This is a genomic window from bacterium SCSIO 12643, assembly GCA_024398135.1.
Lineage (GTDB): Bacteria > Bacteroidota > Bacteroidia > Flavobacteriales_G > Salibacteraceae > CAJXZP01.
Window position 1 is genome coordinate 3517957 of sequence record CP073750.1, and the last position, 57671, is coordinate 3575627.

Below are 57671 nucleotides of genomic sequence, written 5' to 3' on the forward strand. Positions count from 1 at the left end.
ATCCGATCCTAATTCAATTACGCATGAAGATTGTGCGCATTTCATGAAAAATCGAGGGAAGACCTGGGTGGCAGAGTTTGCGAATCAAATTGTTGGTTTCGCAATGATAGATACCATCGATGATAGGGTTTGGGCTTTATTTATACTTCCGCAATATGAAAAACTAGGCATAGGAAAACAACTTCATCATATGATGTTAGATTGGTTCTTTGGTTTAGACAAAGAATCGGTTTGGTTAGGGACGACACCAAATACAAGAGCAGAAGGTTTTTATCGTAAATTGGGATGGCAATATTCCGGAAAATATGGTAACGATGAAATCAAATTTAGAATGTCTCGGAATGATTGGGATCTCAATAAATAGTTAGGATTGGAAAACGATATTGAAAATAAGCTAAAACAGAGGAGGTATTTGGTATTAATCACTTTAATGATTACCGGAGAGATTGTTTTTTTACTGCCTTTTGTAGTCATAAGAATTTTTAGACCTACCTTCTTAAAGGTTTTTGAAATCAGTAATTTAGAGTTAGGTTCCGCATTTTCTGTTTATGGAATTATAGCAATGATTTCTTATTTCTGGGGAGGTCCTATTGCAGATCGATTTACGGCAAAAAAACTGATCATCATATCGCTACTTTTAACGGCAATGGGAGGACTGTATATGGCTTTAATACCTTCAATAAGTGGTATGGTGGTATTATATGCATTTTGGGGAATGAGTACGATACTCTTATACTGGGCTGCATCCATAAAGGCGATTCGAACATTTGGTGGGGAGCAAACTCAAGGCTGGGCATTTGGGATGGTTGATGGAGGAAGAGGGTTGATAGCTGCAATTTTAGGATCAGTTTCGGTCTTATTGTTTGATACTTTTTTGACAGTTGAAGCGGAACAGGCCACACTAACGGATTTATCTAAAGCATTGAGTCAGATCATTTATCTATTTATTGGTTTGGTAGTTTTTAGCGTGTTTTTGGTATGGATGGTTTTTCCACAAGAAAAAGAATCAAAAAACATCGGACCTAAATTATCTCTTAAAGGTGTATTAGCAGCGTTAAAACATCGAACAATCTGGTTGCAAGGGTTTATTATTTTATGTGCATATGTGGGCTATAAAACCACTGATGACTTCTCTTTATATGCTAGTGATGTATTGGGGTATGACGATGTGAAAGCTGCACGTTTAGCTACGTTGTCATTTTGGGTCAGACCAATTGCAGCATTTGGAATTGGGTGGTTAGGAGATAAATGGAAAGCCTCACGTGCGGTTAATATTTCTTTTGCGGTAATTGTATTGGGAAGTGTGATTTTAGCAAGTGGTAGATTAAAGGATAGTATTGGGTTGTGGATTATTGTTACGATAGCACTAACGAGTATCGGAATATATGGCTTAAGAGGAGTCTATTTTGCACTATTCAAAGAAGCCGATGTACCAATAAAGTATATTGGTAGTGCTGCCGGAGTTGTTTCGTTAATTGGATATACACCGGATGTATTTTTTGGACCTTTGATGGGATACATTTTGGATCGTTCTCCTGGGATAGCTGGACATCAGCATTTATTTATGGTCCTCACAGGTTTTGCTTTATTAGGATGGATTGCTTCCATACTGTTTCAAAAAAATGTGGCAAAACAGTCTACTTAATTGTGGAACAGGAATTGATATAGTCGAGTCAAAAATTGGTACTATGCGTTTGTATTCAGGATTACTATTATTTGTAGGGTTTATTACCATGGCTGCGATTCCGGCAGATAGTGAGGTAAAAAAAGTAGCTCTAAATAACAATTCATTTGCGTTTGATTTATATAAAGAAATCGTAAAAGGAGAACAGGGAAATATATTTTTCTCACCGTTTAGTATTTCAACAGCTATGGCTATGACGTATGCAGGTGCAGATGGAAGTACAGCTGAAGAAATAGCTCAGGCCATGCATTTTGGTCCGAATACTCCAGAATTCCATACGAGTTATGGGAATTATTTATCGACATTAGATAAAAATGCAGAAGGTAACATCCAGTTAAGAATCGCGAATAAACTTTGGGGAGAACAGCATTATGCTTTTGTACCTCAGTTTTTAGATTTAAATAAAGAGGCCTATCGCTCATCCCTTCAAAAAGTTGATTTTGTAAAAGGCTGGGAGGCTAGTCGTGTTCAAATTAATGATTGGGTAGCACGTAAAACGGAAGACCGAATCAAAGACTTAATTCCTCCAGGAGCGCTTACCACAGATACACGTCTGGTACTCACTAATGCAATTTATTTTAAAGGAGATTGGTTATATGAATTTAAGAAAAAGGATACCAAACCTCGTAAGTTTTATCAAACCCAAAAATCATATTCCACAGTGGATTTTATGAATTATAAAGGCGGATTCAATTATTATGAAAATGACATGTTTAAGATGCTGCGTTTACCCTATAAAGGAAGACAACAAAGTATGATTATAGTTCTCCCGCATAAACATGAGTATTTTGAAAAAATGGAAGGACTACAAAACTCTAAACTATTACAGCGCGCTTTATACTCCAATATGCCTGAGGTAATTGTATCGATTCCAAAATTTAAGATGACCAAACCTTTAGGACTTAAAGGTCATTTAAAGACCTTGGGAATGGTGCATGCATTTAAAGATGGAGCTAATTTCAGCAAAATGACTCCAAGTAATGACCTGTATGTATCGGATGTTTTGCATAAAGCTTTTGTTGAAATAGATGAAAAAGGTACCGAAGCGGCTGCAGCCACAGCAGTAATAATCGCTACGGAAAGTATGGTGCCATCTCAACCGAAAAAGCCAAAAGAATTTATTGCGGATCGTCCTTTTCTGTTTTACATTATTGATGATAAAACACAATCCATATTATTTATGGGAAGAGTTATGAATCCATTATAATTATTGATCAAATTATTCATGTGTTATTTAATGAATTCGATGAAACCATGGGGATTCTTAATATTATTTATATTGATTATATCAGGGTGTGCAACCTTTTCAAAGAAAGAGTTTAGATCGCGCTTTTTAAAAGTTGAACTTTCAAACAGAAATCAATTTAATGGGAAATACAGTTTTTATGCTAAAAGGTCATTAGGTTTAATGATTCATGATAGTATAATGAATAAAATCAATTTGTATCAAGAAATTGTAAATGAGCCACAAGGTATTCATGATGTGGTTTTGCAAAATTTGGATGATGAGAAAGATTATTTTGTCAAAATAGAATGGTATCATCAGGATTCAGTTTTAATAGCGCTGTATGAAGAAGATCAAATGATCAGGGATACGGCATTATCTGGGATATGGAAAAAGGGTGTGTTTTATATGGATAATCGATTTTTAGAATGCAATGGAATTCCATATTTGTTGGGAGGATGTAATCATAATAAACGAAGATTAGTATTTACATCGGAAAGTAATCTTATTGTGAATACAGCTGTGTCAAATGAAGGCGCATTTTTATTTTTAATAGGCTCGGGATATCGAATGAATCGATATATAGAGTTTGAGAAACTCAATTAAGTTCGTCTGTTAATTGTTAAAAATTTTAGCAGGTTTTTAATGCTTTTCTACCCCTGACATATTCTGACATTTGTTGCATATATGTTTGCGTTAAGTTTAACAATTAAAACATAATCAAATGATTAACGCAGTAAGCTGGTTTGAAATTCCAGTAAAAGATTACAACCGAGCAAAGCAATTCTACAGTACAGTTTTAGGTGCTGATGTAACCGATCACCCCATGCCAGATTCTAAAGTACAATATGGTATTTTACCCTATGATCAAGAAAAAAATGGCGTAGGTGGAGCTTTAATTCAGGCAGAAGGGCAAAACCCAACTATGGATGGTATGACCTTATATATTTCAGGAGGTGATGATTTAGCCAAACCATTAAGTCGAGTAGAATCTGCAGGAGGAAAAATCATTCAACCCAAAACGGATATAGGCGAAAATGGATTTATGGCGCAGTTTATCGATACAGAAGGAAATAGATTGGCTTTACATTCAATGAACTAATCCTCGTTAAACAAAAACAAAGGTAGTGGATCCTGAACCGGTGCATTATCTTTGTTTACTCCATGTCTCAACTATCCAGACTCATATCTATTTTAACACTGTTGAAATCCAAAAGGATGCTCACAGCTACAGAACTTTCAGAGAAGTTTGACGTCAGTGTGCGTACTATTTATCGTGATATGAGAAAGCTGGAAGAGTCCGGAGTTCCTATTATTACTTTGGAAGGAAAGGGGTATACCATTATGGATGGATATACTGTGGCTCCGGTTCAATTTACAGAAAAGCAGGCAAATGCTTTGATCACAGCACAGCATTTGGTTAAACAAACCAATGATTCTTCATTTATTGAGGATTTTGAAGAAGCATTAATTAAGATTAAATCTGTGTTTCGTGGCGACATTCAGGAAAAAAGTGAATTCTTAAGTCGCAAAATCCATGTGTTTGATACGAAGGAAGGGAACATTGCCAGTAATGCATTATCCGAATTACAACTGGCCATTACCCAGTTTAATCTCGTGGAGATCAATTATCAAAAATTGGATGATCCTGAACCGATATTAAGAAAAGTAGAGCCGTTTGCGATGTATTCATCAGATCATAAGTGGATCATGTTGGCCTGGTGTCACTTACGTAAAGATAATAGAGCATTCAGAGTAGATAGGATTAAAGATTTTAGAATTTTACCGGAAAAATTTGAAGATCGAAAATTTGATTTTCCAACTTATTTCATGTCTAGCCCATATAACCCACATAAATAACCCTCAATAATTAGACAACATTTTAAAATTGATTTCATAGATGGCTGAGTTATTTAAGCACATTTACAATGATGTATTCTTTAATAGATTTACAGATTCCATTACCAAACTCGTATCCGATTTCGAGAAAGAAAAGTTTATAAATGCAATTTATAGTGATGAATGGGAGCAAAAGGAATTAAAGCAGCGGATGCGCCATATTTCTTTGACTTTGAATGAATACTTACCGGGAACTTATTCGGATAAGTTGGAGGTTATATTGAAATCAATTCCGCAATTGATCCATGATGGATTTAAAGCTGATAATTTGGAATTCATGTTTTATCCCGATTATGTTGAGGTATTTGGGCTAGAAGAACCCGAAATTTCTATTCCGGCATTTGAGGAAATTACGCAATATGTAAGTTGCGAGTTTGCTGTGCGTCCGTTTTTAATTCAATATCCCGATATGATGATTTTGCAGATGAAAAAGTGGGCAGCACACTCACATGCATCTGTACGTAGGTTGGCATCAGAAGGTTGTAGACCAAGATTACCCTGGGCTATGGTATTACCTTTCTTGAAACAAGATCCGGAACCTGTTCTACCAATTCTGGAAGCTCTTAAATCAGATCCATCAGAATATGTGCGTAGAAGCGTAGCCAATAATTTGAACGATATTTCAAAAGATCATCCTTTAACAGTTATCTCTATTGCTAAATCGTGGCAGGGGAAATCAAAAGAAACTGATAAGTTGATTAAACATGCTTGTAGGACTCTTCTAAAACAAGGGGATTCCGAGGTAATGCAGTTATTTGGTTTTGGATCAACAACTCATATATCCATTATGGACTTCACTGTACATACGCCCCATGTTCAGATTGGAGATCATTTGGAGTTTAGTTTTAAACTCAAAAATAATGACACGAGTGATGCTTTGATTCGTCTGGAATATGGCGTTTATTATCAAAAAGCCAATGGCAGTTTGTCTCGTAAAGTCTATAAGATTTCAGAGAAAGAATATGCGCAACAATCAGAGACTTCAATAACCAGAAAGCAGTCTTTTAAATTGATTACGACAAGAAAATTTCACAAGGGCCTCCATCAGGTTTCTTTGATTATGAATGGAAAAGAATCTGAAAAATTGGATTTTGAGTTGAAGTAGCTTTAATTTGAAAATGAATTAACCGACATCTTCTGACCATGAACGATGAGAAATTGTTATGTAAGTATTGCGATTCTGATAATGTAATTAAAAAGAAGCAGGCTTCTTATGCAGTCATGTTTTCATTTTTATTTTTTGGTTTCCCTTTACCTTTTTTAAAACGAACATTTTATTGCTACGACTGTTATAAAGAATGGAAAGAATAACTCAGTGATGCGAATAAGCTCTTTTACACAAGATGAAAAGTTATTGGAGATTAAGGCGGATAGAGCCCCAATAGCTATATTGATTATAATGTCAATTATTGCAGTTTTGACAGCGATCATACCGATATTAAGTATTGTCTATACAGGAATATCCGGAGAAGGCCTTCATTTGGGAAACTTCATATTACTATTTGTTTTTGGTTTTATTGATTTTTTCCTGGTTAGAATAATCTTATGGAATTGCTATGGGAGAGAGAGGTTTGAGTTAAAATCAGAATCTTTAGAGTATTATGCAGATTATGGTTGGTTTAAGGGAGAAAAAAGAGAATTATTACTAGATGGTTTGAAATTTGAAATTATATTTGAGAATGAATCTGTTGGAAGACTATCAATATCTAATGGAAATGAAGTGATAGATTCTGTTTTAACATTATCAATTCCAGATTTAAATAAAATCATTAGTGAATGGAAAATTTGATTACTTCCCAACATTAACCGAGCATAAATGAGAATCGCTTTTTTTGCCAGTAGTCAATTGGCTTTACCTACATTACATCAATTATTAACTTATCAGGTGGTTTGCGGAATATGTGTTCCCGCAAAGGAATATGAAGGGAAACAACATTTTAGAGATTTGGCCAAAATGGCCAATATGGAGCTGTTGGAAATTAAGCCCAATGAAACCAACTCAAAACTAAAAAGGTGGATACAAAAGCTAAAACCCGATTATGGATTTGTATTGACATTCTCATATAAACTTCCAGAAGTTATTTTGAATAGTGCAGCTGGAGGATTTTATAATATCCATTTTGGAGCGCTTCCTCAATATCGTGGTCCGGAACCTTTATTCTGGCAGATGAAAAATCAAGAAGAAGCGGTAGATATTACGATTCATCAGATGGATGCAGATTGGGATACAGGGGCAATCGTCATGGTAGATAAAGTTCCAATAAACAATACCGACATATATGGAGGAATGCAGGTTAAACTGTCACAAATGGCGGTAATGACTGTAATGAATTTTATAAATGCTTTAGGGCAGGGTATGATTGTTCCAAGAGCTCAGGAAGGAAAGGGAAACTATTACAAAAAGCCATTGTATCATGATGTTCTGATAGATTGGGAGCAGCAGGACGCGCAGTCTGTTGAAGCATTGGTTCGAGCGACTAATCCATGGAATAAAGGAGCCATTAGTCATATCCGGGGAATTACGGTGAAAATTATTGCCGTGAGAGAAGTTGAGATGACTCCTTCGGAGAATAGTGCTCCGGGAACATTAATTTATCCGGACTCAGAATCTGGTGCTTGTGTCGTTACTACTGATCAGAAAGTATTGAGCTTGGATATCTTTTATTTGGAAGAGGGATTTATGACGGGAATACAATTCAAGCAAATGGGAATCCCAGCAGGAGAAAGGTTTACAAAGGGATAATCTTTAAATACTGGTATAGAACAATAAAATTAAAAGACAGTAGTATTAATTACTGTCTTTTTTATGCGATTGAATTTGATCATATTGTTTGTGATAATCACATGTAGTCAGCTAACTTATGCGCAAAGTCAGGTGGAAGAATTGGTGATTCAATATAGTAATCAAGGTTCGTATTCATCAGACCCGGTTTGGAAGCGTTATCCCACTGATACGTTACTGGTCTGTATTAACTATCAAAGTAATTCATTGTATTCCGCGTATTTGAAGCTATTAGAACAAATTGAAAAACAACCAAACAAACCCGATCAACATACCCGCGTGATTCGTAGTTTGGACAGTGATTTAGAGATACGAATCCATTGGGATAAAGCGTATACCATATACGCATATGATTCTGTTGAAATGAGGTCTTTCTACTCGACCAGAGACTCTCTTGGAAATTTAATGTGCACAAATTATTCTGATGACGTAATCGAAACCATTAGTTATTATGATAATGAGGGACGTATAGTGGATGTTACGTTTTATGATTGTAGGGGGAGATTGACTTTTGGAAAAATAGAGGGGCGTGCCGCATGTTTGATGTATAAAAGGTGGGAAGATTCTTTGTATACATATGAAAGCCAGTATTACTATGATACTGCATATGTATTGGATAAAGATTATGCTATTTATACCGTTAAGAAGTTAAAAAATACGGATGAATCATTGGAAACGGTTCGAAACGGTCAGAATAAAATAGTATGGAGTCGTGGTGGCTTCAAATGATCTATTATCTTTACCAAACTTAATTGAATATAAACCGAACTACTAATTATTACTAAAATGGAATCCAACAAATTAGCTCTGGATATCAAACAAATATCTCTTGATTTATTAGAAAAACATGGCCAACCGCAGGAAGTAAAACAACTTTTGGATACGGTTCATGCTCATTTTAGAGAGGCCACGGAAATGGCGCTGTATACAAATCATATGCAACATTTGGCTGCAGTGAAGACTGCGAGTGGTATGGCGTTATCACTTAATCATGCAGCGGAATGTTTAATTGATTATCATCGGACAGCACAATTCCTTAGAGGAATAGTGACAGCGATTCAACAAAAGCAAAAAGATAATCCTGGAGAAACTATTCATATATTTTATGCAGGTTGTGGACCATATGCACCATTCGTCACGTTAGTCGCCTCTTTGTTTAAGGTAGATGAAGTTAAATTTACTTTATTGGAAATTAATAGAAAATCAATGGATCTTGCCCGGAAGTTGATTGGTTCAATGAATTTGGAAGCATATGTTGATGATTACTTTATATCTGATGCGGTTACCTATCAGGTTCAAAACCCAGAGAAGTATCACATTCTTTTTAGTGAAACATTAGATGCATTGTTATATCGTGAGTCGTATGTGCCTATTTTGATGAATATGCTCCCACAGTTTTCTGAGAAGATCACTTTGATACCGGAAAATGTGATTCTGAAATTAAGCTTTGCTCATCCAGTAAATGGCGAAATAGAAGAAGAAAAGGGGACTGTTTTTAATGCAAGGAATGAGGTAAGTGCCTATACGAATGAGAAAAGTACAAGTGATGAATTTCCGGAAGTTATTTTCGATTTGGAATCGCATGATCTAAAAAAGAACCTGGTTTTAGATACAGAAGTGCATGTGTATAAGGATATTAAATTAGATCGCGGAGCCTCTTCATTAACTCTGTCATATAAGATGGATATTGATCCAAACAAAGCCTATAATAGAATGGTATTTGCATATACACTTAAACCACAGGTTCAATTAAACTGTGATTTTGAATAGTTATGGGATAACACTTTTAGTATTAAAATTTTATGCGTGAAATAGGTATTATTGTGCTTATAATTTGTTCTACCTATAAGTAGGTATTTTCAACTATTATGACAATTATTATTTGGAATCATTCTAAATAGAAATTTCATTTGCCAGCTAATTTAGAATTAATCTAAATAAAAGTGGGCAAAATAGGAATTATTACCAGAGTATTTTTTTGTACTTGTTTATGCGTTTGTTTGGCTTCTCATGTGTGGTCGCAAGCTTCTCTAAGCGGAGTGATTACGGATGAAAATAATCAAAATCTCCCGGGAGCATTAATTCAACTTAGCGAAAAAAAATATACGACATCGGATCTTTCCGGAAAATACAAAATCGAGAATATTGAGCCGGGTAATTATACGATCTCTGTAAGTTACATGGGATTTCAAACGCTGCAGAAAACCATTACATTTTCTTCCGGAGAAAAGAAGGTTACAAATTTTAGATTAAAGGAAAACTCTCAACAACTCAATACGGTTGTGGTGACTGGGAAGTCATCCGCGGAAGAAAAAAGAGAAGTTGGATATGCGGTTGATGTATTAGAAACCCGAGAGTTGAAGAATATAGTTTCTGACGTGAATCAGGTGATTAAAATGACTCCTGGGATTCACATTAGAGAATCCGGAGGATTAGGTTCTGGTTTTAAATTATCAGTCAACGGTCTTTCAGGAAATCAAATCCGATTTTTTATCGATTATATCCCAATGGAGAATTTTGGTTCTGCGCTAAGCATGAACAATATTCCCGTAAATCTGATAGATAGAGTTGAGGTTTATAAAGGTGTCGTTCCAATTTCTTTAGGAGCAGATGCTTTAGGTGGTGCAATACATATTTTGTCCGGGTATAAGAAAAAGATATTTTTGGATGCATCCTATTCTTATGGCTCCTTTAATACGCATAGAGCATCAGTAAATACTCAGTATACCGACCAAAAGAAAAAGTATTATGTAAAAGCGAGTACCTTTTTTAATCATTCGGACAATGATTATACCATGAAATCGGTTCCGGTATATGATTTAGAGTTAGGGAATAAGATAGATGACATAGAAACCAGAAGATTCCATGATCAATACACTTCAGGAATGGTTTCAGGTGAAATAGGAATATTTGATAAAAAGGTTGCCGATGATTGGTCAGTGAAATTCACCTATGCAGAAAACAAAAACAACTATCAGCATCCGGATAATAATATCTTAAGACCATTTGGGCAATTTCATACCCGAAACAAAACGTTTTTAGCATCGACTCAATACAATAAGCAATTTAAAAAATTACATGTTCGAGGCTATGTTTTAGGAGGGCTTATTCAAGATGATATTATAGACACCAGCACATATAAATACAATTGGGCTGGAGATCGTATTCAAAGATTGCCTAATGATCCTAAAGGCGAAATTATGGAAAGAAGATCTCATTTTATTCAACAGAATAAAGTGATTCGAGGTCAATTGAATTTACAATATGCCATAGATAGTGTACAAACGATTGATGTGAGTATTTCCCAGAACTTTTTAGAACGGTCCGGAGAAGATTTAGTGGATGAGTTAAATCAATCATTTTCTTCACCGAATACGATCTATAAACATATTTATGGCGGAGCTTATACCATTAAAAATAAGCAGAGAACTTTAGAAGGAAGTACATTTATCAAACAGTATGCATACTCTGGGAAAATTGTTGTTCAGGATAATGAAAATAAAGATGTAATTACCAATGTAGATCTAAGTCATACGGGTTACGGAGCAGTGTTTTCCTGGAAACCTAATTTATACTGGACAGTGAAATCTTCTTATGAAAGAGCGTATAGATTTCCTGAGGGCTATGAGATTTTGGGAGATGGAATTTATGTCACCCCAAATCCTGCATTGAAGCCTGAGTCTAGTCACAACATTAATTTAGGAATGAGATTTAAGAAGTATGTCGAAAAATCTCTATGGGTTCAGGAATTGAAATTATTTTTTAGAAAATCTGAAGATTTTATTCGATTTAACCCGATAGGTCCATTTGGTTCTTATGAGAACCTTAGAAATGTAAATACCCTTGGTGCAGAATATGCACTTCAATATACCTACGATGAGTGGATTCAATTCCAGTTGAATGGAACCTATCAACATATTACGGATCAATCCGAATTTGATGAAGGATTACCAAATGCGAACTATCAAAGTAGAATTCCCAATATCCCTTATTTGTTTGGGAATACAAGAATTGGAGTAAGTCCATTTAAATCATGGACACATCGAAAAATCACTTTTTATTATGGAATTAATTATGTCCATGAGTTTTATCTCACCTGGAAGAACTCGGGAAACAGTGCGGATAAAAATATTATTCCAAGACAACTCACACATAATGTGGATATAGAATATGCAATGAAAGATGGAATGTATAATTTGTCTTTAAACGTAAGCAATTTGACGGATGCTTTAGTCTATGACAATTTTAATATTCAAAAGCCTGGACGTGCAGTATATCTAAAGTTCCGAATGTTTTTAGCAAAGAAATAAATCAAAATAAATACAAATAATAATGAGTGATTTAAGACAATGGGCAATTATTGGTGCCGTGATTATTTTAGGATTTTCTTCATGTAAGAAAGATGACGAGCAACCACCTTCGGCTCAGCCTTCATCAGGAATAACAATGTCATTAAAGACAACCGGGGGAGATGAAACAGAGTTTATTGTAAATTCTGATGAAGTGATGACAAAGGACATTACAGCCGTTGGAAATGGTATTGAACAAACCGGATGGAGATTTTATTATCCGGTAGGTAAAACGTTATTCGCATCTGGTTATAGTAATGATAATCAATGTGCAGGATACGCAGATAATGGAAAAGGTGTAGTGGCGAAAAAAGGGGAGTTCATTTTTGAGAATTCATTAGAAATGTTCGGTCATTCTGATGATGATCAAACATTCCTGGCTATGGAAATTCCACGTGCCGGATTTGCCAACAGAAGATTACACTTTATTGATGTAAACTCTGTTTTTGTAAAGAAGATTGTGGGTACAAAAATTTGGGAAAGTACCTCGGATTCATTGGTGGCATGGCCAACAGCTATTGAAGTAAGAGGAGATAAAATGTTTATACCTTTTCATAAAATGGATGCAAAAGGATGGTTTACGACTCCAAGTCCGGATTCAGCATTTATCGCAATTTATGACTATCCAAACGTTGGGGCTGCACCTGTGAAAATTATTAGTGATGCAAGAACATCAAATATTGGTGTAAATGGTGCTACTACAGGTTTAATTGAAACTGAAAATGGTGATCTGTATTCATTCTCTTGTGGCGCTGAAATGGCAGGATTCGCTCCAAAATCAACAAAGCCTTCAGGAATCTTAAGAATTAAAAGTGGATCGACCGATTTTGATGCATCTTACTTTTTTGATGTAGAAGCAGCAACTAACGGTGGGAAATTATTCTGGTTTGATTACGTAGGAGGTAATAAAGCAATTGCCAGAATTTTGATGGATGATAATGGAGGTCCATGGGAAGCTTACGCGAGAAATGTATTTAATCAGAAATTAGTGATTATTGATTTAGTAAGTCAAACCATCACTGATGTGGCTAATGTACCATTACATGCAAAACGTTATTCTTCACCGGTATTGGTAGAAGATGGGAAAACATTTGTAAGTATTGAAACTGCTGCTGATGCATATGTTTATGAAATAGACATTGAAAATGCTACGGGCGAAAAAGGAGCCAAAATTGTTGGTAAAACAATCAAAGGATTTTATAAACTTTAACCACCCTCTGTTGTGTAGTAATGAGGTTCTGTAATCAGGACCTCATTTTTTATTTGGCATATGAATAATTGGATCAGTAGAAATAGAAAACAAATTTTACAAGTACATAAGATACTGGGATTGGTAACAGGAATAGTTGTATTTATTGTATCGATTACCGGGTGTTTATGGGTATTTCAAGAAGAAATAAAAGACCTGACAACAGAAAAAATGGTTATTGAGCCCAATGATAATCCGATTTTAACTGCGACTCAGGCTAAAATGATTGCGCAGGAAACGATTCCTGATAAATCTATTCACGGTGTGTTATATTCTGTTGAAAATGATCCAATAGAAGTTATTTTTTACGAAGCAGAACCCGAATTTTATCAAAGTGTATTTATCCATCCATATAGTTATGAAGTACTACGAGTGGAGGATCATAAATCTGGTTTTTTAGCATTTGTATTGGAAGGGCATATGCGTTTGTGGTTGCCCAAAGCTATTGGTGCCAGATTGGTGCAGTACTCCGTATTATTATTTCTAATTATATTGATAAGTGGTTTGTTCTTGTGGTGGCCAAAGAATAAAAAAGTACTCAAAAAACGTTTGAAATTTGATTGGAAAGAGACCACCAAATGGAGACGGAAGAATTTTGATTTACATTCAGTTGTTGGGTTTTATGTAGGTTCATTGGCATTTGTTTTAGCATTTACTGGATGTGTAATGGCTTTTGACTGGTTTTATTATATCACATATAAAACGACCGGAGGAAGTAAAGACCCTAGATTTGTAATTCCCAACAATAATGTAATAGATGAGAGTAAAACGTATCAGGTAACTTTGGACGACCTGGTTCCAAGATTGAAAAAAGAATATCCGGAAGCAATAAGTTTTGAATTACATTATCCACATAGTGATACTACTTGTGTTTATGTGGAAACAACATATAATCAGGGAATTCATTACAATGTAGATTATCTCTTTTTTGATCAAAATACGCTTGAAGAAATAGAAACGCCTAGTATTTATGGAAAATATCAGAATGCAGGTTTTGCAGATTCCATTATTAGAATGAACTACGATATCCATGTGGGAGAAATAGGAGGAATCTGGGGAAAGATCATTGCATTTCTGGCCAGTTTAATAACAGCTACTTTACCTGTGAGTGGGACCTTATTGTGGTATGGGAAGAAGAAGAAATAAGCGTGAATATATTTTAATAGTTTTTTAATAGTGTTGATTTGAAGGGCTTACATTTGTGACATACAAAAGCCAATGAATCATAAACTTTTATCTTCTCCTTTACAGGGATTTACAGATTATAGATTTCGGAATGCGTTCCATGAAATATTTGGTGGAATCGATACATTTTATGCGCCCTATATTCGATTGTATGGTAAATTGGAAATCAAGAATAGCTACCAAATAGACCTGCAACCTGAAAATAATAGAGTACCTGAATTGATTCCTCAGGTGATGACAAATGATGTTGAGGAGTTTCTTTTGGTGATCCGATATGTTCAAAGTTTAGGTTATAAAGAATTGAATTGGAATTTGGGATGCCCTTATCCCATGGCGACAAAAAAGGGGATGGGTTCAGGATTAATCGCAAACCCGGAACGTATTGATCAGATATTGAGTCGGGCGCATGTGGAAACTGATATTGTAATTTCCATGAAAATGCGAATGGGATATTTAGACCCTAAAGAAATTTTGGATGTATTTCCTATTTTAGAAAAATATCCAATTAAAAATGTAGCCATTCACGCAAGAATAGGGAAACAGCTATACAAAGGAGGCGTTGATTTAGATTCATTTCAAAATTGTGTGGATCAATCACCACATCAATTATATTACAATGGGGATATAACTTCGGTAGATAGATTTAACGAAATGAAGGAAAGGTTTCCTTCTATTCATCATTGGATGATTGGCAGAGGTTTAATTGCTGATCCGTTTTTACCTCAAATGATTAAAAATCAAACAACGCAGTATCCTAACAATAGAGTAGAGTGTTTACGAGAGTTTCATGATACATTGTTTGATCAATATGGGATGTCATTATCTGGCGCAAGTCATTTACTGTCTAAGATGAGAAATTTTTGGGAGTATTATGCGTTGACCTTTGCGAATCCTCAAAAGGCATTCAAGCGAATCAAAAAGGCTAAAAACATAGGCGCATATCGCATAGCGGTAAATGAGAATTTGTTAATTGAAAAGAATGAGGAGATAGTTACTTAATAATTAAATCAAGATCATGGGAAAAAGGATTCCGGAATTAACCAATGAACTCATACGGTTTATTGAGCAACAAAAGATGTTTTTTGTTGGGACGGCAAGAAGTGAAGGAACAGTAAATATTTCTCCGAAAGCGATGGATTCTCTTCGAGTAATTGATAAAAACACTATTGTATGGTTGAATCTGACAGGAAGCGGAAATGAAACGGCAACTCATTTATTAGAGAATGATAGAATGACCATAATGTTTATGGCTTTTGATGGGAAACCATTAATCCTAAGACTTTATGGGAACGCTAAAGCATATCATCCCAGAGATGAAAAATATCAAGAATGTATTTTAATGTTTCCTGATGATCCGGGAGCCAGGCAAATTATCGTAATGCAAGTCAATTTGGTTCAAAGTTCATGTGGTTATGCAGTTCCGTTTATGGAGTTTAAAGAAGATCGAAATATTTTGAAATCGTGGTCGGAAAAACAAGGGCGAGATCGTATCAAAGAATATTGGAAAGAGAAGAATTCCATTAGCCTGGATGGTTTTCATACCGGAATTATTGAATAACATTATTAAATCGTCATATGAAAATTTTAATCGTTGGAATTGGTGGAGTAGGTGGTTTTTTTGGAGGGAAATTGGCCCATAAATATCAGGATAATACAGATGTAGAAATTTTCTTTTTAGCCAGAGGAGCACATTTAAACCAAATTCAGAAGAACGGATTACGTATCAAACATCTGGGTGAAGAGCTTATATGTCACCCGGATAAAGCTTCAGATAATCCAAAGGATTTTGGTAAGGTGGATCTCATTATATACTGCACAAAAGCCTATGGGGTGGAAGCGGTGGCAGAACAACTCGTACCAAATATGCATGCGGGTACCAGAGTTTTGACTTTGCTGAATGGAGTAGATAGCTATGAAAAATTAGTTGACAAATACCCAGACCATAATGTGATTAATGGGTGTGTTTATATTTTATCAAGAATAGAGTCACCAGGAGTTATTGAGAATTTTGGACAGAAACATCAATTGTTTTTTGGGTATGACCATTCTAATATTTCAACATTGAAACCTTTGGAAGAAATATTTCAAAATGCCGGAATTACAGCTAAACTGACGGATTCAATATCAGAAATAACCTGGGCTAAGTTTATTTTCATTTCCGCTGTGGCTACTTCTACTTCATATTATGACATCGCCTTAGGAGAAATTCTGGCTGATCAAGATAAAAGAGCAGTTTTAGTTCAATTGATCAGGGAGGTAAAAGAAGTGGGGCTTAAAAAAGAAATCATCATTGCAGAGGATATTGAAAAAGATATTTTAAATAAACTTGAGAAGCTTCCATTTGAAACAACATCGTCTATGCAAAGAGATTTTAGGCAGCAAAAACAAACAGAAGTGCAGTCCTTGACGGAATATGTGATTTTGGAAGGAGAAAAATTAAATATTGCTACACCAACGTATAAAGAATTATATAAAAGTTTAATAACTCGAACGAAAGAATAAAATGAAAAGATTAAATCGATTAACCTTTATTGGAGCAATCATCATTGGATTGAGTGCTTGTCAGGAAGAAAGTAAAACACCTGCTGTAACACAGGATTCTGATCAGGAAAAAATGGAGAAGATTATGAACGTGGCTCCACAAAAGATTTGGAAAGCTAATATTGAAACCACTCAGGGATTCACAAAAATGTATGAAATGGTTTCCGAATTTTCTGATTTTGAAAATGTAGAAGCGTATACGCAGTTAAAGGAAAATTTAATGGTAGAGTATAAGTTGATCTTTAAAAATTGTACCATGAAAGGAGAAGCACATGAGCGGTTGCATGATTATATCATGCCTTTCAGTGGTTGGTTTAAAGGATTATCGTCTGGAGAATTAGAAACGTGTAAATCTTCTTATGACGCTATAAAACTACAATTGGAAGATTATTCGAATCATTTTGAATAAATCTAAAAATACAAAAAAGGCCGATCATTGATCGGCCTTTTTATTTATATAAACTAGAATTTATCTTTTTGCGTTTCCAGTAGGATTTGTTGCAGAAGCGTTGTTATTCATATTATAAACCGTATGACCCATGGCCCCTGCTGGCACAGGTCCAACTAAAGGTTTTAATAAGAACGGAGCTGCACTGTTGTCTGGTTTAGGTTCTACAGAAATAACTACAGTTTTTCCAGCTAAATCCGTTGGGAAAGTTAAACCGCTTGGCGCATTGATTAGGAAATCTTCCCCTGGAAATGGAGGCCCAGGTGCTACAGTTTCACTATATGGTGCAGAATCATCAGCACCACTAACAGATGTGAATTTTCCTGTGGTTACAGGTTGACCATCAATAACTGCCCATCCTTCATATTCCCATCCAGCTGGTAAAGTAGGTAAGGATAATGTGGCTCCTGGTCCTGCGTTAGGATCTAACCACCAAACTCCACTGTTTTCATTTGTATTCATTCCTCCATCTGTTGGAGTTGCCAATATATAGCCTCCGGTAGCCGAAGTAAAATCATTCCCAATAGCTTTGCTATGTGATACCGTTAAATCAGCAGTATTGCCGCTAAAGTTTCCTCCTAATAAGTGTACATCGCTTGGATTTGGGTCACTGTCTGGTACTGGTTCGATGGTTAATACATATTCAGTTGCACTGTTCAAATTACTGAGTCCAACTGAAAATGATGTCTTAGACATATTACCTGAAGCATCGACATTAAATGTACCTGCAGAAACCGGGCTACCATTCACGATTAACCAGTTTTCATAGGTGTATTTGCTACCTAAATCTTCCAATCCGGAAATATTTAAGACCAGGTCTCCAGAGGTTGGGGTTGTTGATTCATCATCATCTTTTTTACAGCTACTTAATGTAACGAGTCCTGCTACGGCAAGTAATCCAATTGTTTTAAGTGTGTTCATGTTACTACTTTTAGTTTTAAAATGCCTACTTCTTTTTAAAGTCTGTTTTGGCTGATCTCGACTTGCGTACGAAGTAACATGTAGGATATTCCTCTAGATGTCGTAAAGATTACAAATTCGGAAAGGGATACCAGTATAATTAGTGCTTTGTCATTTTTACGACAAATACGTTTGAGTAGAAACGGGCATCATTTTCTTCTCTTTTTTGCTCCGAATGATTTTGGATTATTTCGACTTTCTTTTTTACGCTGAGGGTTTTTTGAAAAACCATTCGCATTGGATTTGGCCTTAAATGATTTTTTCTTTTTACGATGCGTAGATTTAGAACCGTTTGATTTTTTCTCTTGAGGATCGGTCAGAATTTCGTTTGAAATAACTTTATGTTTCTTTTTAGCGGGGAACTTCAATAGTTTCTCCACCAGATCGTGTCGGTCAATTTTAGTCAAATGGTCTCTGATCCACTGATGGTTTTCTTTTTTATACCAAAAGAAAAATCGATGTTGGTTTTTCTTCTCTTTTGGGGTTTTAGCCGTAAATACAGGTTGCAATGTGTATGGATGATACCCCGAGTAATATGCTACCGTAGCTACGGTCATTGGAGTAGGAGTGAAATCCTGAACCTGCTCTAATTGAAAACCTAAATCTTTGGTATCAGCAGCCAGATTAGCCATATCTTCTTCATGACATCCAGGGTGGCTCGAAATGAAATAAGGAACCAGTTGTTGATTGAGGTTATACTTTTTATCGATCTGATCAAATTTCTTTTTAAACTCCTGAAAGTGCTCAAACTTTGGTTTACGCATTAGTTTGAGTGTATGATCAGAACTATGCTCGGGAGCTACTTTCAATCTGCCAGAAACATGTCTGCGTAAAACCTGTTCCATATATGGTTCGAGAGACTTATCGGCCTTTTTGTTATACGATCGTGTGAGTAGGTCGTAACGAATCCCACTTCCAATAAAGGCTTTCTTCACTTTAGGTAAAGCATCTACCTTTTTATAAATCTGGGTCATGGCATCGTGATTCGTATCCAAATTGTCACAAACTACCGGGTGGATACAAGATGGCGCCACACAACGGTCGCAGATTTCTTTCACCTTCCCCTTCAGTTTATACATATTGGCTGAAGGTCCTCCTAAATCCGATATATAGCCTTTGAAGTCTTCCATTTCGGTAACCTGTTCCACTTCCTTTAAAATGGATTTTTCTGAGCGACTGGCAATGAACTTTCCCTGATGTGCCGAAATAGTACAAAAGCTACATCCACCAAAACATCCTCGGTGCATATTGATCGAAAATTTGATCATATCATATGCAGGGATTGGACCTCTGAATTTATACTTCGGATGTGGAAGTCTGGTATAAGGTAAATCAAATGCATGATCCATCTCTTTTTCTGACATAGTATCATACGGAGGATTGATAATCAAATGATCCTGACCAACTTGTTGAACAATACGGTGCGCATTGACTTTATTAGACTCTTGCTCTATAATCTTGAAATTGGCAGCAAACTTTTTCTTGTCTTTTAAGCAAACTTCATGAGATGCTAAAGTTTTATCCTGCCATTTTTTGTTTTTAGGAATCCCTTCAGCAATAGGTTTCATATAAGCTGTTTGCTTCACCATGGTCAATTGGCTAAATGGAACACCTTTGTCCAAAAGCTGTAGAATTTCTCTTAATGGAGCTTCTCCCATTCCATAAACCAATAAATCCGCCCCACTTGACTTTAGGATAGAAGGAACCAATTTATCAGACCAATAATCATAATGCGTTACACGCCTTAAAGAAGCCTCAATTCCACCAATAATTACTGGAACATCCGGATATAACTTTTTCAGGATTTTGGAGTATTCCGAAGCCGCATAATCTGGCCTAAAACCGGATTGTCCTCCAGGAGTATAGGCATCAGTAGAACGTTTACGTAGACCTGCAGTATAATGATTCACCATGGAATCCATACAACCGGCAGTTACACCAAAGAAGTATTTAGGTTTCCCTAGTTTTTTAAATTCATGTAAATCATCACGCCAGTTAGGTTGAGGAATAATTCCAATCTTAAAACCGTAACTTTCAATGATTCGTCCAATGACAGCTGGCCCAAAAGAAGGATGGTCCACATAGGCATCACCTGATATTAAAATCACATCAAGTTCTTCCCAGCCTCGGTTCTTTACCTCTTTCTTTGTGATCGGTAACCAATCAGATAATGGACGATGAATCATGCTGCAAAAGTAGAAGTTTGAAATTTAGTGAGCGTGCGACCTTGCAGATAATAATTTATGGTGCTATTTAAATCATCTATAAAGAAGATTAACTTCTTGGGTGATATTGGATTATGGTATCCAATAAATCGTTTTGATTTAAATGGGTATAGATTTCTGTGGTAGTAATTGATTCATGACCTAGCATGTCTTGTATAGCACGTAAATCCGCACCACGTTGAATCAATTCTGTTGCAAAAGAATGTCGTAAGGTATGTGGACTGATATTTTTATGAATTCCAGCTTTTTCAGCCAATGTTTTGATGATGGTGAAGATCATTACACGGGTTAATTGCTTCCCACGTCTATTCAGAAATAAGAAGTCCTCATGTCCTTTTTGAATCTTGAGATGAATTCGGATTTCGTTCATATAAATCAGAATATGCTTTTTAGCCATTCCCCCAAGGGGTACTAAACGTTGTTTATCTCCCTTTCCGGTAACCCGAATAAAATCATCATTAAAATAGATATTGGAAATCTTGAGATTTACCAGTTCGCTCACGCGTAGGCCACATCCATATAAAACTTCAATGATGGCAATATTACGTTCGCCTTCGGGCTTACTTCTATCAATAGCTGCTAATAATGATTCGACTTCATCATTAGAAAGTGTATCCGGGAGTTTACGACCTGCACGAGCGGTTTCTATTTTATCCGCAGGACTTTGATCAATTTGATCGTCTAATAAAAGGTATTTATAAAATGATTTAATCCCGGAAAGAATTCTGTTTTGAGAGGTAATCGCCAGACCTAAGTCAGTGATATACTTTAAAAAAGAACGGATGTGTTGTGTTTCTACTTTTTTAGGGGAAACACCTGGATGTTCCATTTCCATATATTGCTGTAGCTTAAACATATCTTCAATATACCCTTCAATGGTATTGGGAGATAAAGAACGCTCTATTTTTAGATAAGATCGAAATTCTTGTATGTAGCTATTCCAGGAATTCATGAAGTAAAGAACCCAATTCGGTATTCTTCTGAAAAACAATTTTTAACATATCTGAAAGAACCCTAAAAACATGAAAAACGTAAGTTTTTTTAGACCGTAAATCCATTACGGTGGTGGAATTTAGGTTTGCTTCAAAATTACAAGATATGAATGCACAGATCTTAGAAACAATCAAAAACAATTTCACAGTTTCATTGTTTAAAACTGATGAAGTAGCGGAAAAACAATTTCCAATGACCACAGAAGTGATGGGGCTTTCAGCATTTCAAATGCCAATGATCTACCATCATTTACAAGAAGGGGTAGAATTGTCTTTATACTACAATTATTCAGCAGCTGAATCACATCGAGCAGTTGAGGTTCATTTTAAAGGTTTCAAATTAGGTTACTTGCCATACGCGACTGCCAATCTCATTGAAAAGGTATTGATGCATGGATTTGAACTTAAGGTAAAAGTTGTTTCAGTAGAGAAACAAAAGTACATGCCGATCAGCAGGTTGAACATTCAAATCACTGAAAACTATTTGTATTAATCTCTAAAAACGGAAGTGATGATGTCAATTGAAAAAATAAAAAGAACAGCCAGACAAAAAGCAAAGCCATCTCATATTTCATCTATGGAGTGGGCAAATGCAATGAACTGGAATATTGAAGCATGGAAATGTTACTTTAACGGACAAAAATGGGTACATCAATTTGAAATTTGTTGTCCGGAACAATATGATATGTTGATTGATAAGAAAGGAAAATTCATTTTGCCTCTGGATCAGGTGAGCTTTAGAGATAATGCAATCAATAAATTATGGGTTACACGTTTGCAACATCAAATTGCGGATATGCAAGCCAAAGGGGAGTGGAACGAAGCTTTACAATGGAGAAAGTTATATAATAAAATCCAGTCGTTTCAAAAACCAACACCTAATGAGGATCGTTTCAAAAAGACTAAAACGACCATAAAAGGACATCGTTTAATTCGAATTAAGTCTGCTGCCTAATTCGAATTAAACACTCTTTTAATCTAATAATCCATCTAGTCCGGGAATATTAGGCATATAGCCTTTCATTGCCGTTTTCATTTCTTCCTGATACATCACATCTGCTTTTTCTAAAGCTTGATTTAAAGTGATGATAAGTTCATCTTCAAACTGCTCAGGATCTTCATAAATCTCCGATTGAACTTTTAGATCTATAATCTGTCTATTGCCATTGGCAATTACCTCAATCATTTTACTAGGAGAAGCAGAACGAACATATGCGCTATCCATTCTTTTATTCAACTCGTCTTTTCCCTGATTGATTTTGTTCTTTAAATCACCAAACATTAATTATTGCTTTTAGCTGTGATTAAAATATCCAGAATTTCAATAGCTGCCTTAGAAATGTTGGTTCCAGGACCAAAAATACCTAGTACTCCGGCTTCGTATAAAAATTCGTAATCCTGTTGCGGAATCACTCCACCAGCAATTACCATAATATCTTCACGATCATATTTTTTAAGTTCTGCAATAACCTGAGGAACCAGTGTTTTATGACCAGCAGCCAGAGAAGATACCCCTAAAATATGAACATCATTTTCCACTGCTTGTTTCGCAGCTTCTTCCGGTGTTTGGAATAATGGACCGATATCCACGTCAAATCCAATATCGGCAAATGAAGTAGAAATAACTTTTGCGCCACGATCATGACCATCCTGGCCCATTTTAGCCACCATAATACGTGGTCTACGGCCTGCTAACTCAGCAAATTCATTGGTCTTATCAATAGCGGTTTTAAAATCTTTGTTGTGCATAGCTTCTGAAGAATAAACTCCTTTTACAGATTGAGTTGTTGCTTTAAATCTACCGAATGCGTTTTCCAATGCTAAAGAAATCTCACCCAATGTCGCACGTAAACGCGCAGCATTAACTGCAAGTTCTAATAGATTACCATTTCCAGTATTGGCTGCTTCTTCTAACGCAGATAAAGCTTTTTGACAAGCTTCCTGGTCACGGGACTCTTTAATTGAATTGATACGTTCAATTTGAGATAACCTTACAGCAGTATTATCCACATCTAAGATTTCTAGTTCTTCTGTAGATTCCACCTGAAATTGGTTCACACCTACAATAACATCTTTTCCAGCATCGATTCTGGCTTGTTTTCTTGCGGCAGCTTCTTCAATTCTAAGTTTAGGTAGACCCGTTTCTATTGCTTTAGTCATCCCGCCCAATTCTTCTACTTCTTGAATCAGAGCCCAGGCTTTATTTGCAATTTCTTCGGTCAAATACTCAATGTATTTAGACCCACCCCAAGGATCAACTACATTGGTGATTCCCGTTTCTTCCTGCAAGTAAATTTGTGTATTTCTGGCAATTCTAGCCGAGAAATCCGTAGGTAGTGCAATAGCTTCATCCAATGCATTGGTATGCAAAGACTGCGTACCACCTAATGCAGCCGCTAAAGCCTCTACACAAGTTCTGGTTACATTGTTAAAAGGATCTTGCTCTGTTAAACTCCATCCTGAGGTTTGACAATGCGTTCTCAAAGCCATTGATTTTGGATTCTTTGGATCGAATTGCTTGATCAGTTTTGCCCAGATCAAACGACCCGCACGCATCTTGGCAATCTCCATAAAATGATTCATACCAATCGCCCAGAAAAATGATAATCGTGGAGCAAATTGATCAATATCTAATCCATTTGCTAACCCTGTACGTACATATTCCAAACCATCTGCCAATGTGTAAGCCAACTCAATGTCAGCCGTTGCACCAGCTTCTTGCATGTGATATCCGGATATACTTATGGAATTAAATTTCGGCATATTTTTCGAAGTGTATTGAAAAATATCCGCAATAATTTTCATTGAAGGTGTAGGAGGGTAGATATAGGTATTTCGTACCATAAACTCCTTCAAAATATCATTTTGAATCGTACCGGCTAACTTTTCAGGAGTTACTCCTTGTTCTTCAGCTGCAACAATATAAAAGGCCATGATAGGTAATACCGCACCATTCATAGTCATGGAAACGGACATTTTATCCAATGGAATTTGATCGAATAAAATTTTCATGTCCTCCACAGAGTCAATAGCCACACCTGCTTTTCCAACATCTCCTTCCACACGTTCGTGATCAGAATCGTATCCACGGTGTGTTGCCAAATCAAAAGCTACAGAAAGACCTTTTTGTCCGGCTGCTAAATTTCGTCTGTAAAAGGCATTTGATTCTTCGGCAGTACTGAATCCGGCATACTGTCTAACCGTCCACGGGCGCGAAGCATACATTGTAGAATATGGTCCACGTAGGTATGGAGCCAATCCAGCAACATAACCTTCTTGCATTGCCGGAGACTGAATCTGGTCATTCAAATTTTTCGGAATGTCAATTTGTTCAGGTGCTTTCCATGAGGATGTTTCTGAAACTGACTTATTTGAATTTGAAGCTTTTTGTAAAGCCTCCTTTATATTGATATGTGCAAATGTTTTACGCATAATATTATCTTAAGAATTTTTGATCGCGTCAGATAAACTCAGGTGATTCATCTGATTCTTTTCCTTCTCATCAAATAGGGCTTCTTTATTTTCTGAAGGGTTTGGATATTTATTCACTCCAAGAATTGTGGTTTCCCCTGAAGCCGCTTTTTCCCAGTACTTATCACGTGATTCAGTGACCCAATTGGATATGATGCCTGAATTGAAAGCATTTAAGAACCCGCCATTGTTTTCCACTTCAAGAAATATTTCCCACGATTTTTCTGCAACCTCTACGGTCAGTTGTTCAATGTAATATGAACCTGATGCTATATCGGTTACTTTTCCTGCGAATGCTTCATCACGAATAATCAATTGGGTATTACGTGCCATTCTTTCTGAAAAGTCATTGCTTGGTCTAACTGAAGCATCAAACGGGGTTACCGTTATTGTTTGACAACCACCTAATACAGCCGATAATGCCTGTGTAGAGCTTCTAAGCATATTGTTGTTAATATCCAAAACAGTTTGTGTCCATGTGGAAGTGACACCATGCACTAAAATCGGGTGATCTTGAATACCATATTCCTGAAGTATAATCGCCCACAACGATTTAAATGCTCTGAATTTTGCGATTTCGCCAAAGAAATCAGCCCCAGTTGCAAAAGAGAAACTTACTAAATGAGCTGCCTTTTCCGGAGCTATATTGTGATCAATAAGCTCTGCAAGAATTTCATGAGCCATTGCTAAACTGATCCCAATTTGTTGCAAGTTGGTAGCGCCTTGATTAAAGAAATAAGCCCCATTGATATTGACCATACTCATTTTTGGGAAGTGATCTAAAATCAGTTGTGCGATTTCAATTCGGTTGGCAACATCATTAATTTCATTATAATAGACCTCAAATGTTCCTTCAAATAGAGTCGTATCGTATTGATGTTGTTGTGCCCATTCCAGATAAGATTTAATTTGTGCCAGAGTGGCATTTACAAATCGAATTTCAATATGTTCCGGGATGATATCTTTAAATAGCACATCAAAATTGGTGTCGTCACTGATTTCCAGACTAATGGAATCTACTCCGGCATTTAAAGCTACGAGCATTTTCTCATTTAAAGATTTGTGATCATCACCAGTAAAAAGCTGATTGATCCACCAATTGTCTTTGGTATCCGCGTTTTTGATATTATTAGAGATGAATTGAGCAGTTGAATGGTCAATAGCATCTTCAGAAGTATAATCCGGGCGAATTTTTAAAAAATCGTTATTGACTTTATCTAATGATTCAAGACTTTTTCCTTTAAGATCTACAAGGATTTTTTCACGCCATTCTTGATGAGAACTGGTGTTGAATTCGTTTAAATCAAACTTTTGCATAAACTCCTATATATTCCGCGAATGCGGTATTCAATCTGCGAAAATAAGGATTAGTTCATTATTTGAAACTAAAAACTGAAAGGGTAAATTGCAATTTAATAACAATTGTCGGTGCTGATAAATACTAGAAAAATAGGGGAGAGGAAATTCAGATTATTCTTCTACCGTAATTACAAAAATATCTTCATCACTATTTTTCATCAGATATTTTTCGCGTGCAAATTTTTCCAACTTTTGGTTGTCGTTCAGTAAATTATCTAAATCTGCTTTGGTAGTTTCAATTCTTTCTTCAAAGTATTCTTTTTCAGAGCGAATTTGTTGTAGTTCATTATCTAGTTTGTACAACATAAAAGCATCGTTAGAGTCAAAAAACAACATCCAGACAGTGAACGCTATTAATGTCAATGAATATCTGTTCTTTAGCCATTTCGGCACCTTATCCCAATATGCTTTTAACATGTGGCAAAGTTAATTGGTGTAATGCGGTTATCCGAAATCAATAACGTGATTTATTAACATTGCAGTATGAAATAAGATTATTATTTCATTGAATATCTCACACCAAGAAATCCTCTGATTCCCTGATTCGGTGCATATACATAAGTTGGATCGAAGGTATATCCGTTAGGATTATCTGGTGAATCCACATTTTTATCGAATGGATCTTCCGGACGTAGAATAGAGTATGCCGGAGGAGTGAAATTGAGAAGGTTTTTAACTCCGCCATAGATTTCCCAGCCTCTCTTAAGTGTCTTTGTGATTTGAATGTTTTGGATGCTGTACCAGTCAGAATATTCCGGGCGGAAGTCATTTTCAACAAGAGGTAATTTCATTGGTCCAATAAGGTTTCCGCTATAATCAATTTTTAAATGATGTTTGTAAATATCATAACTTACGCTAAAGGTTCCGGAAAATTTCTCCGTCAGCAATTGTTGTTGACGAACCAATTCACCTTCCTCATTTCTATTCATTTCATATACATCAAGGAAAGTTCCTCCAAATTTGATTTTTAGAGGTACGGTAAAATTTAAAGTGGTATTGAAACTTAAGCCTTGAGATACTGCATATCCATCCAGATTTTCGTAAATAATCTGATCCGGGTTGGTTTCGTAGTCGGGTGTAATTTTATTGGTGAAGTAGGTGTAGAATACGCTGGTGTTGAAGTTGATAAAGCCAAATTTGGTATTGACAAATTTTTGATAATGCACATTGGCATTATATGAGCGTTCTGGATTTAAATCTCCTTTGATAATCACTTCACGCGCCCCAGTTGTTGCAGCATGATCTTCCGTAAATAAATTTACCACGCGGTATCCGGTACCAAAACTTACCCGTAGAGAATTAAGGTCATTGGGTGTCCATTTGTAATTGGCTCTGGGGGTGATAATATTTCCATGTCTTGAATCGTGATCGTATCGAATTCCAAGTAGTAATTTATTCTTCTTGTTAAATGTGATATCGTCCTGTATGAAAACACCTGGTAGATAAAATTTATCCGGAAGATTCGCTGGATTTAGAGAATCAGCCGAATAAGTAGCAGGTGTATTGTCATCATAAAAGGTATACCTAAATGCAGTTCCAACCAATAGGTCATGTTTTTCTTTCACTTTGGTGTTCCAATGCAATTGTGAGAAAGCAATGTTTTGAATGGCTAAATAAGGAGTCGTTCCGTAAACCGAGTTTTGATCATGATGCGAATAAGAAAAGCTCAAGAATAGTTTTTCGGAAGTAGGTAATTGATATTTACCGATAATCTCATATCGAGAAGTATAGATCGATTCACCGTAAATACTATCACCACCTCTAAACTCAGGTGTCCATTGCATTTCACCTCCCCAACGATCTTCATAAACGTATCTTAAACCTAAAGTCGCTACACGATTGTCTTTACGCTGAAGACTCCATTTATTAAAAATTGAGATTCGATCTTGTAAGGTGACATCCGTGAAGTTATCTCCATTGTTGTCAATAGGATTGCTATAGTTGAAATAGTTAACGCCTACCATTGAGCTGGCTTTACCAATTTTGAATTTTGTGGAAATATCTGTATTCACTTCGCCCCAGGTGGTCCCCATGACATCAAATGAAAATTTTGGTGATTTTTCTGGAGATTTTGTTATCACATTGATTAAACCTCCTACAGCTTCAGAGCCAAAAAGGGTAGAGGCCGGACCTTTTACAATTTCCATCCTTTGAATCATGCTGTTTGGAATTCCGTTTAAACCATAAACCGATGCTAACCCACCGACTACTGGCATTCCGTCAATCGTAATCATCGTATATGGACCTTCCATTCCGTTGATGTGTACATCTCCAGTATTACATACGCTGCAATTGATTTGTGGTCGTACGCCATTCACTATTTGTAGGGATTCAAACATGGAGGGAGTGGGATTCTTCATAAAGTATTTAGGGGTGTATACCTCAATTGGAACCGCTGATTGTTTAAGTGAAATTTCTTTTAGTGTACCGGTAACTACCACCTCGTCTAAGCTGGTACCTGTTTTTTGAATACTAAAGTTAAAGGTGTTTGTCCCATTCTTAACTTCAACTTCTTGTTTGAAGGTCTTAAATCCAATAGCACTTACCTGAATCGTATATTTTCCAACAGGAATATTGGTAATATTGAATTTGCCATCTATATCGCAAGCTCCACCATACGAAGTTCCAACTAATCCCACATTAGCGAATGGGACACTTTCGTTTTCACTGGAAACAATCCCGGAAATATTTCCGGTTTGACCCATTACCCAAAATGGAATAAAAAATGAAATAAGTATAAGCTTACGCATCAGATGTTATTAGAATCCTTTTAAATAATGCGCAAATGTATATCAGTTTTTGTAATAAAAAATATTTTTTTGCTTTTTATTAAAATAAATATTTAGATTAAGCTAAAAATACTGTTTTTGAAATGATTGAGATAAAAATAAGCATAAAAAAACCTGAGTGCGTCACTCAGGTTTTCTATAAATTTATGAACGATTAGTATATTTTTTCTCTTTCTTCCTGAATCTTAGGATTAGACATGTATTCATCATATGTCATCTGTTTGTTCATGATCCCTTTTGGTCCAATTTCCAGTACGCGATCTGCAACCGAGTTGGTAAAAGTATGATCATGCGAAGCAAACATTAATGTTCCTTTAAAGTCGATTAAAGAATTATTGAAGGCCTGAATAGATTCCAGATCCAGGTGATTGGTAGGTTCATTAATCATCAAGAAGTTTGCTTCTGCTAACATCATTCTTGAAATCATACAACGTACTTTTTCACCTCCGGATAACACGTTAGCTTCTTTAAATGTCTCTTCTCCTGTGAACAGCATTTTTCCTAAAAAGCCACGAACGTAGACATCATCTTTAATTTCAGAAAATTGTCTCAACCAGTCGATTAAGTTATCTTTTGTTTCGAAGAATTTATCATTATTGGCTGGTAAATATGCGGTGGTCATTGTTTGTCCAAAGTAGAAAGAACCTGAATCCGCCTCAGATTCTCCATTTAAGATTTTAAACAATTCATGAATCGCAAGAGTATTTCTACTGATAATAGTAATCTTATCTCCTTTGGTTACATTTAGATCCAAGTTAGAGAATAGAGGTTCACCATCAAGTGTTTTGCTTAATCCTTCGATATGAAGGATTTGATCTCCAGCTTCTCTACTTTGATTAAAGATAATCGCAGGATATCTACGTGAAGATGGCTGGATATCATCTACATTAATTTTATCCAACAATTTCTTACGAGAAGTCGCTTGTTTTGATTTAGATGCATTTGCGCTAAATCTGGAAATGAACTCTTGTAATTCTTTTTTACGATCTTCAGCTTTCTTGTTTGCCGCTTGCTTTTGTCTCAATGCCAATTGGCTAGATTCATACCAGAAAGAGTAGTTTCCGGTAAATGTTTTGATCTTTCCAAAATCGATATCCGCAATATGGGTACAGATTGTATCCAAAAAGTGTCTATCGTGAGATACAACGATTACGGTGTTCTTAAATTCTAAAAGGAAGTCTTCTAACCACGAAATGGTTTCCATATCCAGATCATTGGTAGGCTCATCCAGAATCAAGATATCAGGATTACCGAAAAGTGCTTGTGCCAATAATACACGTACTTTAGCAGAACCTGGAAGATCCTTCAATAATTTATAATGATCCTCTTCATTAATGTTTAGGTTACTCAATAAAGACGCTGCGTCTGATTCGGCATTCCAACCATCCATTTCAGCAAATTCCGCTTCCAGCTCTGAGGCTTTGATTCCATCTTCTTCAGAGAAATCAGGTTTAGCATAAATCGCATCTTTCTCTTTCATGATATCCCACAATTTAGTGTGGCCCATCATTACGGTATCTAGGGCAGTAGATTCATCAAATTCCGTGTGATTTTGACGAAGTACAGCCATTCTTTTCCCTGGTTCAATGGTAACATAACCAGAGTTAGGTGAAATATCACCTGCTAAGATTTTAAGAAATGTTGATTTTCCGGCACCATTTGCACCAATTACACCAAAACAATTTGAACCGTGAAATTTGATATTAACTTCATCAAAAAGAACACGTTTACCGTATTGTAAAGAAACGTTATGCGTTGAGATCATTACCTAGAATTTTGAGCGTGCAAAACTAGTGAATCTTTGTTTTTTTAAAATGGATTTGTCTGAATTATTTGTAATTGATATTATCTAATCAAAGTAATATCTCCGGTAATCCTTTTGGAAATGTTGTTTATATCAACATAATCAATTACCCAAAAATATGTCCCAGATGGAAAGCTATATCCGTCCCATACGATATCCAAAAAATTACTTTGATAGATTTCAACACCCCATCTATTATAGATCACCGTATGCATAGAAGTAATACCAGAACGTGTTACAGGAACAAAAAAGTCATTAGTCAAATCACCATTTGGGGTGAAAATATTCGGAAGTTCAAGTATAGTTTGAGTTGGTTTAGGTGGACTTTTACACTCAATCGAATCAATCATAATTGTATCTGAGACTATACAGTTTTTTTTGTTTACCGTAACCCAGTATTTACCTGGTGTGGTTACGTTAAAAAAGGGGGCGCTTGAATTATTTTGCCACAAAAAACTAGCGTTCGAAATATTCGTATTTAGAGTAAATGGAGAATTTAGACAGATAGAAGTATCTGTACCAAGATAGAGAAAAGGAGGAGAGTGTACATTTATTTTGAAAACTGTTGTGTCATTAATTCCATACGCCAAGTATATTGTGGTAACGGAAGGAGAAACCGTTAAAGTAGAATTCGTTGAAATAATAGTTTGTGGGTTTGATGCTTCCGCCCATTGGTTAATTTGATATCTGTTATCCAGTAGTTTTACAGAATCTCCAACGCAAATATCCGCAGAGTCAATATATTTATTACCAGGAATGGGAATGCTAACCTGACATCCCATATTAATGTCAATACATAAGTCATCTACTGTACCAGTAAGTTGTCTTAACTGATACCCTCTTGCAACTGCTGCATGCTGGATAATATGTAATCCATCTACAGTAGAAGGAACAGCCAGGGAGATTGGGGAGCCAGGTAACGGGATAGTCTTTCCACTATCTAAAAACACATGTAAATGAACATCCGAAAATGTCTTTTCAAACTGCATGTAGTATGGAATTCCTAATTGAGGAATGTTAATTTGATTGCTGGAAGTATATTCTGATGTATTGTCTTTAATTTTTATTTTGAACCATAAATCTCCGGTTGGTGGGTTATTCGCTCCAAATAAAACGATTATTCCTTCCTGTGTCCCTACAGGATATCCAGTACAAGGAATATTAGGACAGTCGCTAAAAGGGTCTTGAGTTCCTGCTGTTAATGCAAAAGGTACATGACCTGTAAAAGGCTGTCCTTGATAACTTCCAACAGATTGAGGTAAGAAAGTGAATTCTGCATTCCAACAATTCGTATCATTGACAACATGTCCCAAACCTCTATAAACTCTTCTTTGAGAACCGTCAGCAGCACCATTTAGGAATTCAACTTGACCATTAGAGATTTGAACATTTGTTCCAATTTGAGTCCAACCCGTACCTGAGGAGTAATCATAGGAGATATCACATTGACTATAAATAACTTCAAAGTTTATGAGGAAAGAAAGAAGAACAAGGATTAATCTTTTCATCATTTGAAAATTATCTCAGGACTTATTTATTGCAGATCAGTTTGTATTAGTAGATATCAAATGTAAATGAATGTGTCGAATCTTTGAAAATTTTCGTTTCTTATCTTAAGTCAACGGATTTTGGAATAGACTGTAAATACGTTTGCTGAATCAAAATGAAAAGCATGAAAGCAGTTTTTTGTAGTCAATACGGTGGACCGGAAGTATTACAGGTAAAAGATATTCCTCGTGTCGCACCAGAAGAAAATGAGATTATTATCAGAAATCACGCTGCGAGTATTACCACCGCAGATACCTTTTTAAGGAAAGGAGAACCTAAGTTTGGACGTTTGTTTTTGGGATGGAAAAAACCTAAACAACCTATGGTAGGAACAGGGTTTGCTGGAGTAGTGACAGAAGTGGGGCGCAATGTGACCGACTTTAAGGTTGGAGATAAAGTTTATGGTGAAACGGTTTTTGGATTTGGAGCAAATGCAGAATATGTACGTACACATGTAGAGAAAAGTATTGTACGGAAATTACCTGAACAATTAAGTTATGCTCAGGCATCATGTATGTGTGATGGTGTATTGACGTCTTACAACTTCTTGAAAGATTTAGGAAAACTTTCAAAGGGACAACGTGTATTGGTTAATGGTGGAGCTGGTTCATTGGGAACAGCGGGTATTCAAATTGCGAAGTGTCTGGGAGCACATGTAACGGCAGTTTGCAGTGATCGAAATACCGAATGGGTAAAAAGCATTGGTGCAGATGAAGTGATAGATTATCGCAAAGACGATTTTACAGAAAAATTGGAGCAGTATGATGTGGTTTATGATACTATTGGTAAAAGCTCATACGCGAGAACGAAGAAAGTGTTAAACAATAGAGGGAAATATTTATCACCGGTACTGAGCTTTCCATTATTGATGGATATGTTGAAGACTTCCTTGAGAAGTGGTAAAAAAGCCAAATTTGAGGCAACGGGTTTAAAAGATATATCGTTATTAAATCAGTTTCTGGAACATATAGAATCATGGATTATGGAGGGTAAGTTAAATGTGGTTATGGACAAAACATATCCTATCGATGAGATTGTAAAAGCACATCAATATGTAGATACAGGACACAAAAGGGGAAATCTGGCGATAGAGTTTTAAAGAGAGCGTTCTTTTGAGAATACGCGTTTTTTAATTCTACTTAATGATTCCGGAGTAACTCCTAAATAACTTGCAATTTGATGTTGAGGTACGCGTCCAATCAGACCGGGTTTTTCTTCCAATAGTTTTATAAAGCGTTGTTCAGGAGAGGAGGTAATATAAGCCGCTAATTGATCCTGGAGCAAGCCATTATTCCTTTCAACTTCTTGTCTGATAATAAGCTCTAAACGTGGAATGCGTTGACACATTTCTTGTTCTAATTGTTGATCACTCACAGTAAGAATACTTTCTTCAACGCATTCCAAATAGTGCTTGGCTGCAGTTCCGTTAATCCCACTCGTAAATGAGTTTACTGGTTGGCCTTCTGTAAAGAATGCTGTTGTTTTTTCGATACCATCAACAATATAATATTCACGGACACATCCTTGTATCACGGAGTAACACTCTTTTGAAATATCACCTTCTTCTAATAAAATTGTGCCTTTGGGAAATGTTTTGAGATTCGTATGATCCGCAATGATGTTTATTTCATCCGGAGTAAGTAACTCAAAGCTTTTGAGAAATCGAATTAATGCGTCTTTCATGAAAGGTTATAGTGATTTAAAACTTCTTTTAAATGATCTGATGATTGGGTTCCAATCAATAGTTTATTTCCATTTTTGAGTTCAATAAATAACCCTTTTTTACCTGATATTCTGTAAATAGTTCCATACTTCAAGCTAAATCTAATTCCTGAAGTAATAGATTTATAATCAATAATCTCAGCTGATTTGATTTGATCCCATCGGAGTTTTTTACGCATAAACGGAAAGAATTTCATCTGAATGCCGTTAGAATCAATTTGGGTTTCTAACCTGATAAAAACAAATACCATTACCAAAATGAAAACACCTGCTGATAGAACAACAATTCCGGAGTCTGATAAAGGGTGTTCACCAAATGGCTCTCCCATAATAAGTTGTTGATATATGGCCGAAATAGGAATAAGGCATAAAGCAAATAAAAACAACCAAAACCACCATTGATTGTATTTCTGAGTTTCTTTAAAATTCTTGGACATCGGAGTATTATTTGTGCGAATAAAGATAGGAATCTTTAAACGAAATTGAAAAAACAATACATAGAGATTTAGCTGGATTTTGGATACCCCAGAACATAATAACCCAGATATTTACCATTACTTTTTGGAGCTTTATTTATTTCCCAGATGTAATTGTCGTTTTTAAAGTCTGCAATAAGTGTCTTTATATCTTCAAACGTATAGGTACGCATGGTTGAAGCCTGACCATCCCAGGCATAAATAATAGGAATTACAGGTATGATGTAGGTAAACAATAATTGTTTCCAGGTGAGTGGTCTAACAAATGGAGTCATGAATAAAACCATAATAAAAAGAATAGCCAGCGAAATAGGAAGCATTAACCACCAAATAAGAGTTGGAACAAAATTTTCTCCAATTTCATAAATCAGGATCGGTTGATGATTATCCTGGGCAGACTTTAGAATTCTTTTGGCGTTTTGAGGGGCTATATGATGGAAACTGTTCATCATAGTTTTTAATCCAACAGGGGCCTGATCCAGGATGGTGGCGTCAATAGGCTTTTCTGAGTAGGTGATATGGGGAATCTGTTGATCATTGAATTTTTTGACGTAATCCGGATGTGGATGTAAATCTGTTAGAACTAGCTTAAGTTGTTTATTGTTCTTATTGATTTGCTGAACAGCATTGACTACAGCACCTCCGGAACCTGAGCCCAAATCAATGATTTGAGAAAAAGGAGTTTTCTTTAGAGCGGTTTCAATGATATGGGCTACAACTGAGCTGGTACCTAACATTTTGTGAAGTACCATTAATAGGTGAGTTAAACTTGTTCGAATGCTTTTAGGCAACCATCCAAAATCTTCAAACTCAAATAATTCAATTCGTTTCATATGGTTCGGATAGGAATGATGAATTTACACTTTCAAAGGTAGTTTAAAACACTTTTTAAAGCTAAAAGAAAGTATTGTTACTAAAATCTAAAACCAACCGCTGCTGTAGGGCCCACCAATCGAATGTTAAAATACAAATCGTCATTTAACACTTGCTCTCTATAGTGCAGATTGATTAAAGTCCAGCCTAATCTAACATCTATTAACTTAGATATTCTATAATGAAAATGATGATTTATGGCCCAGGTGTTTTTTCTATTGGAGCCGCCAATATCTGTTTGAATAACCATTTTAAAACGTTGATAGCTAATAGGTAGATAAAGCCCAATGACCGGTTCTAACCAGGAAGGCCTAACATCGATAACGTCATCATGATTGAAAATGTCTGATTTGATTCTAATATTAATATATCGCAATCCGATATATGGGATGATATCCAATTTAAATCGATGGTTTTTTTGATGTGAAAAAACAGAGTATCCTGTGCTCAACCTGGGGATTGTTCCATGAGAAGTTAATTTGACCAGTTCAGAAGTATTGTTACCTGTCAAAGAGGTGTATTGGAATGTATTGGAAACTGTTCCGGAAAAAGCATCTAATTGAAACCATAATTTTTTTCTTTGATAAACAAATCGTCCATTAAAGTAAAATTCAATACCTAGCTTGGAATTAATTCTTTTATGTTCTTTCGATTCCTTATCCCCAGCAAAAAAATCAAAATCACCATAGGCCAATTGACCTCTGAACCCGGGAACCCAAATTGGGATTTCAATAAGCCATGGACGCGTATCTGTAGCATAGAACTTGGCATTTACCGAATCCATATTCGGATAATCTGCATAAGAATTTGAAATACCGAAGAAAAAGAAAAACAGGCTACAAATTATTTTGGTGTTTAGTTGAAAGGTATATGTATTAAGTTTCATCAAATTTTAAGCTAAATGAAAAGATTCTTTAATTCCATCGATTATGTTGGCAACTGCTACAGAGGATAAAATGAGTCCCATCACCCGACTTATAATACTGGCACCTCCATCTCCAATGATTCTGTGTACTCTGGTCGCTAACAGCAAAAGAAGAAGGACTAAAGCCAAAACAGCCAGAAGTATTAAACTAGATTGAAATTGTTCTAAAATACTGTTTTCATCATTTTTAGTAAGTAAGACAACAGCAAGCATAGCTCCCGGACTGGCAATAGAGGGAATCGCCATTGGGAAAATGGCTGTTTCGGTTGTGTTTTTAATTGTCTTGATCTCTGATTCGGGTTTACTGTCACCAAATATCATCGTTAAAGCGAATAGAAAAAGAACAATTCCTCCGGCAATTTGAAATGCCGGAAGTGGAATTTTAATAGCATCAAGAATAAGCTCTCCGACTACGATAAAGAACAACAGAACTAGTAATGATACAGTTACTGCTTTTAAGGCAGTTGCTTTTTTCTCAGCTTCATTAAAACCATTGGTAGCAACAATAAATACCGGAACAGAACCAATAGGATCAATTACTGCAAAAAAGAATATAAAGGTGGCGATGAGTTCGTTCATCATAAACAGAATCAATTAAAATAGTAGGTTCAATCTATCATAGCAGAAATAAGTATCTGGATAGAATTAATAAATAGTAACTAGAAATCAAACATATAAATTAATTCTACAACGAAAAAGGAGCCCCTTAACCTAACAGGTTTTTTAAACCTGTTAGGTTAAGGGGGGGAATAAAAAAAGGTCTTCATATGAAGACCTTCCTTTTGATGCGGAGAATGAGGGATTCGAACCCCCGGTACCTCACGGTACAATAGTTTTCAAGACTACCGCAATCGACCACTCTGCCAATTCTCCGCTGCGAAAGTACGTTTCTTTTTGATTATAGAAAGCACTTCAAAACATTTTTTTGAAAGTAGTTTTTAAGGTTCTTTTTATGAATGGATTAGGCTACGGTTTTTTCATTTGATCTGAATAAAATCTTAGTTTTGGATACGAAATAATCTTACAGATTTCAAATCATTTTAATACTATTTAACCATGAGTAAAACGCTAGAAACTAAAAGGTTGTTTTTGAGAGCTTTTGAAAGCAATGATTTGGGGAATGTTTTTAAGGGGCTTTCTGATCCCGATGTTATCAAATATTACGGGGTAAGTTTTAATAGTCTAGAAGCTACAAAAGCACAAATGGAATGGTTTGAAAACCTGGAAAAAGCAGGTACAGGTTTGTGGCGTGCAATTACTTTAAAGGATGATGTTTTTGTAGGAGCAATAGGACTGAATAATTTAAGTCATGAGCATAGAAAAGCAGAAATTGGTTTTTGGTTATTGCCTAAGTTTTGGGGAAAGGGCTATATATCTGAAGCTTTTCCCGAAATAATGAATGATGCTTTTGGTAGGTTAAACCTTCATAGAATTGAAGCTTTTGTTGAGATTGAAAACTCTAATTCTAAAAGGGTGTTAGAGAAATTTCAGTTTGAATTTGAAGGTACTATGAAAGACTGTGAAATTAAAAATGGAAATTTTATCAGTATAAGTACCTATGCCAGACTTAGGAAGGATAATTCAAATGTAAAATCGTAGAATTTGGTTTATGAGTAAGATAATTGAAGTAGATTTAAATACAGATTATCTAATCGGAAGAGAAAAAGATAAATTAGACTTTTGGGATGTTTTTCAATTAGAGTCGGGATGTTTAACAATTATCCCGGAACCAAAGGACATGATGATTGCTTTTTTCAAATCTTTTCCGGAAACATTTATGTGGTTACTAAGATTACGTGAATGGATTGCCAGGAGGTTAAAATTAAAGACGGCTCCTGAAACTGATGAGAAGAGTCGGTTGGAAAAGCTGCATAATTTTAAAGGGAATATTGGTGAGAGTATAGCGGTGTTTGATGTGTTAGAAAGAAGTGAAAGAGAATTAGTGACCGGACAAAAAGATTCGCATTTGGACTTCAAGTTAGCTTTTATAAGTTATCGGGAAGCTGATCGAATTGTGATGCAAATGGCAACCACAGTGATAATAAATAATGTCGTTGGTAAAATGTATTTTGCAATAGTTAAACCAATTCATAAGTATTATATGCGTAAGATTTTCAAACGAATGGAGATGACTTTGTTAAATAAAGATTGGGAATAGAGTGGTATGTTTAAATTGATTCAATATATCATTTTGACTATAGTTGTACTGTTTTTGATATCCTGTACAATGAATAGGTATCCTGAAGAGTCGCAGACTGTAGATATTTTCACTGACTATACATTTGGATTTTTAGAATCATTCAATCATCAAACAGATCTAAGTGAGTATTCGGACATGCCATTTGATTTGAAGTTTGGTGGAATCAATGCAGATGAAGAATATTTATGGTTAAGGGACTCAAATCATTTGAGGATTGCCTTTAATACTTTTAGTTCAATCGGTTTAGACCAATTTGTTTCGGTTAAACAATATAACACTCCCGATGATCGGTGGTGTTGCAATACACAATGGGAGAATAAGTCATTAAATCAGGTGGTTCGTGAATTTTTAAAATCGGACACTTCTAGTACCTCGGAAAATGATGAAGAAGATTATTTCTTTAAATTTTGGAATCGTAGAAGAACAGAAAGAAACTTAAGAACTACGTATGATATTTTGGTTAAAATAGATGAGTTTTACAATAAGGATATTAAAAATGATGCTCAAGGTCAGATAGATACTGTGCTAACATCTTTATTGAGTTACGATTTGAAACTTGGTGTTGCTGATTCCGTTTCATACACACATGTGGCGGAGGAATATTTTAATTATTTGAAGTCGGTCAAATTATACCATTCAGCGTATGTTCTAATGTTTGAAAACCCTAAAATTCATTTAGATAAAGAAAAATTGAATGATTTAAAACAAGAATTAATCGATGTGCCCATATCCGTTGAAGAGTTAAAAACAGGGTATGATGAGTGGTTTAATCACAGAGCATATGGCCCTTAAATACTGTTGTAATTATGAGACTAAAATTGTTCCTGATAATAATGACGTTTTTTGTTCTGACCGTTGATACGAAAGGACAAACATTTAATTTGAAATCATCTCATGTCCAGATCGGTGATATTTATATTCCAAATCCGCATATAAGGTTCGAATTTGCCAAATGGACTATTGTTTCCGAAAGCTTAGAGGAATTAGATCGAATTGCCACATTTCTGATAAAACATGATAGTGTGATGGTCGAAGTACGCACTCATACAGATAGTAGAGGATCAAAGCAAAGTAGTAGGAGGTTAGATTATAAAAGATCTGAAAGTGTGGTGGCATATTTGATAAACAAAGGTGTATCTCCAAATCAATTAATCGCTAAAGGCTATGGTGATACCGAACCTATAGTTACAGATGAAGAAATAGCCCTGATGCAAACGGATCAACAAAAAGAAGAAGCCCATGCTTTAAATAGAAGAGTGGACTTTAAGGTGATTGAGATTTTAAGATTATGAGATAATATTTTGTAATTTGTAACCAGAAATTGAACTCTAAAGAAGGAAATATAATAGATGAATTAACCTTATTAAGAAAAATAGGAGGGATAATAGTAGGATTACTATTTGCTATTTCCTTTTATTATCTACTATTTATATTTCGTGAGATTGTTAGAATGATATCTCAAACGGCATATTATGATTTATGGACTTTATCTGATAGTGAAGCGAAGTTTTATAATCTTTTTTATGCTTTGATTTCATTGATTTTAGGACAAAATGTATGTTTTACGATTTGGTTTGATAGGCCTAAGCGTTTTTTTCAATTTAAAAATATTAGGCGAAAATCTATCGTTCATGATCAGCGCGGTTTGATTTGGTATTTCATACTGTGGTTTTCCAAGTTAGGTTTCTTATACGCAGCATTCTTTGGTTTGACAGCTGTTGGAGGTCATTACATTATAAGTCTTTATGATCAATATTATTTGATGTTTATACTCATTGTATTCGTTTTGTATTTCAATTCATGGAATACATTAATTCGATCATTGGGTAAGTGGAAGAGGAAGTGGTTGTTAACTTCTTTGATCGCAATATGTACTATTGCTATTGGGTTGGCTTGGATACCAATTATTGATTCAAAAAAGGTGGAGAGTAGTGTTTTAGAAAAAAATATATTTCGAAAATATAATCTTCAGTTACCCCAATCAAATGTGAGAAAGAAGATTTATAATAAAAGCTTGTACCCTGAGGTTTTTATTCCATATGAAAAAGATGGACATAAGTTAGATGAGTTGACTTTTTTATTTTATGATAAGGAACTTAAAATTGACATGTTAGGCGAATCTTTGGATGTATATACAGATCTCAATGATTTAAATTATGATACTTTTAGAAAGGTTAGATTAGGTTTTGATAAAAGAATAAAAATGAATCAGGTTTATCATGTGTTTGATACATTGATCACCAGATCGGTTACGGATATATATTTTATTGCCTTACCCGAAGTTATGGAATATAATTCAGAGTTTTATGATCTTCAAGGCGTACCATTAAGATTACCCTTATATAGTGCTGGAGTAGCTAATTTGAATGGTAATATTGATTCTAATACTCAAATCTCTTTGGTTGTAGATTCTAATAATTTAGTGGAGTTGAGTGATAAGCCAGTTTCGTTAGAAATTTTGAGAAGGGAATTGATTAAACAGATCTTCAAAAACGATAATCCGATCATTATGTTAGATGTTGATGGTCAAATATCTTATGATTCTTTTATAACAATTATTTCTATCATAAGAGAATCATATTTTCAATTGAAAGATGAATATTCATATGAGCTATATGGATTGAATTATGAAGATATTGAAGAATATTCTAAGAGGAAAAAAATATCTCAGAAGTATAAGGAGAGAATCATTTTAGCTGAAGATGGAAAGATTAGGTGGAAGGAATATAACGATAAAATGAAATACATTTATAAGTAAAAAAAAACTTAAATATCATTTTTAAATAAAAAATTATTGTTTTTCGATAATTATGTATTTATTTGCAATAACAAAATATGTAATTATGGAAAATGAAACCGAATTGAAAAAGAAATTAAAAGGAATAAAGTTTTTTAATGTGTTGTATTTTATTGGAGTCATCGTAATGGCCAATAAAATGTTAGATTATTTACATTGGACATTCCTATTGATCCGTAAATGGGAAATACCGCAAGAGCCTTTCTTCTCGCGAGTGGATTTGTCTCATAGCGATGTTCATTTATCCATAACGATGTATTTGGTTTTTGCAATTGCATATTCTATTGCTTTTGCTTTTACGTTGATAGGTCTGTATCAGCTTAATAAGTCATCAAAGTTGCTTGCGCAAAATCATATATTTTTAAGAGAAATAAGCGAGGATTTTAAGAAGGCAGGAACGTCATTTTTGATTTTTACATTTGGAACCTTAACCATAGATATAGCAATGTTATTTTTTGCAAAGACGTCAAATAAAGTGGTTAATTTATTTTCTACAGAGACCATCTTATTTCTTATCTTGGGATACTTATTATTCTTTTTATCTGATGTTTTTAGTGAAGGAGTAATCATTAAAGAAGAAAACGAATTAACAATTTAATTATGCCTGTTGTAGTTAATTTAGATGTCATGCTGGCAAAAAGGAAGATGCAGTCGAAAGAGCTGGTAGAATTAATTGAAATTACTCCAGCGAATCTATCAATCTTAAAGACTGGTAAGGCAAAAGCTATTCGATTTTCTACGTTAGAAGCCATTTGCAAAGCTTTAGATTGTCAACCAGGGGATATATTAGAATATAGAGCAGAGTAATTTACAACGAGAATGAAACCACAATATCATATTTTAAATGGTGACGTATTAAAGGAGCAATTTCCGAAAGATATCCATGGTGAAATCATTATCGCCAGAGAATGTCTGGTTGACGGGAATGTGGCGGGGGATAGTCTCAAAGATTTGTTTCAAACCAGAGCGGAGTTTATTAGTGAAAACTATCCGGATGTGTCAATTGAAGATTATTATCAAGGAACTGTGCCTGAATTTTTAAAAATTCAATCGATTCCGGAAAATGTAGAGATTAATTTATGGTTTGAAGATGATTTGTTTTGTCAGGTTAACTTGTGGTTTGTGATGTATTTATTGAGTCAAAAGGATACTCCAAATTCGGTTTTTTTGGTTCGTCCTCAAAAGCACAGTATGTATGGATTTGGAGGTTTAGATACCCAAGAATTGGAACTTTTGTTTCAGAATAAAAAAGAAATAAAAGAGATTAAGGCTTTTTCTGATTTATGGACTGCATATCAAAGTAATGAGTTGGAAATTTTAACTGAGCTGGCTGAAGAATTAACCCTATATCCATTTATTGCGAATGCTGTAAAAGCGCATATTGAGAGAAATCCTTTTGGTCAGGATGGAGGGAGACCCATTAAGGTTTTAAAAGAGATTATAGATGAATTAGGAGACGATAGTTTTGGTAGTGTTTTTCAAGAGTTCAACAGAAGAGAAAGTATCTATGGTTTTGGTGACTTACAAGTAAAAAGAATGTTTGATCGTATTGTTAAAAAATGAGTTATGGAAATAGATAATAATCACATTAATTATGTAGAATTTAAAGCAACAGACCTGGAATCGGTTAAAGCTTTTTATCAAGAAGCATTTGGTTGGAAGTTTACTGATTACGGACCGGATTATACTGCCTTTTCAAATAGTGGATTAGAAGGTGGATTTGAAAGATCTAGTAAAGAAATTGTGAATGGCGCATTAGTAGTTCTATACCATGAAGCTTTAGAAGCTATTAAAGACAAAATATTAAAAGCCGGAGGTACTATATCTGTGGATACATTTTCTTTTCCGGGTGGACGGAGGTTCCATTTTAAAGACCCTTCAGGAAATGAATTGGCGGTTTGGTCGGATCAGTAAGGTATAGGTGAAAAATAAATATGGTTAAATACGTTTTGAGGTAAATGATTTCTATCCCTCCCAACCTAACAGGTTTCAAAAACCTGTTAGGTTGGGAGGAATCATATTGTGATCCCATTTATTTTATATGATAGTACATCCAAAGAAGTATTCTCTTCGTTCATACTCATTTTTTCTGTCTTTCATTTTGGCTAAAGCGTTGCTTTGACCAAAATATAATCCATAAAAAAAGGTCTTCATCTGAAGACCTTTCTTTTGATGCGGAGAATGAGGGATTCGAACCCCCGGTACCTCACGGTACAATAGTTTTCAAGACTACCGCAATCGACCACTCTGCCAATTCTCCGCTGCGAAAGTAATTTTCTTTTTGATTCTGAGGATGATTTTTTCGAAAAAAAATCAAATAAATTTGAATGAATGGCGGTCTGTCATTGGGATTCATGGTGAATTGAAATGGAAATACTTGAGAACATGAAGATTAAAAATTGTGAAAATTCACAGAAGAATTATTCGTGTTTGAAACTAGATAGACAAAAAATAGGAAAATAAGATCAAACTGTATGTTTTATTACAATGAACTCCTTACTTAAACGCGTAAATTCCGTTAAGTTTGTAAACAGTTGTTATGAGACATATGAAGGATATAAAATATACAAAGATGATCAGGAAGTATTGGTATGTTCTAATAATGCTTCTAATGTGCAGTAATATAGGGTTTACACAAACCGAATTACCTGCTCCCAGAGTATTGTTTGCAGCAGAAAATTATTATCATCCTGAGCATGGCGCTTATGTAGAACTGTATATGAGTTTTGATGCATCTTCGTTATTGTATGAAAAAAAGGAAGATTATTATCAAGCCAGATTAGAGGTGTTATATGTGATTAAAAAAAATAATACTGTGGTGAAATATCAAAAATTCGAAGTATTGAGCCCTCAGATGCCATCTGAAACCAGTAGACAGGATTTTGCAGATGTACAGACTATGACTCTTAAACCAGGTGAATATTCGGTTGAAGTATCAGTTTGGGATGCCAATAGAAAGGAAATCCCACCTATTAAAGCATCGCAACCTTTAGTGGTAAAATTGAAGGAAAAGCAAATGGGAATGTCTGATTTTATGTTTCAAAAGTCAATTGAAAATGCTACTGAAGAGGGACCTTTTATTAAAAATGGAATGGCTATGACTCCGTGGTTGGTAGCTACAATTCCTGCTTTTATGGATCATGTGTACTTATATGCTGAAGTATATAATTCCGATTTTGAATTAGGGGCAAATGGAGCGTATATTGAAAAACATACTTTAAGAAGTCTGGATGTAGATTCTGTTTTCGATCAATATTCAATTGTAAAAAGGGTAAAGGCTGCTAAGGTGAATGTTATTTTGAAAAAAATTGATCTAAAAGATTTGCCTCAGGGCACATATAGTTACACGATTGAATTGTTCAATAGAGAAAACAAACTCGTAGGTTCTAATGGAAAACAATTTTACAGGGAAAGTGAAATCGAGGAATTAACGAATATTTTAGCGTCAAAGGGTTTGGCAGATTTTGAATCAGCAATTAGAGGAACAACCAATAGAGATAGCATTGTAGATTACTTTAGATGTATCCGGCCATTGGGTGATCGTGTAGATCAGAATTTTATAGATAACAACGAAGAATCCAGCACTGAAATACTTCAGGCATTTATCATTTCTTTTTGGGAAAGGACTAAACCGGAGAATACTTATGAAGAGTGGATTAAGTATCGTGCGTTGGTAGCTAAGGTGAATGAAGAGTTTGGTAGTGCGAATAAGAAAGGGTATAATACAGATCAGGGGTCGGTTTATCTTAAGTATGGACCACCAGATCAAATTGTAAATCGAGCCAATGAGCCTTCATCATATCCTTATATTATATGGCAATATTATGCGCATCCAAAGCAAAGTAATGCAATGTATGTATTCTATGATCCTTCTTTGACGTTTAGAGATTATGAGTTACTCCATTGTAACATTCGTGGAGAGAAGAATAACCCAAGATGGAAGGTAATTTTGCAATCCCGAAATACACCTAATAATGATGTTGAGCAAACAGACGGTGTAAATCACTGGGGAAGTCAAATTGATGAATATTATACGAATCCAAGATAATTGTTTGGTGTATCTGTTGAAGATGACTAAAATTGCAACTTTTGCATTAAGAATACCTTACTTTGGATCAATCATCAAAACATAAATTGGAAACCGCTGTAGTCTTATTGAGTTATAATAGTCTACCGTTGGTGAAAGATTTTTTGCCTAAGATTATTGCAACGGTTCCTAAAAGATCGGACATAGAAATTATTGTTGTAGATAATGCGTCTACAGATGGAACCCAGGAATACGTAAAGGAAAATCATCCAGAAGTAAGTTTGATGCGTTTTGATGTAAACGTGGGATTTACAGGAGGCTACCTGAAGTCATTGGCACAAATTGATGCGAAGAATTTCGTGTTAATTAGTTCAGATATAGAAGTTACAGAAAATTGGTTTGAATCTGCGATTGATTTGCTAAATTCATCGGATGACATTGCAGCTGTGCAACCAAAAGTGATGTCATATGATCGTAGAAAAGAATTTGAATATGCCGGTGCAGCCGGAGGATATATAGATTCTTTGGGATATCCATTTTGTAAAGGTCGATTGATTAATGTGCTGGAAGAGGATGAAGGGCAGTATGATGAGGTACAGGAGATATTCTGGGCTTCCGGAGCATGTTTGTTTATCAAGTCTGAAGCATGGAGAGCGGCAGAAGGATTTGATAAGGATTTCTTCGCGCATATGGAAGAAATAGATATGTGTTGGAGATTAAAAGGAATGGGATATAGAATTATGTACCAACCCAAATCAATGATTTACCATATGGGTGGATTTGTAATTAAATACGGATCACCTCAAAAGATATTCAGAAACCATAGGAACAACTTGCTTATGCTGATTAAGAATTTGCCATTATCGCAGTTGTTATGGAAGATTCCGGTTCGTTTGATTTTAGATCATGTGGCTTCGCTTAGTATGTTAAAAGAAAAAAATCCGGAAGGAGCTATTCAGGTTTTTAAAGCACATGCGGATATATTAATGAATTTGGGGATGTGGATTGAAAAACGTAAAGCCACACAAGCGACCAAAACCAAAGTGAATAATGTAGGAATCTATTCTGGTAGTTTGATTGTTCAATTTTTTCTCAAAGGAAAAAGAAAATTCAGTGAACTTAACTGGAAACCTTAATGGGTTATTTGGAGATTGGAACTATAGTCTCCGATTTGATACTTAACCCCTTCAATTCTCTGAGTAAAGCAAACAAGGTAACTGCCGCAGATAGGATATCTGAGACTGGAAAAGCGATCCAAATTCCGATAATTCCAAAGTAGTTAGGCAGTAAGTAAACCAATGGAATAAGAAATAAACCTTGTCTGGTCAAGGTAAGAAGTAGGGCGGGTGTAACTTTTCCAATAGCCTGGAAATAGGCTGCTCCAATTAGTTGCACGGGGATAAATGGAGTAACCAAAAAGACGATAAGAATTGCAGGAGGAGTGAGTTCAAGCAATTCAGGGTCATTTGTAAATAGATTTACCATAAGGTCTTTACCTAAGATGATAATGACAAATATGATGATCGCTATACCTGATCCATAAATAATCGCTTTTTTGATAACTTCTTTTACACGACTAAAATCTTGTGCACCGTAATTGTATCCTGCAATGGGCAACATCCCTTGAGCTAATCCAATAACCGGGAACAATACAAACATCAAAATTCGATTGATGATTCCATATACCGAGATATAGATTTCACCACCATACTTGAATAGCGAATGATTCAGAACAATAGAAAGAATACTTACGGCTCCCTGACGTGCCAGAGTAACCATTCCCAAACTGTTTATTTCATTGACAATATTGAAATCCAGTTTTAAATATTCCCACTTTAAACGGAGTTCACTCTTAGAACTAGCTAAGAAGTATACCGCATAAGCAAAGCTAAATACGTAAGAAATTGTTGTAGCCCAGGCTGCTCCGGCAAGTCCCCAATCTAACATATATATGAAAATTGGATCTAAGATGATATTGATTACTGCTGGTACGAGCATAATGTTCATAGCAACCTTTGGGAAGCCCTGTGCTCGAATGACATTGTTTCCGGCCATTGCAGGCGCCAGAAAAGGAACTCCTGCCAATATAATATGGTAATACTCTCGGGCAGGTTCCATGATGTCTCCCTGAGCTCCAAATAAGAGTAGAATCTGATCATCAAAGTAGAATCCAGGAATTACTGTTATGATTACCAGAGTCACCACCATTGTAATTTGATTTCCAAATGTGTGTGCGGCTTTTTCAGGATTACCAGCGCCTAAAGATCTGGAAATAATAGAACCACCTCCAACACCTATAGCCATACCCACAGAGGAGATTAGAAAGGTAATAGGTAAAACAACGGTAATCGCTGCAATTGCTAATGAGCCAACCCATTGTCCCACAAATATGGTATCAATAATCATGTATACCGACATCACCAAAATGCCGATAGATGCCGGAACAGATTGACTCACCAGGAGTTTATTAATACTCTCGGTACCTAATTGTGAAGATTGGGTTTGTCCCATTTTTAAGTTTAGATTGCGTGCTGCAAGATAGGCTTTAAATAAATGAAGACTCTAATTTGCAGTATTATTTAAACATAAAAAAAGCCTTCTTTTCAGAAGGCTTTCAAATAACAAGTTGATTTCTTTTTATAAGAAAGACTGAGCGTGAGCAAGATATTTTTCAATATCTCTGCCTTCTTGAGAATCAGGATATTCAGTACTGATTTGCTCATAGTATTTTACAGCTGCGTTAAAATCATTGATTTTTTCAGCAGTGATACCCGCTTTCTTTAAGTAAAGAGGTGTAGAGAAGTCATTCACATATGCTTTTGCCGCTTTTTCATAAGCAGAAACAGCACCTTCATAATCTCCCATTTGAGATAAACAATCTCCGATACCACCTTCTTTCAAAGCTTTTGTGATATGATCTTTTGGAGCATAAGAATTAAAGTAATCGATTGCATCTTCGTAAGCACCAGTATTCAATAAAGATACTGCCATGTAATACTTTGAAGTATTACCAATTGCTGTAGAACCATAGTTATCAATGATTTCTTCAAATCCCATGAAATCACTGTTACCATACATTGCTAAATCGAAAGAGTCGTTTTCAAAAGCTTTTTGCGCTTGAAAAACATCCACCTGAGCATTTTTTTGAAGAGGTGGTAAATACATGTTGAAGTAGTAGAACGTTCCAAGGATAATTACGATGATTGCTCCCAGGGCTATTCCAATTGGTTGTTTTTTTTCATCTAAAAACTTTTCAGCTTTAGAATATGCTTCACCGATGTTAATGTCATCGTCTTCTACTTGATGTTTTTTACTCATCTTTTAATCCATTTTATAAGCGTGCAAATATATCATTTTAGTCTTTATGATTGTTTAAAAAATGAAACGTTACCAAGGTTTTTTGTACGTACATTTGTTGACAACTAATAAAAGTGCATGCATTTAGAGAAAATTTCGGTAATAAATTTTAAAAATCATCTGGAAGGAGAGTATGTGTTTTCTGATGCCATTAACTGTTTTACAGGGAATAATGGAGTTGGGAAAACCAATATTTTGGACGCGATTTATTATCTGTCATTTTCAAAAAGTTTCTTTAATGCAATTGATTCTCATAATATTAATTTTGATCAGGATTTTTTTATAGTTCAGGGAGAATATGCCAAGGGAGATGTGACTGAAAAAGTGCATATTGGACTGAAGAAAGGGAAGAAAAAGGTAGTTAAACGTAACGATAAGCCGTATAAACGTTTGGCAGATCATATTGGTTTATTTCCTTTAGTGATGGTTTCTCCTGCAGATGTCAATTTGATCATTGAGGGGAGCGATATCCGTAGAAAATTTATAGACGGAGTTATATCTCAATACGACAAGTTGTATTTGGAGTTTCTATTGAAGTATAATAAGGCTCTGGCTCAAAGAAATGCTTTGTTAAAACAATTTTACGAGCAACAGTATTTTGATCAGGATAGTCTGGATTTATGGAATTTACAGATGGAGCAATATGCAGAGCCTGTATATGAAACCAGAAAGAAATTTTTAGATGACTTTATTCCAATTTTTCAGAAATATCATGAAATGGTTTCCAGAGGAAAAGAAGCGGTAAGTTTATCTTATGTATCGCAATTGTCCGATAAAAGTATGTCAGAACTTTTTGAAACACATTTAACCGCTGATTTAAAATCTCAACACACTAAGGTAGGTGTACATAAAGATGATCTGGAGTTTTTAATTGGAGGACATAGCATTAAAAAATATGGTTCTCAAGGCCAACAAAAAACATATTTATTAGCCTTAAAACTAGCACAGTTTGAAATTATTAAGAATGTGAAATCGGTAAAGCCTATTTTATTGTTAGATGATATTTTTGATAAGTTAGATAAAACCCGAGTGAAGGCTTTGATGGAACTGGTCAGTGCGCATAATTTTGGACAAATTTTTATTTCAGATACCAATGCAACGCGAATCATTGAATTGTTTGAAGATATTGATCTCGAACCTAGAGTATTTGAAGTAACATAAGCAATAAAAAAGATAATATATTGGAAGATCCGAATCAAAATACGTTGGGTGAAGCGATCAAAAAAATGTTGAAAGCTTATCGTTTGGAAAATAAGGTAACCGAAACTGATATTTGGCAATCCTGGGAAGCGATTATGGGGCCTTCTATTTTTCGACATACGCAAGGGATTGAAATGCGTGATAAGGTTTTGGTGATCCGATTGGATTCTTCAGCTTTAAGACACGAATTAGGGTTTGCAAGACATAAAATCGTAGAAAAAATTAATGAACATGTTGGGAAGCGATTCGTGGAGGATGTTTTGTTGGTTTAATTCAGTTTTTACTGGATAAATGTCATTTATAACCTGAATAATAGATTTAAATTTGCAGCGCGATTAGCGATTTATTATTTGTAAAAGTCTCTTTTTTTAATCAACTACAACCTTAGGCAAATGAAAAAGTTTTATAAGCTGCTTTTAGCAATTAGTTTGTTATTTGGTCTTAACCCATTGTATGCGAGTCACATATCTGGAATGAATTTTCAATATGAATGTGTGGGGCAAGATTCTTTTTTAATAACCTTAAATTTATACAGAGATTGTAGCGGGATTGCTGCTCCATCATTTATAAATGTAAATATTGGGAGTACATGTGGTAGTTTTAGTCCTCTTTTAAGTAAAGTTAATGGTCCTAATGGTTCTGATGTATCGCAAATATGTCCGAATTATACTAATTCATGTAATGGAGGTAGCTTTGCCGGAATACAGAAACATGTTTATCAAGGAATAGTTGAATTGTCATTCTGTACCAATTGGAAACTAAGTTTATCCTTATGTGAGCGGAATACCACAGTAAATATTGTGGGAAAACCTTGCACCTATATTGAAGCTGACCTATATACTGGTCACGGGAATTCTTGTAATAATTCTATATCATTTAGCTCTGTTCCAGTTCCATATGTGTGTTTGAATGAAGTGTTTAATTATAATTTAGGTGTGACAAATTTATATGGAGATTCTTTAACTTATCAATTTGTAAGCCCATTAATAACTTATAATACCTCTGTCTCATTTAATTCTGGATACTCATTTAATCAACCTATACCAGGAATTACCTTAGACACGATTTCTGGTCTAATGACTTTTACTCCAACAATATTGGGAAACTTTGCCTTGGCAGTTCAGGTATGTCAATATGAATATGGAACTGGTGTTTTTAAAGGGTGTATTACCAATGATTTTGAGTTTGTGGTGATTGACTGTAGCAATAATTTTCCACCTACTACTACCTCTACATTTGCTAATGTTCAGGGAGGAGGAACCCTCATTTCATCAGATTCCATTAGAGTCTGTGTTGGAGATACGATCTCTTTCGATGTATCATTTACCGATTCCAATTTAACTGATACGATTACTTTATTATCAAATATTAACTCAGTACTGCCAGGAGCAAGTACAACTTTTGTATCTGGTAATCCAGCTACATTAAGTGTATCCTGGGTAGCACAACAAGGACCAAAGTATAATCCGTTTTACGTTACAGGTATGGATAACGCCTGTCCATATCCAGCTTTTTCTATGTCTACTTTTATGATTATTGTGGATTCTTCTACATTTGCCGGACCTGATTTAACGATATGTCAAAATAGTCAATGGGCTCAAATGGGGGCGTATGGTGGATCTTCATTCATCTGGACCGTACTTTCTGGTGATCCTATTGATACTGTGGTTACTTCTCCTACATATAATGCGACATGTATGAATTGTCAATTTCCTAGCTTTTCACCCAGTAGCACTACGATTTATATGGTAACCTCAGTTCTTTCAACGAATTGTGTAAATACGGATACGGTTGTTGTCAATGTTGTTCCGGATTTTGATGTATTGATGCCAAATGATACGCTTATCTGTTCTATTGATGATTATCGTTTACAAATTTCTACTGATCAACCCTCTTTTTCATATACTTATAATTGGTCCCCATCAAACTCTTTGGATTTTGATACGATAATGAATCCTTTGGCGACTCCATATGAACCTACTAATTATTCAGTAACACTATCCTCTTCTATGGGGTGTAAAAAAACGGGAGCTGTATTTGTAGACCTCTCGGCTCCGTTTCCTACTAATATGCAGGTTTTAGGAGATACTATACTGTGCTTTGGAGAGTCCTCTGATTTGAGTATTGATTTTGGGAATAGCTATGGATCGAATTGTGGGGGCACTTCTCAAGGATGCCTGGGGATAGTTCAAGATGGATATATAGGTACGGGGATGACTACTAATTCAGGAGCATATTTCCCTTCTATTTATGGTGGTTCGCGCTGGGGAGCCAAGCACCAAATTATTTATAGACCCAGTGATTTAATTAGCATGGGGCTTGCTCCTGGGGGGATGTTAAATTCTATTGCATTTTTTGTAAATACTGTAAGTTCTCAGAATGTATATGAAAACTTTGAAATCAAAATAGGTTGTACTTCTCAGATGGATCTTTCGAATGGGTGGATTACATCAGGTAATATGACCATTGTAGTACCATCTTATACTCATACTGTAAATACTGGTTGGAATATACATAGTTTTATAAACTCTTATAAGTGGGACGGAATATCTAGTTTAATTGTTGAGGTTTGCTTTAATAATTCTCAAAGTGTATACCAAGGGAATTGTCTTATTCCTTATACTTCTACGAATTATCAGTCCGTTGTTTACCAGGTAGCTAATGATTCTTCTGTTTGCCAATTATACAAATCGGTTGGCGGGTTCTTTGGTGCGGCAACTTTGACGAATCAACGTCCAAATACACGTTTTAACTTTTGTGTAGGGTTTGACACGAATTCATTTACCTATTCTTGGTTGCCCACTTCGAATTTTACAACGCCAAATTCAGCAACTTCTAAGGTAACACCATTAACCAGTCAGAATTATCAGGTTATAGTTAAAGACTCTGGTAATTATTGTACGGATACATTGGATTACCACATAGATGTAGTGAATCAATTTGATGTGAGTTTTACATCAAATTCGCCTTATTGTTTAAATGATGGCCAAGATACTTTACTTCCAAATATTGGAGGCGGATATTTTTTAGGATTAGGAGTGGATTCCAATGGCATATTTTATCCAGATTCTGCAGGAGTTGGAAGTAAGCAGATAACATATCGTATTGATGACCCTGTTTTGTGTGCTGATGATACCACGATAAATGTTACAGTAGTTTCCCTTCCCGATGCTTCGTTTGATTATGAAGAGATTTGTGTTGGGTCTGGACCAGTTGTTTTAAATGCGGTGAATTCGGGAGGACTTTGGACCGGGATAGGGATCTCAGATACTTTAAACGGTATTTTCGATCCAATTGGCTTATCAGCGGGATTGTATCCAATAGTACATTTTATAGATTCTAACTGTGTTAATTCTGATACAATTAGTATTAAAGTAGTTACACCGTATACTTTTACATTGAATCAGAACCCTATTTCTGTTTGTCAGAATGAGATTGTTCAATTAGTTCCGAATTACACACTTTCAAATAACCCTTTACAAGGATCTGGACCGGTAAAAGAGTCGTGGAGTGATGTGAACGGCTTCATAGATTCAAATGGTGTTTTCGATGCAAGAATGCTCTATTCAGGGAATGTGTATCCGGTTTTATTAACTGTTGAAGATTCATTGGGAGGATGCGGTAGTTCTCAGAATGTTTACGTTAGCATTGACACAGTTTATTTGCCAGTTGTTCTAATGGATTTATCGTATTGTATTGGTCATTCTAATGTTTTAATAGATATTAACCCAAATCTGTTTGATAATCAGATATCATTTAATCAAAAGCCTTTGCCGCCATTAAATCTTAATGATACCCTAATGATTTCATCGATGAACAATAAAGGTATGTTTAATCCATTAGTAAGAGGATTAGGCAGTTGGGAAATAACAATTAATAGAGTTAATTTAAACGGTTGTATTGGGACAATTGTTGATACTATTCATGTTTTATCTCCTCCGACTAATGATACAGTGAATCAAAGTGGATCTGTGTTAATGGCTGATTTATCTGGAGGATATACTTATCAATGGTTAGATTGTGATAACAATATGCAACCGATTCAAGGAGCAACCGGGCAATCATTTATTCCTTCAGTTACTGGAAATTATGCCGTAAAAATTAGTGCAGGGGAATGTTCCATTACTTCATCATGCTATGAATCCTGGCCTTTAGGATTAGAAGAGAACTCAATTGAAACAGGACTTAAACTATATCCAAATCCTACAAACGATGTTTTATACATCAATAAAGGTTTGAATGATGAACTGAATATTGAAATATTGGATTATACAGGAAAAACCATTTATTATTCAAATACTATGGATCAGATAACTGAATTTAAAATGCAGGATTTAGCATCAGGGATGTACTTTATTAAATTAAGTAATGAGAAAGGAAGTTATGTGGAGAAAGTAGTGAAAAAATAATCTGATTTAACCTTAATTTTTATCACGATGAGAAATATTAATATGAAAAAGAAAACATTGTATCTAGTTTTAGTTTTGGTTGCTATTCTAGGAACAAATAGGGCTAAAGCCACGCATATGGAAGGGGGATATTTCGAATACGAATGTTTAGGGAACGATTCATTTTTAGTAACCCTTAAGATATTTAGAGAATGTACAGGTATGTCATATCCTACAACTGTAGATATAAATTTCACCAATTCGTGCGGAGATAGTCTAATAGCACAGTTTAATGGAGTTGGGACTGAAATTTCGCAAATATGTCCTTCAGGAGTATCAACCTGTAATGGAGGCTTTTTAAAAGGTAGTCAAGAATTTGTTTATCAAGGTTTTGTGGTTTTGAGCTCATTTTGTGGAGATTGGACAATGTCTTGGATGAGTTGTTGTAGGAATTCCCCAATTGTTAATTTATTCTCTGGTGCTAATGTAAACATTAAAGGAACAATTAATAATACGGGAAACTATTGTAATAATTCACCACAATTTGGGGATTTTCATGTTCCAGTATTTTGCCTTGGCCAAGAAGCATATTATAATGTATCGGCAAGTGAACCCGATGGAGATTCGTTAACATATAAATTTATTTTACCAACAGATAATTCTGGAGCGCCAGTAGTATTTAATTCCGGTTATTCATATAATCAACCTATATCAGGTATCGTACTAAATTCGCATACGGGACAACTCAAATTTACACCAGGTATAATTGGAACATTTGTAATGGCGATTCAGGTTTGTGAGTATGAATATGGTTCAGGAATTTTAAAAGGTTGTGTGATTAAAGAATTTCAAATTGTTGTAGAAAGTTGTTCTAATCAACAGCCTAGCCCTCCAGTATCAGGAATTACAAATTTTCAGGGTACTGGAATTCTATTAAACTCGGATTCAATATGGGCGTGTTCTGGAGATTCAATTTCATTTGATCTTGTTTTTACCGATACTAATTTATTAGATACAATATCTCTGTTTTCTAATGTTACGGAGGTACTTCCCGGAGCCATAACGACTATTACGAATGGAAATCCAGCGGTGATTTCTATATCATGGAATGTTCCTGCTGGAATACCCCCTTTTAACTCTTTTACGGTAACAAGTCATGATGATAATTGTGGGTATGTAGGTTTGGCCATATCTTCTTATCAAGTTATAGTGAATTCTGTAAACGCTGGACAAGATAAGTATTTATGTGATGGTGATTGGGTGGATATGAAGGCTACAGGAGGTGTGACTTATTTTTGGCAGGCAATCGCAGGTGATTCTATAGATACTATTCCTAATTCCTTAGGATATAATTCAACCTGTCAAAATTGTCAGTTTCCATCATTTTCACCAGACACCACCACCACATATGTGGTGATCTCCAGTTCGAATGTAAATTGTATAGTAATGGATACGGTAACTGTAAATGTATCTCCAAATTTCAATATTACCGTACCCAATGATACAATGATTTGTCCGGATAGTAATTATTTGATTCAAGTGTCTACAGATCAACCATCATTATCATATAATTACAGATGGTATCCTATAGCTTATTTGGATTCATATACATTACAAAACCCTCGGGCTAATGTATTTGAGGCCGTTCAATATAGAGTTATTGCAACATCATCAGGTGGATGTCAGAGAGTAGATTCAGTATTGATAGAGTCTTCTCCGGCATTCCCTTCAAACATGAAAATTATAGGAGACACCGTATTGTGTTTGGGAGATACGTTACAATTGGGAGTAGATTTAGGGAATGAGTTCCCAGATATAAATTGTGGTACTTCTATTGCTAGTTGTTTAAATACATCACAGAATGGAATAATCGGAATGGGTTCTACTCAAAATACGAATAACGCTTTCCCTTGTGTATATGGTGATTCTCAATATGGAGCAAAGCATCAAATGCTTTACAGATCTGACGAATTAATAAATATGGGATTGAATATTGGAGGTTTAATAAATTCCATAGCATTTTATGTGGATACGATAGGAGCGGCAGCCGTATATGAGGATTTTGTGATTAAGATGAAGTGTGTTAATGATACTGATTTGATTAACGGTTGGGGAAGTAATTTGGAAGTGGTTGCTTATGAAAGTTTATATTCAATTACTTCTGGTTGGAATGTACATAATTTAGCTACTTCCTATCAATGGGATGGATTCTCTAATATCTTGGTGGAAGTGTGTTTTAAGAATAATTCGCAAAGTAATATGAATCCTATAATGGCTCATTCTCAAACTGGGTATGTTTCAGTCATATATCAAACCGGAAATAATAACTGTCATATATATAAAACCTTATCTAGTGGAGGTTTAATGATGAGTAGTTTACGTCCGAATACAAGGTTTAATTATTGTAATTCTTATGATTCCAATTTATTTACATATTCTTGGTCACCGTTAAATAATGTGAATAACCCTAACATAGCCAATCCATTTGCAGTTCCTTCTGTGAGTGGTACATATGAGGTTACAGTTTCGGATTCATATTGTTATGATACGTTAGATTTATTTGTAGACGTAGTAACACAATTTGATGCTGGATTTTATTCTCAAGAACCATATTGTGAAAATTTTATTCAAGATCAATTTACAACAAATGTAGGTGGGGGGTATTTTACAGGTCCTTTTATAGATTCTAATGGGGTATTTTATCCTGATTCAGCAGGAGCAGGTAATTTTTTGGTAACCTATCATTTGGACAATCCTACATTATGTGCTAATGACTCATCAATTAATATTGAGGTTCTTTCTGTTGTTGAACCAACCATATCATATGATGAAATATGTGTGAACAGTGGAATAAGAGAATTACATGCTACACCAGCAGGAGGAATTTGGGCAGGTGCGGGTATCATAGATTCGATTGGAGGACTGTTTGATCCAACGGGCTTGCCGTTTGGAATGCATGAAGTATATTATACCATTATAGATTCTAATTGTATCAGTATTGATACTATGGATATTAAATCTCATAATGAATATGATTTTTCTTTAACTCAGAGCCAAATAGTAGCTTGTAATAATGATACGGTGGATCTAAGAAATTACGTTTCTATTTCTCCTTTACCTTATACGGAACCTATTATAACATGGTCTATTAATTTAAATATAGATTCTGTTGGAGTATTGGATTTGAATGCTCTTA

The 57671-nt window shown here is 35.3% G+C and carries 53 protein-coding genes and 2 tRNA genes (2 of these 55 only partly in view); 36 read left to right on the forward strand and 19 right to left on the reverse strand.

Features of this window, described 5'->3' with window-relative positions; translation table 11 throughout:
- From KFE94_15460 to KFE94_15545, 18 genes are all read left to right on the forward strand, one after another.
- Window positions 1-364, forward strand: the 3' portion of a protein-coding gene (locus tag KFE94_15460; protein ID UTW68294.1) for a GNAT family N-acetyltransferase. It extends 77 nt beyond the left edge of the window; the window shows 364 of its 441 coding nt (coding positions 78-441); its start codon lies beyond the left edge, outside the window; it ends in the stop codon at window positions 362-364.
- Between the two features lie 66 nt (window positions 365-430).
- Window positions 431-1645: an MFS transporter gene (locus KFE94_15465; protein ID UTW68295.1), complete on the forward strand. Its 1215-nt coding sequence runs from the start codon at window positions 431-433 to the stop codon at window positions 1643-1645.
- 43 nt (window positions 1646-1688) lie between these two features.
- Complete coding sequence (locus KFE94_15470; GenBank protein ID UTW66036.1) at window positions 1689-2891, forward strand: serpin family protein; 1203 nt, start codon at window positions 1689-1691, stop codon at window positions 2889-2891.
- Window positions 2892-2963: 72 nt separating this feature from the next.
- Window positions 2964-3515 carry a hypothetical protein gene (locus tag KFE94_15475; GenBank protein ID UTW66037.1) on the forward strand — a complete coding sequence of 184 codons (552 nt, stop codon included), beginning with the start codon at window positions 2964-2966 and terminating at the stop codon, window positions 3513-3515.
- Window positions 3516-3633: 118 nt separating this feature from the next.
- A complete protein-coding gene (locus KFE94_15480) occupies window positions 3634-4011 on the forward strand; it encodes a VOC family protein (protein UTW66038.1) in 378 nt (125 codons plus the stop codon).
- Between the two features lie 62 nt (window positions 4012-4073).
- Window positions 4074-4769, forward strand: coding sequence for a YafY family transcriptional regulator (locus KFE94_15485; GenBank protein UTW66039.1), 696 nt, complete (start codon window positions 4074-4076; stop codon window positions 4767-4769).
- Between the two features lie 40 nt (window positions 4770-4809).
- Entirely contained in the window at window positions 4810-5913 is a 1104-nt protein-coding gene (locus KFE94_15490; protein ID UTW66040.1) for a DNA alkylation repair protein, read from the forward strand.
- Between the two features lie 294 nt (window positions 5914-6207).
- Window positions 6208-6597 (forward strand): hypothetical protein, encoded by a 390-nt coding sequence (locus KFE94_15495; protein UTW66041.1) that lies wholly within the window; start codon window positions 6208-6210, stop codon window positions 6595-6597.
- 27 nt (window positions 6598-6624) lie between these two features.
- Window positions 6625-7551 (forward strand): hypothetical protein, encoded by a 927-nt coding sequence (locus KFE94_15500; protein ID UTW66042.1) that lies wholly within the window; start codon window positions 6625-6627, stop codon window positions 7549-7551.
- A 63-nt stretch (window positions 7552-7614) separates the two neighbouring features.
- Entirely contained in the window at window positions 7615-8319 is a 705-nt protein-coding gene (locus KFE94_15505) for a hypothetical protein (protein UTW66043.1), read from the forward strand.
- Window positions 8320-8376: 57 nt separating this feature from the next.
- Window positions 8377-9360, forward strand: coding sequence for a phytanoyl-CoA dioxygenase (locus KFE94_15510; protein UTW66044.1), 984 nt, complete (start codon window positions 8377-8379; stop codon window positions 9358-9360).
- Between the two features lie 173 nt (window positions 9361-9533).
- Window positions 9534-11900, forward strand: coding sequence for a TonB-dependent receptor (locus tag KFE94_15515; protein UTW66045.1), 2367 nt, complete (start codon window positions 9534-9536; stop codon window positions 11898-11900).
- A gap of 22 nt (window positions 11901-11922) precedes the next feature.
- Window positions 11923-13149: a DUF4374 domain-containing protein gene (locus tag KFE94_15520; GenBank protein UTW66046.1), complete on the forward strand. Its 1227-nt coding sequence runs from the start codon at window positions 11923-11925 to the stop codon at window positions 13147-13149.
- A gap of 60 nt (window positions 13150-13209) precedes the next feature.
- Entirely contained in the window at window positions 13210-14334 is a 1125-nt protein-coding gene (locus tag KFE94_15525) for a PepSY domain-containing protein (protein ID UTW66047.1), read from the forward strand.
- 72 nt (window positions 14335-14406) lie between these two features.
- Window positions 14407-15372: a tRNA-dihydrouridine synthase family protein gene (locus KFE94_15530; protein UTW66048.1), complete on the forward strand. Its 966-nt coding sequence runs from the start codon at window positions 14407-14409 to the stop codon at window positions 15370-15372.
- A gap of 16 nt (window positions 15373-15388) precedes the next feature.
- Window positions 15389-15931, forward strand: a complete 543-nt coding sequence (locus KFE94_15535) for a pyridoxamine 5'-phosphate oxidase family protein (protein ID UTW66049.1) — start codon at window positions 15389-15391, stop codon at window positions 15929-15931.
- Window positions 15932-15948: 17 nt separating this feature from the next.
- Window positions 15949-16875, forward strand: coding sequence for a 2-dehydropantoate 2-reductase (locus KFE94_15540; GenBank protein UTW66050.1), 927 nt, complete (start codon window positions 15949-15951; stop codon window positions 16873-16875).
- A 1-nt stretch (window position 16876) separates the two neighbouring features.
- Window positions 16877-17323 carry a hypothetical protein gene (locus tag KFE94_15545; GenBank protein ID UTW66051.1) on the forward strand — a complete coding sequence of 149 codons (447 nt, stop codon included), beginning with the start codon at window positions 16877-16879 and terminating at the stop codon, window positions 17321-17323.
- A gap of 60 nt (window positions 17324-17383) precedes the next feature.
- On the opposite strand, the gene KFE94_15550 is transcribed toward KFE94_15545, so the two are convergent.
- The 3 genes from KFE94_15550 to xerD form a co-directional block, all read right to left on the reverse strand.
- Complete coding sequence (locus tag KFE94_15550; protein UTW66052.1) at window positions 17384-18283, reverse strand: anti-sigma factor; 900 nt, start codon at window positions 18281-18283, stop codon at window positions 17384-17386.
- Window positions 18284-18471: 188 nt separating this feature from the next.
- Window positions 18472-20508 (reverse strand): YgiQ family radical SAM protein, encoded by a 2037-nt coding sequence (locus tag KFE94_15555; protein UTW66053.1) that lies wholly within the window; start codon window positions 20506-20508, stop codon window positions 18472-18474.
- An 88-nt stretch (window positions 20509-20596) separates the two neighbouring features.
- On the reverse strand, window positions 20597-21499 hold the full coding sequence (gene xerD / locus KFE94_15560; protein UTW66054.1) for a site-specific tyrosine recombinase XerD: 903 nt from the start codon (window positions 21497-21499) through the stop codon (window positions 20597-20599).
- Between the two features lie 146 nt (window positions 21500-21645).
- Here xerD and KFE94_15565 point away from each other — a divergent pair, with 146 nt between their 5' ends.
- Both KFE94_15565 and KFE94_15570 read left to right on the forward strand, forming a co-directional pair.
- Complete coding sequence (locus KFE94_15565; protein UTW66055.1) at window positions 21646-22032, forward strand: hypothetical protein; 387 nt, start codon at window positions 21646-21648, stop codon at window positions 22030-22032.
- A gap of 18 nt (window positions 22033-22050) precedes the next feature.
- A complete protein-coding gene (locus tag KFE94_15570) occupies window positions 22051-22494 on the forward strand; it encodes a hypothetical protein (protein ID UTW66056.1) in 444 nt (147 codons plus the stop codon).
- An 18-nt stretch (window positions 22495-22512) separates the two neighbouring features.
- Here the strand turns inward: KFE94_15570 and KFE94_15575 are convergent, their stop codons facing one another.
- The 7 genes from KFE94_15575 to KFE94_15605 form a co-directional block, all read right to left on the reverse strand.
- Window positions 22513-22821: a YbaB/EbfC family nucleoid-associated protein gene (locus KFE94_15575; GenBank protein ID UTW66057.1), complete on the reverse strand. Its 309-nt coding sequence runs from the start codon at window positions 22819-22821 to the stop codon at window positions 22513-22515.
- The gene (gene scpA / locus KFE94_15580) at window positions 22821-24971 is read right to left on the reverse strand and encodes a methylmalonyl-CoA mutase (protein ID UTW66058.1); all 2151 of its coding nucleotides are present in this window, start codon (window positions 24969-24971) and stop codon (window positions 22821-22823) included. Before scpA ends, KFE94_15575 begins: the two co-directional genes overlap by 1 nt.
- A 9-nt stretch (window positions 24972-24980) precedes the next feature.
- Complete coding sequence (locus KFE94_15585; protein UTW66059.1) at window positions 24981-26327, reverse strand: hypothetical protein; 1347 nt, start codon at window positions 26325-26327, stop codon at window positions 24981-24983.
- Window positions 26328-26480: 153 nt separating this feature from the next.
- On the reverse strand, window positions 26481-26786 hold the full coding sequence (locus tag KFE94_15590) for a septum formation initiator family protein (protein ID UTW66060.1): 306 nt from the start codon (window positions 26784-26786) through the stop codon (window positions 26481-26483).
- A gap of 80 nt (window positions 26787-26866) precedes the next feature.
- Entirely contained in the window at window positions 26867-29119 is a 2253-nt protein-coding gene (locus tag KFE94_15595) for a TonB-dependent receptor (protein UTW66061.1), read from the reverse strand.
- 193 nt (window positions 29120-29312) lie between these two features.
- On the reverse strand, window positions 29313-30923 hold the full coding sequence (locus KFE94_15600; GenBank protein UTW66062.1) for an ATP-binding cassette domain-containing protein: 1611 nt from the start codon (window positions 30921-30923) through the stop codon (window positions 29313-29315).
- Between the two features lie 80 nt (window positions 30924-31003).
- A complete protein-coding gene (locus KFE94_15605; GenBank protein ID UTW66063.1) occupies window positions 31004-32470 on the reverse strand; it encodes a gliding motility-associated C-terminal domain-containing protein in 1467 nt (488 codons plus the stop codon).
- A 164-nt stretch (window positions 32471-32634) separates the two neighbouring features.
- Here KFE94_15605 and KFE94_15610 point away from each other — a divergent pair, with 164 nt between their 5' ends.
- Window positions 32635-33609 (forward strand): NAD(P)-dependent alcohol dehydrogenase, encoded by a 975-nt coding sequence (locus KFE94_15610; protein UTW66064.1) that lies wholly within the window; start codon window positions 32635-32637, stop codon window positions 33607-33609.
- Here the strand turns inward: KFE94_15610 and KFE94_15615 are convergent.
- The 6 genes from KFE94_15615 to KFE94_15640 form a co-directional block, all read right to left on the reverse strand.
- The gene (locus KFE94_15615; protein UTW66065.1) at window positions 33606-34193 is read right to left on the reverse strand and encodes a Crp/Fnr family transcriptional regulator; all 588 of its coding nucleotides are present in this window, start codon (window positions 34191-34193) and stop codon (window positions 33606-33608) included. The genes KFE94_15610 and KFE94_15615 overlap by 4 nt on opposite strands.
- On the reverse strand, window positions 34190-34669 hold the full coding sequence (locus KFE94_15620; GenBank protein ID UTW66066.1) for a hypothetical protein: 480 nt from the start codon (window positions 34667-34669) through the stop codon (window positions 34190-34192). The genes KFE94_15615 and KFE94_15620 overlap by 4 nt, the downstream gene beginning before the upstream one ends.
- Before the next feature lie 68 nt (window positions 34670-34737).
- Complete coding sequence (locus KFE94_15625) at window positions 34738-35541, reverse strand: hypothetical protein (protein ID UTW66067.1); 804 nt, start codon at window positions 35539-35541, stop codon at window positions 34738-34740.
- An 80-nt stretch (window positions 35542-35621) separates the two neighbouring features.
- Complete coding sequence (locus KFE94_15630) at window positions 35622-36467, reverse strand: hypothetical protein (GenBank protein ID UTW66068.1); 846 nt, start codon at window positions 36465-36467, stop codon at window positions 35622-35624.
- A 6-nt stretch (window positions 36468-36473) separates the two neighbouring features.
- On the reverse strand, window positions 36474-37085 hold the full coding sequence (locus KFE94_15635; protein ID UTW68296.1) for a MarC family protein: 612 nt from the start codon (window positions 37083-37085) through the stop codon (window positions 36474-36476).
- Between the two features lie 209 nt (window positions 37086-37294).
- A tRNA-Ser gene (locus tag KFE94_15640) sits at window positions 37295-37379 on the reverse strand.
- A 183-nt stretch (window positions 37380-37562) separates the two neighbouring features.
- Here KFE94_15640 and KFE94_15645 point away from each other — a divergent pair.
- The 9 genes from KFE94_15645 to KFE94_15685 all read left to right on the forward strand — a co-directional run bounded on the left by KFE94_15645 (window position 37563) and on the right by KFE94_15685 (window position 43417).
- Window positions 37563-38105, forward strand: coding sequence for a GNAT family N-acetyltransferase (locus KFE94_15645; protein ID UTW66069.1), 543 nt, complete (start codon window positions 37563-37565; stop codon window positions 38103-38105).
- 10 nt (window positions 38106-38115) lie between these two features.
- Complete coding sequence (locus tag KFE94_15650; GenBank protein UTW66070.1) at window positions 38116-38664, forward strand: DUF2867 domain-containing protein; 549 nt, start codon at window positions 38116-38118, stop codon at window positions 38662-38664.
- Window positions 38665-38733: 69 nt separating this feature from the next.
- On the forward strand, window positions 38734-39498 hold the full coding sequence (locus tag KFE94_15655; protein ID UTW66071.1) for a hypothetical protein: 765 nt from the start codon (window positions 38734-38736) through the stop codon (window positions 39496-39498).
- A gap of 41 nt (window positions 39499-39539) precedes the next feature.
- The gene (locus KFE94_15660) at window positions 39540-39998 is read left to right on the forward strand and encodes an OmpA family protein (protein ID UTW66072.1); all 459 of its coding nucleotides are present in this window, start codon (window positions 39540-39542) and stop codon (window positions 39996-39998) included.
- A gap of 158 nt (window positions 39999-40156) precedes the next feature.
- Complete coding sequence (locus tag KFE94_15665; GenBank protein UTW66073.1) at window positions 40157-41464, forward strand: hypothetical protein; 1308 nt, start codon at window positions 40157-40159, stop codon at window positions 41462-41464.
- Window positions 41465-41549: 85 nt separating this feature from the next.
- Window positions 41550-42101: a DUF2975 domain-containing protein gene (locus KFE94_15670; GenBank protein ID UTW66074.1), complete on the forward strand. Its 552-nt coding sequence runs from the start codon at window positions 41550-41552 to the stop codon at window positions 42099-42101.
- Between the two features lie 2 nt (window positions 42102-42103).
- Window positions 42104-42310: a helix-turn-helix transcriptional regulator gene (locus tag KFE94_15675; protein UTW66075.1), complete on the forward strand. Its 207-nt coding sequence runs from the start codon at window positions 42104-42106 to the stop codon at window positions 42308-42310.
- A 12-nt stretch (window positions 42311-42322) separates the two neighbouring features.
- Window positions 42323-43066: a DUF1835 domain-containing protein gene (locus KFE94_15680; protein ID UTW66076.1), complete on the forward strand. Its 744-nt coding sequence runs from the start codon at window positions 42323-42325 to the stop codon at window positions 43064-43066.
- A gap of 3 nt (window positions 43067-43069) precedes the next feature.
- Window positions 43070-43417, forward strand: coding sequence for a VOC family protein (locus KFE94_15685; protein UTW66077.1), 348 nt, complete (start codon window positions 43070-43072; stop codon window positions 43415-43417).
- A gap of 261 nt (window positions 43418-43678) precedes the next feature.
- Here the strand turns inward: KFE94_15685 and KFE94_15690 are convergent.
- Window positions 43679-43763: transfer RNA gene (locus KFE94_15690), tRNA-Ser, on the reverse strand.
- A gap of 312 nt (window positions 43764-44075) precedes the next feature.
- On the opposite strand from KFE94_15690, the gene KFE94_15695 reads away from it, so the two are divergent.
- Together KFE94_15695 and KFE94_15700 are read left to right on the forward strand one after the other, a co-directional pair.
- Window positions 44076-45551, forward strand: coding sequence for a GWxTD domain-containing protein (locus KFE94_15695; protein ID UTW66078.1), 1476 nt, complete (start codon window positions 44076-44078; stop codon window positions 45549-45551).
- Between the two features lie 62 nt (window positions 45552-45613).
- Window positions 45614-46666, forward strand: coding sequence for a glycosyltransferase family 2 protein (locus KFE94_15700; GenBank protein ID UTW66079.1), 1053 nt, complete (start codon window positions 45614-45616; stop codon window positions 46664-46666).
- A gap of 4 nt (window positions 46667-46670) precedes the next feature.
- Here the strand turns inward: KFE94_15700 and KFE94_15705 are convergent, their stop codons facing one another.
- Both KFE94_15705 and KFE94_15710 read right to left on the reverse strand, forming a co-directional pair.
- Window positions 46671-48041: an MATE family efflux transporter gene (locus KFE94_15705; GenBank protein ID UTW66080.1), complete on the reverse strand. Its 1371-nt coding sequence runs from the start codon at window positions 48039-48041 to the stop codon at window positions 46671-46673.
- 126 nt (window positions 48042-48167) lie between these two features.
- The gene (locus KFE94_15710; GenBank protein ID UTW66081.1) at window positions 48168-48848 is read right to left on the reverse strand and encodes a tetratricopeptide repeat protein; all 681 of its coding nucleotides are present in this window, start codon (window positions 48846-48848) and stop codon (window positions 48168-48170) included.
- Window positions 48849-48965: 117 nt separating this feature from the next.
- Between KFE94_15710 and recF the strand changes: the two genes are divergently transcribed.
- The 4 genes from recF to KFE94_15730 form a co-directional block, all read left to right on the forward strand.
- Window positions 48966-50048 carry a DNA replication and repair protein RecF gene (gene recF / locus KFE94_15715; protein ID UTW66082.1) on the forward strand — a complete coding sequence of 361 codons (1083 nt, stop codon included), beginning with the start codon at window positions 48966-48968 and terminating at the stop codon, window positions 50046-50048.
- Window positions 50049-50068: 20 nt separating this feature from the next.
- Window positions 50069-50359, forward strand: a complete 291-nt coding sequence (locus KFE94_15720; GenBank protein ID UTW66083.1) for a DUF721 domain-containing protein — start codon at window positions 50069-50071, stop codon at window positions 50357-50359.
- A gap of 120 nt (window positions 50360-50479) precedes the next feature.
- Entirely contained in the window at window positions 50480-54496 is a 4017-nt protein-coding gene (locus tag KFE94_15725; GenBank protein UTW66084.1) for a T9SS type A sorting domain-containing protein, read from the forward strand.
- 27 nt (window positions 54497-54523) lie between these two features.
- Window positions 54524-57671, forward strand: partial view of a T9SS type A sorting domain-containing protein gene (locus KFE94_15730; protein ID UTW66085.1) — the 5' portion only. 839 nt of this gene lie beyond the right edge of the window; only the first 3148 of its 3987 coding nucleotides appear in the window; it begins with the start codon at window positions 54524-54526; its stop codon lies beyond the right edge, outside the window.

Coding starts and splice junctions, on each gene's coding strand:
- KFE94_15465 (UTW68295.1), top strand. CDS start 431: ATGATTACCGGAGAGATTGTTTTTTTACTGCCTTTTGTAGTCATAAGA.
- KFE94_15470 (UTW66036.1), top strand. CDS start 1,689: ATGCGTTTGTATTCAGGATTACTATTATTTGTAGGGTTTATTACCATG.
- KFE94_15480 (UTW66038.1), top strand. CDS start 3,634: ATGATTAACGCAGTAAGCTGGTTTGAAATTCCAGTAAAAGATTACAAC.
- KFE94_15485 (UTW66039.1), top strand. CDS start 4,074: ATGTCTCAACTATCCAGACTCATATCTATTTTAACACTGTTGAAATCC.
- KFE94_15490 (UTW66040.1), top strand. CDS start 4,810: ATGGCTGAGTTATTTAAGCACATTTACAATGATGTATTCTTTAATAGA.
- KFE94_15495 (UTW66041.1), top strand. CDS start 6,208: ATGTCAATTATTGCAGTTTTGACAGCGATCATACCGATATTAAGTATT.
- KFE94_15500 (UTW66042.1), top strand. CDS start 6,625: ATGAGAATCGCTTTTTTTGCCAGTAGTCAATTGGCTTTACCTACATTA.
- KFE94_15505 (UTW66043.1), top strand. CDS start 7,615: ATGCGATTGAATTTGATCATATTGTTTGTGATAATCACATGTAGTCAG.
- KFE94_15510 (UTW66044.1), top strand. CDS start 8,377: ATGGAATCCAACAAATTAGCTCTGGATATCAAACAAATATCTCTTGAT.
- KFE94_15520 (UTW66046.1), top strand. CDS start 11,923: ATGAGTGATTTAAGACAATGGGCAATTATTGGTGCCGTGATTATTTTA.
- KFE94_15525 (UTW66047.1), top strand. CDS start 13,210: ATGAATAATTGGATCAGTAGAAATAGAAAACAAATTTTACAAGTACAT.
- KFE94_15530 (UTW66048.1), top strand. CDS start 14,407: ATGAATCATAAACTTTTATCTTCTCCTTTACAGGGATTTACAGATTAT.
- KFE94_15535 (UTW66049.1), top strand. CDS start 15,389: ATGGGAAAAAGGATTCCGGAATTAACCAATGAACTCATACGGTTTATT.
- KFE94_15540 (UTW66050.1), top strand. CDS start 15,949: ATGAAAATTTTAATCGTTGGAATTGGTGGAGTAGGTGGTTTTTTTGGA.
- KFE94_15545 (UTW66051.1), top strand. CDS start 16,877: ATGAAAAGATTAAATCGATTAACCTTTATTGGAGCAATCATCATTGGA.
- KFE94_15550 (UTW66052.1), bottom strand. CDS start 18,283: ATGAACACACTTAAAACAATTGGATTACTTGCCGTAGCAGGACTCGTT.
- KFE94_15555 (UTW66053.1), bottom strand. CDS start 20,508: ATGATTCATCGTCCATTATCTGATTGGTTACCGATCACAAAGAAAGAG.
- xerD (UTW66054.1), bottom strand. CDS start 21,499: ATGAATTCCTGGAATAGCTACATACAAGAATTTCGATCTTATCTAAAA.
- KFE94_15565 (UTW66055.1), top strand. CDS start 21,646: ATGAATGCACAGATCTTAGAAACAATCAAAAACAATTTCACAGTTTCA.
- KFE94_15570 (UTW66056.1), top strand. CDS start 22,051: ATGATGTCAATTGAAAAAATAAAAAGAACAGCCAGACAAAAAGCAAAG.
- KFE94_15575 (UTW66057.1), bottom strand. CDS start 22,821: ATGTTTGGTGATTTAAAGAACAAAATCAATCAGGGAAAAGACGAGTTG.
- scpA (UTW66058.1), bottom strand. CDS start 24,971: ATGCGTAAAACATTTGCACATATCAATATAAAGGAGGCTTTACAAAAA.
- KFE94_15585 (UTW66059.1), bottom strand. CDS start 26,327: ATGCAAAAGTTTGATTTAAACGAATTCAACACCAGTTCTCATCAAGAA.
- KFE94_15590 (UTW66060.1), bottom strand. CDS start 26,786: ATGTTAAAAGCATATTGGGATAAGGTGCCGAAATGGCTAAAGAACAGA.
- KFE94_15595 (UTW66061.1), bottom strand. CDS start 29,119: ATGCGTAAGCTTATACTTATTTCATTTTTTATTCCATTTTGGGTAATG.
- KFE94_15600 (UTW66062.1), bottom strand. CDS start 30,923: ATGATCTCAACGCATAACGTTTCTTTACAATACGGTAAACGTGTTCTT.
- KFE94_15605 (UTW66063.1), bottom strand. CDS start 32,470: ATGAAAAGATTAATCCTTGTTCTTCTTTCTTTCCTCATAAACTTTGAA.
- KFE94_15610 (UTW66064.1), top strand. CDS start 32,635: ATGAAAGCAGTTTTTTGTAGTCAATACGGTGGACCGGAAGTATTACAG.
- KFE94_15615 (UTW66065.1), bottom strand. CDS start 34,193: ATGAAAGACGCATTAATTCGATTTCTCAAAAGCTTTGAGTTACTTACT.
- KFE94_15620 (UTW66066.1), bottom strand. CDS start 34,669: ATGTCCAAGAATTTTAAAGAAACTCAGAAATACAATCAATGGTGGTTT.
- KFE94_15625 (UTW66067.1), bottom strand. CDS start 35,541: ATGAAACGAATTGAATTATTTGAGTTTGAAGATTTTGGATGGTTGCCT.
- KFE94_15630 (UTW66068.1), bottom strand. CDS start 36,467: ATGAAACTTAATACATATACCTTTCAACTAAACACCAAAATAATTTGT.
- KFE94_15635 (UTW68296.1), bottom strand. CDS start 37,085: ATGAACGAACTCATCGCCACCTTTATATTCTTTTTTGCAGTAATTGAT.
- KFE94_15645 (UTW66069.1), top strand. CDS start 37,563: ATGAGTAAAACGCTAGAAACTAAAAGGTTGTTTTTGAGAGCTTTTGAA.
- KFE94_15650 (UTW66070.1), top strand. CDS start 38,116: ATGAGTAAGATAATTGAAGTAGATTTAAATACAGATTATCTAATCGGA.
- KFE94_15655 (UTW66071.1), top strand. CDS start 38,734: ATGAATAGGTATCCTGAAGAGTCGCAGACTGTAGATATTTTCACTGAC.
- KFE94_15660 (UTW66072.1), top strand. CDS start 39,540: ATGACGTTTTTTGTTCTGACCGTTGATACGAAAGGACAAACATTTAAT.
- KFE94_15665 (UTW66073.1), top strand. CDS start 40,157: ATGATATCTCAAACGGCATATTATGATTTATGGACTTTATCTGATAGT.
- KFE94_15670 (UTW66074.1), top strand. CDS start 41,550: ATGGAAAATGAAACCGAATTGAAAAAGAAATTAAAAGGAATAAAGTTT.
- KFE94_15675 (UTW66075.1), top strand. CDS start 42,104: ATGCCTGTTGTAGTTAATTTAGATGTCATGCTGGCAAAAAGGAAGATG.
- KFE94_15680 (UTW66076.1), top strand. CDS start 42,323: ATGAAACCACAATATCATATTTTAAATGGTGACGTATTAAAGGAGCAA.
- KFE94_15685 (UTW66077.1), top strand. CDS start 43,070: ATGGAAATAGATAATAATCACATTAATTATGTAGAATTTAAAGCAACA.
- KFE94_15695 (UTW66078.1), top strand. CDS start 44,076: ATGATCAGGAAGTATTGGTATGTTCTAATAATGCTTCTAATGTGCAGT.
- KFE94_15705 (UTW66080.1), bottom strand. CDS start 48,041: ATGGGACAAACCCAATCTTCACAATTAGGTACCGAGAGTATTAATAAA.
- KFE94_15710 (UTW66081.1), bottom strand. CDS start 48,848: ATGAGTAAAAAACATCAAGTAGAAGACGATGACATTAACATCGGTGAA.
- recF (UTW66082.1), top strand. CDS start 48,966: ATGCATTTAGAGAAAATTTCGGTAATAAATTTTAAAAATCATCTGGAA.
- KFE94_15725 (UTW66084.1), top strand. CDS start 50,480: ATGAAAAAGTTTTATAAGCTGCTTTTAGCAATTAGTTTGTTATTTGGT.